At 36.8% G+C, this 57,671-nt stretch carries 55 protein-coding genes and 1 tRNA gene (1 of these 56 running past the window's edge); 28 read left to right on the forward strand and 28 right to left on the reverse strand.

Features of this window, described 5'->3' with window-relative positions; all coding sequences use genetic code 11:
• The first annotated feature begins 145 nt into the window (after positions 1-145).
• Positions 146-526, forward strand: a complete 381-nt coding sequence (locus tag DF947_RS16225) for a response regulator transcription factor (RefSeq protein WP_109931106.1) — start codon at positions 146-148, stop codon at positions 524-526.
• A gap of 69 nt (positions 527-595) precedes the next feature.
• Here the strand turns inward: DF947_RS16225 and DF947_RS16230 are convergent, their stop codons facing one another.
• The gene (locus DF947_RS16230; RefSeq protein WP_109931107.1) at positions 596-1,585 is read right to left on the reverse strand and encodes a GlxA family transcriptional regulator; all 990 of its coding nucleotides are present in this window, start codon (positions 1,583-1,585) and stop codon (positions 596-598) included.
• A gap of 129 nt (positions 1,586-1,714) precedes the next feature.
• On the opposite strand from DF947_RS16230, the gene DF947_RS16235 reads away from it, so the two are divergent.
• The 5 genes from DF947_RS16235 (at position 1,715) to DF947_RS16255 (ending at position 7,713) form a co-directional block, all read left to right on the forward strand.
• Positions 1,715-2,131 (forward strand): VOC family protein, encoded by a 417-nt coding sequence (locus tag DF947_RS16235; protein WP_109931108.1) that lies wholly within the window; start codon positions 1,715-1,717, stop codon positions 2,129-2,131.
• Positions 2,132-2,148: 17 nt separating this feature from the next.
• On the forward strand, positions 2,149-2,526 hold the full coding sequence (locus DF947_RS16240) for a DoxX family protein (protein ID WP_109931109.1): 378 nt from the start codon (positions 2,149-2,151) through the stop codon (positions 2,524-2,526).
• Positions 2,527-2,625: 99 nt separating this feature from the next.
• The gene (locus tag DF947_RS16245; RefSeq protein WP_109931355.1) at positions 2,626-3,945 is read left to right on the forward strand and encodes an alpha/beta hydrolase; all 1,320 of its coding nucleotides are present in this window, start codon (positions 2,626-2,628) and stop codon (positions 3,943-3,945) included.
• Positions 3,946-4,057: 112 nt separating this feature from the next.
• The gene (locus DF947_RS16250) at positions 4,058-6,685 is read left to right on the forward strand and encodes a PAS domain-containing protein (protein ID WP_109931110.1); all 2,628 of its coding nucleotides are present in this window, start codon (positions 4,058-4,060) and stop codon (positions 6,683-6,685) included.
• Positions 6,686-6,759: 74 nt separating this feature from the next.
• Entirely contained in the window at positions 6,760-7,713 is a 954-nt protein-coding gene (locus tag DF947_RS16255) for a YihY/virulence factor BrkB family protein (protein WP_109931111.1), read from the forward strand.
• Positions 7,714-7,715: 2 nt separating this feature from the next.
• Here DF947_RS16255 and DF947_RS16260 read toward each other — a convergent pair whose 3' ends face one another.
• The 3 genes from DF947_RS16260 to DF947_RS16270 are packed head-to-tail and all read right to left on the reverse strand — an operon-like array spanning position 7,716 to position 9,925.
• Positions 7,716-8,138, reverse strand: coding sequence for a secondary thiamine-phosphate synthase enzyme YjbQ (locus DF947_RS16260; RefSeq protein WP_109931112.1), 423 nt, complete (start codon positions 8,136-8,138; stop codon positions 7,716-7,718).
• Positions 8,139-8,149: 11 nt separating this feature from the next.
• The gene (locus tag DF947_RS16265; RefSeq protein ID WP_109931113.1) at positions 8,150-9,475 is read right to left on the reverse strand and encodes a M23 family metallopeptidase; all 1,326 of its coding nucleotides are present in this window, start codon (positions 9,473-9,475) and stop codon (positions 8,150-8,152) included.
• 9 nt (positions 9,476-9,484) lie between these two features.
• A complete protein-coding gene (locus DF947_RS16270) occupies positions 9,485-9,925 on the reverse strand; it encodes a hypothetical protein (RefSeq protein ID WP_109931114.1) in 441 nt (146 codons plus the stop codon).
• A 294-nt stretch (positions 9,926-10,219) separates the two neighbouring features.
• Here DF947_RS16270 and kduI point away from each other — a divergent pair, with 294 nt between their 5' ends.
• Complete coding sequence (kduI, locus tag DF947_RS16275) at positions 10,220-11,062, forward strand: 5-dehydro-4-deoxy-D-glucuronate isomerase (protein WP_109931115.1); 843 nt, start codon at positions 10,220-10,222, stop codon at positions 11,060-11,062.
• A 130-nt stretch (positions 11,063-11,192) separates the two neighbouring features.
• Positions 11,193-11,960 (forward strand): SDR family oxidoreductase, encoded by a 768-nt coding sequence (locus DF947_RS16280; RefSeq protein ID WP_109931116.1) that lies wholly within the window; start codon positions 11,193-11,195, stop codon positions 11,958-11,960.
• Between the two features lie 61 nt (positions 11,961-12,021).
• On the opposite strand, the gene DF947_RS16285 is transcribed toward DF947_RS16280, so the two are convergent.
• Together DF947_RS16285 and DF947_RS16290 are read right to left on the reverse strand one after the other, a co-directional pair.
• A complete protein-coding gene (locus DF947_RS16285) occupies positions 12,022-12,648 on the reverse strand; it encodes a carbonic anhydrase (RefSeq protein WP_109931117.1) in 627 nt (208 codons plus the stop codon).
• A gap of 58 nt (positions 12,649-12,706) precedes the next feature.
• A complete protein-coding gene (locus tag DF947_RS16290) occupies positions 12,707-13,216 on the reverse strand; it encodes a flavodoxin family protein (RefSeq protein ID WP_109931118.1) in 510 nt (169 codons plus the stop codon).
• 222 nt (positions 13,217-13,438) lie between these two features.
• Between DF947_RS16290 and DF947_RS16295 the strand changes: the two genes are divergently transcribed.
• The 4 genes from DF947_RS16295 to DF947_RS16310 all read left to right on the forward strand — a co-directional run bounded on the left by DF947_RS16295 (position 13,439) and on the right by DF947_RS16310 (position 16,724).
• On the forward strand, positions 13,439-14,008 hold the full coding sequence (locus DF947_RS16295; protein ID WP_109931119.1) for an RNA polymerase sigma factor: 570 nt from the start codon (positions 13,439-13,441) through the stop codon (positions 14,006-14,008).
• A complete protein-coding gene (locus DF947_RS16300; RefSeq protein WP_109931120.1) occupies positions 13,989-14,738 on the forward strand; it encodes a hypothetical protein in 750 nt (249 codons plus the stop codon). The genes DF947_RS16295 and DF947_RS16300 overlap by 20 nt, the downstream gene beginning before the upstream one ends.
• A gap of 94 nt (positions 14,739-14,832) precedes the next feature.
• A complete protein-coding gene (locus DF947_RS16305) occupies positions 14,833-15,615 on the forward strand; it encodes an outer membrane beta-barrel protein (RefSeq protein ID WP_109931121.1) in 783 nt (260 codons plus the stop codon).
• A gap of 116 nt (positions 15,616-15,731) precedes the next feature.
• Positions 15,732-16,724, forward strand: coding sequence for an ABC transporter ATP-binding protein (locus tag DF947_RS16310; RefSeq protein WP_109931122.1), 993 nt, complete (start codon positions 15,732-15,734; stop codon positions 16,722-16,724).
• A gap of 6 nt (positions 16,725-16,730) precedes the next feature.
• Here DF947_RS16310 and DF947_RS16315 read toward each other — a convergent pair whose 3' ends face one another.
• Positions 16,731-17,135, reverse strand: coding sequence for a hypothetical protein (locus DF947_RS16315; RefSeq protein ID WP_109931123.1), 405 nt, complete (start codon positions 17,133-17,135; stop codon positions 16,731-16,733).
• A 135-nt stretch (positions 17,136-17,270) separates the two neighbouring features.
• Here DF947_RS16315 and DF947_RS16320 point away from each other — a divergent pair, with 135 nt between their 5' ends.
• The 11 genes from DF947_RS16320 to DF947_RS16365 all read left to right on the forward strand — a co-directional run bounded on the left by DF947_RS16320 (position 17,271) and on the right by DF947_RS16365 (position 32,130).
• A complete protein-coding gene (locus tag DF947_RS16320) occupies positions 17,271-17,831 on the forward strand; it encodes a DUF4230 domain-containing protein (protein WP_109931124.1) in 561 nt (186 codons plus the stop codon).
• Between the two features lie 85 nt (positions 17,832-17,916).
• Complete coding sequence (locus tag DF947_RS22300; protein ID WP_158526285.1) at positions 17,917-18,078, forward strand: RNA polymerase sigma factor; 162 nt, start codon at positions 17,917-17,919, stop codon at positions 18,076-18,078.
• A gap of 6 nt (positions 18,079-18,084) precedes the next feature.
• Positions 18,085-18,480 carry a sigma-70 family RNA polymerase sigma factor gene (locus tag DF947_RS16325; RefSeq protein ID WP_109931125.1) on the forward strand — a complete coding sequence of 132 codons (396 nt, stop codon included), beginning with the start codon at positions 18,085-18,087 and terminating at the stop codon, positions 18,478-18,480.
• 129 nt (positions 18,481-18,609) lie between these two features.
• Positions 18,610-19,791, forward strand: a complete 1,182-nt coding sequence (locus DF947_RS16330; protein WP_109931126.1) for a FecR family protein — start codon at positions 18,610-18,612, stop codon at positions 19,789-19,791.
• A gap of 128 nt (positions 19,792-19,919) precedes the next feature.
• Positions 19,920-23,423 carry a SusC/RagA family TonB-linked outer membrane protein gene (locus DF947_RS16335; RefSeq protein ID WP_109931127.1) on the forward strand — a complete coding sequence of 1,168 codons (3,504 nt, stop codon included), beginning with the start codon at positions 19,920-19,922 and terminating at the stop codon, positions 23,421-23,423.
• 12 nt (positions 23,424-23,435) lie between these two features.
• Positions 23,436-24,872, forward strand: coding sequence for a RagB/SusD family nutrient uptake outer membrane protein (locus DF947_RS16340; RefSeq protein ID WP_109931128.1), 1,437 nt, complete (start codon positions 23,436-23,438; stop codon positions 24,870-24,872).
• 18 nt (positions 24,873-24,890) lie between these two features.
• On the forward strand, positions 24,891-25,697 hold the full coding sequence (locus DF947_RS16345; RefSeq protein WP_109931129.1) for a DUF4843 domain-containing protein: 807 nt from the start codon (positions 24,891-24,893) through the stop codon (positions 25,695-25,697).
• Positions 25,698-25,770: 73 nt separating this feature from the next.
• Positions 25,771-27,258 (forward strand): PKD-like family lipoprotein, encoded by a 1,488-nt coding sequence (locus DF947_RS16350; protein WP_109931130.1) that lies wholly within the window; start codon positions 25,771-25,773, stop codon positions 27,256-27,258.
• Positions 27,259-27,312: 54 nt separating this feature from the next.
• On the forward strand, positions 27,313-29,706 hold the full coding sequence (locus DF947_RS16355; protein WP_109931131.1) for a zinc-dependent metalloprotease: 2,394 nt from the start codon (positions 27,313-27,315) through the stop codon (positions 29,704-29,706).
• Between the two features lie 24 nt (positions 29,707-29,730).
• Positions 29,731-30,969 (forward strand): thioredoxin family protein, encoded by a 1,239-nt coding sequence (locus tag DF947_RS16360; RefSeq protein WP_109931132.1) that lies wholly within the window; start codon positions 29,731-29,733, stop codon positions 30,967-30,969.
• Between the two features lie 3 nt (positions 30,970-30,972).
• Positions 30,973-32,130 carry an alpha/beta hydrolase family protein gene (locus tag DF947_RS16365; RefSeq protein ID WP_109931133.1) on the forward strand — a complete coding sequence of 386 codons (1,158 nt, stop codon included), beginning with the start codon at positions 30,973-30,975 and terminating at the stop codon, positions 32,128-32,130.
• Positions 32,131-32,322: 192 nt separating this feature from the next.
• Here DF947_RS16365 and DF947_RS16370 read toward each other — a convergent pair whose 3' ends face one another.
• The 21 genes from DF947_RS16370 to atpD all read right to left on the reverse strand — a co-directional run bounded on the left by DF947_RS16370 (position 32,323) and on the right by atpD (position 54,162).
• Positions 32,323-32,673, reverse strand: coding sequence for a cupin domain-containing protein (locus tag DF947_RS16370; RefSeq protein WP_109931134.1), 351 nt, complete (start codon positions 32,671-32,673; stop codon positions 32,323-32,325).
• Positions 32,674-32,831: 158 nt separating this feature from the next.
• Positions 32,832-34,082: a threonine ammonia-lyase IlvA gene (gene ilvA, locus DF947_RS16375; protein WP_109931135.1), complete on the reverse strand. Its 1,251-nt coding sequence runs from the start codon at positions 34,080-34,082 to the stop codon at positions 32,832-32,834.
• A 432-nt stretch (positions 34,083-34,514) separates the two neighbouring features.
• Positions 34,515-36,020 (reverse strand): 2-isopropylmalate synthase, encoded by a 1,506-nt coding sequence (locus DF947_RS16385; RefSeq protein WP_109931137.1) that lies wholly within the window; start codon positions 36,018-36,020, stop codon positions 34,515-34,517.
• Complete coding sequence (leuB, locus tag DF947_RS16390; RefSeq protein WP_109931138.1) at positions 36,020-37,120, reverse strand: 3-isopropylmalate dehydrogenase; 1,101 nt, start codon at positions 37,118-37,120, stop codon at positions 36,020-36,022. Before leuB ends, DF947_RS16385 begins: the two co-directional genes overlap by 1 nt.
• A gap of 2 nt (positions 37,121-37,122) precedes the next feature.
• Positions 37,123-38,616 (reverse strand): ATP-binding cassette domain-containing protein, encoded by a 1,494-nt coding sequence (locus DF947_RS16395; RefSeq protein ID WP_109931139.1) that lies wholly within the window; start codon positions 38,614-38,616, stop codon positions 37,123-37,125.
• A 67-nt stretch (positions 38,617-38,683) separates the two neighbouring features.
• Positions 38,684-39,265 carry a 3-isopropylmalate dehydratase small subunit gene (leuD, locus tag DF947_RS16400; protein WP_109931140.1) on the reverse strand — a complete coding sequence of 194 codons (582 nt, stop codon included), beginning with the start codon at positions 39,263-39,265 and terminating at the stop codon, positions 38,684-38,686.
• A gap of 51 nt (positions 39,266-39,316) precedes the next feature.
• The gene (locus DF947_RS16405) at positions 39,317-40,054 is read right to left on the reverse strand and encodes a class I SAM-dependent methyltransferase (protein ID WP_109931141.1); all 738 of its coding nucleotides are present in this window, start codon (positions 40,052-40,054) and stop codon (positions 39,317-39,319) included.
• Positions 40,055-40,101: 47 nt separating this feature from the next.
• Positions 40,102-40,464, reverse strand: coding sequence for an antibiotic biosynthesis monooxygenase family protein (locus tag DF947_RS16410; protein WP_109931142.1), 363 nt, complete (start codon positions 40,462-40,464; stop codon positions 40,102-40,104).
• Positions 40,465-40,521: 57 nt separating this feature from the next.
• The gene (leuC, locus tag DF947_RS16415) at positions 40,522-41,934 is read right to left on the reverse strand and encodes a 3-isopropylmalate dehydratase large subunit (protein WP_109931143.1); all 1,413 of its coding nucleotides are present in this window, start codon (positions 41,932-41,934) and stop codon (positions 40,522-40,524) included.
• Positions 41,935-42,127: 193 nt separating this feature from the next.
• The gene (gene ilvC, locus DF947_RS16420) at positions 42,128-43,609 is read right to left on the reverse strand and encodes a ketol-acid reductoisomerase (protein WP_109931144.1); all 1,482 of its coding nucleotides are present in this window, start codon (positions 43,607-43,609) and stop codon (positions 42,128-42,130) included.
• A 342-nt stretch (positions 43,610-43,951) separates the two neighbouring features.
• Positions 43,952-44,416: a DinB family protein gene (locus DF947_RS16425; RefSeq protein ID WP_109931145.1), complete on the reverse strand. Its 465-nt coding sequence runs from the start codon at positions 44,414-44,416 to the stop codon at positions 43,952-43,954.
• Between the two features lies 1 nt (position 44,417).
• On the reverse strand, positions 44,418-44,801 hold the full coding sequence (locus tag DF947_RS16430) for a glyoxalase superfamily protein (protein WP_109931146.1): 384 nt from the start codon (positions 44,799-44,801) through the stop codon (positions 44,418-44,420).
• Between the two features lie 129 nt (positions 44,802-44,930).
• Positions 44,931-45,569, reverse strand: a complete 639-nt coding sequence (gene ilvN / locus DF947_RS16435) for an acetolactate synthase small subunit (RefSeq protein WP_109931147.1) — start codon at positions 45,567-45,569, stop codon at positions 44,931-44,933.
• Between the two features lie 73 nt (positions 45,570-45,642).
• Entirely contained in the window at positions 45,643-47,391 is a 1,749-nt protein-coding gene (gene ilvB, locus DF947_RS16440; RefSeq protein WP_109931148.1) for a biosynthetic-type acetolactate synthase large subunit, read from the reverse strand.
• 129 nt (positions 47,392-47,520) lie between these two features.
• A complete protein-coding gene (gene ilvD, locus DF947_RS16445; RefSeq protein ID WP_109931149.1) occupies positions 47,521-49,203 on the reverse strand; it encodes a dihydroxy-acid dehydratase in 1,683 nt (560 codons plus the stop codon).
• A gap of 246 nt (positions 49,204-49,449) precedes the next feature.
• Positions 49,450-50,340, reverse strand: a complete 891-nt coding sequence (gene ilvE, locus DF947_RS16450) for a branched-chain-amino-acid transaminase (protein WP_109931150.1) — start codon at positions 50,338-50,340, stop codon at positions 49,450-49,452.
• Between the two features lie 490 nt (positions 50,341-50,830).
• Positions 50,831-51,550 (reverse strand): hypothetical protein, encoded by a 720-nt coding sequence (locus tag DF947_RS16455; RefSeq protein ID WP_109931151.1) that lies wholly within the window; start codon positions 51,548-51,550, stop codon positions 50,831-50,833.
• A 99-nt stretch (positions 51,551-51,649) separates the two neighbouring features.
• The gene (locus tag DF947_RS16460) at positions 51,650-51,946 is read right to left on the reverse strand and encodes a HigA family addiction module antitoxin (RefSeq protein WP_109931152.1); all 297 of its coding nucleotides are present in this window, start codon (positions 51,944-51,946) and stop codon (positions 51,650-51,652) included.
• A 1-nt stretch (position 51,947) separates the two neighbouring features.
• Complete coding sequence (locus tag DF947_RS16465) at positions 51,948-52,229, reverse strand: type II toxin-antitoxin system RelE/ParE family toxin (RefSeq protein WP_109931153.1); 282 nt, start codon at positions 52,227-52,229, stop codon at positions 51,948-51,950.
• Between the two features lie 102 nt (positions 52,230-52,331).
• Positions 52,332-52,577: an ATP synthase F1 subunit epsilon gene (gene atpC / locus DF947_RS16470; RefSeq protein ID WP_109931154.1), complete on the reverse strand. Its 246-nt coding sequence runs from the start codon at positions 52,575-52,577 to the stop codon at positions 52,332-52,334.
• 82 nt (positions 52,578-52,659) lie between these two features.
• On the reverse strand, positions 52,660-54,162 hold the full coding sequence (gene atpD, locus DF947_RS16475) for a F0F1 ATP synthase subunit beta (protein WP_109931155.1): 1,503 nt from the start codon (positions 54,160-54,162) through the stop codon (positions 52,660-52,662).
• 161 nt (positions 54,163-54,323) lie between these two features.
• On the opposite strand from atpD, the gene DF947_RS16480 reads away from it, so the two are divergent.
• The 5 genes from DF947_RS16480 to obgE form a co-directional block, all read left to right on the forward strand.
• The gene (locus DF947_RS16480) at positions 54,324-55,241 is read left to right on the forward strand and encodes an SDR family oxidoreductase (RefSeq protein WP_109931156.1); all 918 of its coding nucleotides are present in this window, start codon (positions 54,324-54,326) and stop codon (positions 55,239-55,241) included.
• A 136-nt stretch (positions 55,242-55,377) separates the two neighbouring features.
• Positions 55,378-55,842, forward strand: coding sequence for a redoxin domain-containing protein (locus DF947_RS16485; protein ID WP_109931157.1), 465 nt, complete (start codon positions 55,378-55,380; stop codon positions 55,840-55,842).
• A 98-nt stretch (positions 55,843-55,940) separates the two neighbouring features.
• Positions 55,941-56,014: transfer RNA gene (locus DF947_RS16490), tRNA-Arg, on the forward strand.
• A gap of 71 nt (positions 56,015-56,085) precedes the next feature.
• Positions 56,086-56,655 carry an adenylate kinase gene (locus DF947_RS16495; RefSeq protein ID WP_109926207.1) on the forward strand — a complete coding sequence of 190 codons (570 nt, stop codon included), beginning with the start codon at positions 56,086-56,088 and terminating at the stop codon, positions 56,653-56,655.
• A gap of 117 nt (positions 56,656-56,772) precedes the next feature.
• Positions 56,773-57,671, forward strand: partial view of a GTPase ObgE gene (gene obgE / locus DF947_RS16500; protein ID WP_109931158.1) — the 5' portion only. 97 nt of this gene lie beyond the right edge of the window; only the first 899 of its 996 coding nucleotides appear in the window; the start codon lies at positions 56,773-56,775; the stop codon falls past the right edge of the window.

The raw sequence follows: 57,671 nt of genomic DNA on the forward strand, positions 1-57,671 counted from the left end.
TTACCCTCGGGGCGGGCACCACCTACAAAAACCAGCTCTCCATCCTGGTACAGTACACCACCAACACCTCCGACCTGCAGAACTACAGCAACGGGGAGGCAGAGATATCGCTCAGGTACAGTTTTAAGTAGGACAGATAAAATAGATGGAGATGAGAATACTAATGTCGGGAGGGGATGGGATTGTGAGTGAAGGATTAAGACTTGTGCTGAAAGACACCTGGCCGAAATGCCGGCTGATTGAATTCGAGGGCATAGGGAAAGAAGGTGGCTTAACCGTTAGGCAGGACATTGACCTTGCGATTCTGGAAACGGGAATGGGAGGGAGCGCTACACTTGAGGAAGCAGTACGATCGGTATCGGAGCGGGCGAAGGTGGTGGTGCTTGCGCCCTACGAACGGGAAAGCATCGAGACAGAGCGTCTGAGGAATGCAGGGGCAAGTAGAGTCATCTTCAGAGATACCTCCTTGGAGGAAATCCGAGCGGTATTACTTTCCATATTCGCGTTAGGAACAGCGATAATTTAATAACGAAAAAGATGTTTCTGATAAAAATTCGCTCGAAAAATTTTTTGTATTGAAATTTGAGCAAAAAACTTAAGCTTGTTGCAATACAGGAACTTCTTTATGGTATTTGTTTCGATATTCTATTGGAGTTAAGCCCGTGATTTTTTTAAACACATCCCTAAAAGATTTCGTATCGGTGTAACCAACATCGAACATCACTTCGGTAATATTCTTTCTGCTAGACTCGAAGCTGCGCTTTGCGGCCTCTATTTTCACTCTTTGTATGTATTCGATAACGGTGTTTTTGGTTGCGCTTTTAAAACGGCGCTCAAAACTTCTTCGTCCTATAGCAAGCATATCTGCTAACTGATCTACCGTGATTTTTTCCTGATAATTGGTGTCTATAAATTCCTGCACCTTTTTAATTTTCTCGTCTTCATGTCCTTTCTGTCCCTGAAACATCATAAAGGCCAATTGACTTTCGCGATCAATATCGATTGCAAAATACTTTGCGGCTAAAATTGCAGTATCCCGATCGGTATATTTTTCTACTAAGTATAAAAGTAAATTCCAATAAGAATTTGCTCCGCCACTCGAGTATAATCCTTGTGCATCTGTAATAATGCTGCCATCAACCAAATCAACATCTGGGAACATCGCTCTAAACTGATTTGCAAATAACCAATGGGTTGAACATTTTTTGCCGTCTAACAAACCGGTTGATGCCAACAAAAATGCACCCATACAAAGTGATGCAACTTCTGCACCTTTTGCATGATGCTTAATTATCCATGGCAGTAAATCTCGATTTAAAGTTAAGGCAGAACTAACATTTCCACTAATCGCAGGAATAAAAATCAAATCTGTTTTATCCACATCTTCAATAAGTTTATCCGTATGCACAGTGAACAAACTATTATTTAACCGAATTTCTTTTGTTAGCCCAACCAGTTCAACTTTAAATAATGGAGACTTGCCAGAGGCTTGTAGAAATTCATTAACAGCTGTAAATAAATATCGAGGATCAGCAATCGCTTCGATGACAGCAGTCTCTGGAACTAAGATAGATATGTGTTTCATATTAACAAATATAGCAAGCCGTGCTGTCGTAAACAACCCCTTTAATTGTCGTTTACGCAGGTTTATGTTTTTGTTTTCCCGTAGTATGTTTGTGATGTTAATATACTGTGGGTGTAGAAAAATATTAAAATGGCCAATATTAATTCATATCTAACATTTAGTGGAAACTGTAAAGAAGCAATGACATTTTATCAAAACTGCTTGGGCGGTGAGCTTACCTTTCAAACCATTGGAGAATCTCCCGAAGCCGATAAAATACCTTCTGAGCTAAAAAAATGTATTCTCCATGCCGTATTGGCTAACGACGATATGGTTATTATGGCTACAGATATGACAGACGAAAAAGGTTTGATTAAAGGAAATTCTGTATCTCTGATGTTGAACTGCAATTCAGAAGCCGAAGTAATGGATTATTATAGAAAACTTTCTGCAGGAGGAGAAGCCACACATATGCCTGAGGAAACATTTTGGGGTGCTGTATTTGGTAATTTAACTGATCGATATGGAAACAATTGGTTACTCAGTTATACTAAAAACGACTATTGACTTAAACTAATCGACATATGAAAAAGATAAAAATCTGGTATTGGATTGCTACAATCTTGTTTGCTTTAATGATGATAATGGATGGCTTTGGAGGTATAACGCAACAAGAAGCTGGTAGAGAAGTTTTAAAGCATTTAGGTTACCCAATGTATTTGCTCATTATAACAGGAAATGCAAAAATAATAGGTGCCATCGCAATTTTGCAAACGAAATTTAAAGTAATTAAAGAGTGGGCTTTTGCCGGGTTTGCAATAAATTTTATTGGTGCTTTTGTTTCAAGAGCATTTGTCGGCGATGAAATGAGCTTGTTGATTCCTCCAATTGTTGCACTTGCCATTATGTTTATCCCATATTTTTTATGGAAAAAATACGATCTAAATGTTAAAAATAGTTAAAACTAAAAAGATAGTTGTTTTTTAAAAATTTAGGAACCAAATATTATTAACTTTGATGTGTTAAAAAAAAATCAACCAAACCCAACACATCATAAATACATGAAGAAAAGTATTTTATTTGTAATCGCCTTGTTATTTACTACAGCAGCTTTTTCACAAAACGTTATCAGCTTATTTAATGGGGCCAATACTTTTTTTGCTTTAATGCAAGAGGAAAAATTTGCCGAAGCCCGTGGATATTTTGATGAAAACATGAAATCAAAAATCAGCGAAGAAAATTTAAAACAACTTTGGGTAGATATCAATACAAAGCTAGGAAAAGCAGAATCATTAGATGCCATTCAAAGTAAAGCACAAGGCGAATTTTTTGCAGTAACTGTAGAAGGTAAATTTGCAAACGGTAATCAAAATTTCTTGGTTGGGTTTAACAAAGAGCAAAAAATTGTTGGTCTTTTTTTAGTGCCTTCTCAAACGGCAAAAGAATATTTAAAGCCAGCTTATGCCGATACCAATTTATATACCGAAAAGTCTGTTTACGTCACTTCAGGGAAACATCAGCTCGCTGCAATAATTACAACACCAAAAAACGTTAAAAATTTTCCAGTTGTGGTTATGGTTCATGGCTCGGGACCTAGCGATTTGGACGAAAGTGTTGGTGTAAATAAACCCTTTAAAGATATTGCCGCTGGCATTGCAGGTAAAGGAATTGCATCTTTACGTTATGTTAAGAGAACACTCATTTATGCAAATGAATTTGGTGGCGCCTTTACAGTTAAAGAAGAGGTTTTAGATGATGCCCTTGCCGCAATAACTATGGCAAAAACAATTGCCGGTGCAAATTCAAAAAATATTTACGTATTTGGACACAGTTTAGGTGGGATGTTGGCTCCGAGAATGGTTTCTTTAGCTCCAGATTTGGCCGGAATTATTTTGGCTTCCGCACCAGCAAGATCATTTACCGATATCATAATTGATCAAAATAAATACATGTTTGCTTTATCTAAAGATACTTCAGAAGTTAATAAAAAAAGACTTGATACTGCAATTATGGATATTCAGGTAAGTAGAATTAAGCAATTGGGTACTAAAATTAAAGCCGATTCGGCCATATTGGGTTTGCCAGCAAGTTATTGGATCGATTTAAATAATTATGACCAAGTTGCTGCAGCAAAAAAATTAATCAAACAAAAAATCTTTGTAGTTCAAGGCGGTAATGATTTTCAGGTAAGCAAAACCGATTTTGATATCTGGAATACGGCTTTGGGCAAAAAGAAAAATGCCAAGCTAAAATTTTATCCAGAATTGAATCATTTGCTTAGTCCACAAACAGAAAAAGGAAGTGCAGCCCAATATCAGGTTCCAGTAAGCGTTTCAGCAACCCTGATTAATGATGTTGCGGCCTTCATTAAAGAAAAATAATACGACTAACCGTGTATCTTATTGAGATTAAAGCCTGATTTTTTCAGGCTTTTTTGTGTTTAAACATATTAGTAGATAAACTTTTAATATCTTTAATCTACTAACAAAATAAATGACAGCGATATATTCTGAACAAGAAAGATTTAATTCTTTGGTGGAGGCATCTCCAATGCCAACTGCCATTTATAAAGGAGAAGAAATGGTGATTAGCGTTGCTAATCAAGAGATGCTAGATTTATGGGGCAAAGATTCATCGGTAATCGGTAAACCTTTAATAGAAGCTTTGCCCGAATTAAAAAATCAGCCATTTTCAAATCTACTTAAGGAGGTTTTTTTGAGTGGGGAAACTTATCATGCAGAAGAATCCAGAGCAGATTTAGTGGTAAATGGCCAGTTACAGACTTTCTATTTTACTTTTACTTATAAGCCTTTAAAAAATGAATTTGGCAAAACGTTTGCCATTATAAATACAGCTGCGCATTTAACGGAATTGGTTAAAGCCAGAAAGCAAATTGTAGAAACACAGGAACGTTTATCTTTTGCCCTGTTTTCTGCCGGAATAGGAACCTGGGATTTGGACCCAATAAATAACAAAGTGAATTGGGATGCCCGATGCAGGGAATTATTTGGATTTCCGGTTCAAGGCGAAATCCGTTATGAAGATGTGCTCAGTTGTATTTACCACGAAGATGAAGAAAATGTTAATCGTGCGGTTTTAGCGGCAATTAACCCTGAAAACTTAGGGCATTATGATATTAAATATCGAACCATCAGTAAAGAAAACGATCAGTTAAGATGGGTACACTGCAAAGGAAAAGCTTATTTTAATAACGATGGAATCGCTTATCGCTTTGCGGGCACCGCACAGGATATTACAGCTGAGGTAAAAAGCCGACGGAGAGCACAACAGCTTTTAGGTTTAGTAAGCAACAATGCAGATCATATGACTGTAGCCAGTATGGATGGCACTTTAATTTACATGAACAATGCTTCGAGAAAATTATTGGGAGTAGATTTAGATGCAGATGTTACCAAAATGACTGCTCGCGATTTTTACAGCGAAGAGGAGCTGGATCGGGTTCAAAATCACATCATTAAAGAGATTACCGAAGATTCTGGCTGGCAAGGAAATATCAATCTTAAAAATTATAAAACGAAAGAAATTATCCCCTGCAGGGTAAGTTATGTTTTAATTAGAGATCCTGAAACACTAGAAATTATCGGACGTGGAGCTACAGCCCGAGATTTGCGCCCGGAAATTAGAGCAAAGGCAGAACTTCAAAAATTGGCTGCCATTGTAGATAGTAGTGAAGATTTTTGTAATTATTGCGACATCAGGGGCAATACCCTGTATATAAATCCGTCAGGAATTGAGCTTATTGGAATAGATCCTGCATCAATTTTGAATACAAATCTATTTGATTATCATAGCGATAAAACAAATGAAAAAATAAGAGATGAAATCATCCCGATTCTTTTTTCTGAAGGAAAATGGTCTGGAGAATTGGAGTTGTTGCATCAAAAAACCGGAGAAATCATTCAGATTCATAAGCAGTTGTATATGATTCGGGAAGACATTACGGATTTACCCGTAGCCATTGCTGGTATTGCAAGAGATTTACGAACAGAATTAAACGTACGTAAGATTTTGGCCGATAAAAACGATTCCCTTCAAAACGTGATCAATGAGCTTGAATTCTTGGCCGACACTGTTCCTCCTGTGGTGTGGACCAGCAAGCCAGACGGAAACTTGGACTACATTAATAAAAGATGGTACGATCAAAGTGGAAGAACAAAGGAAGAAACTATGGGATCGCGATGGACAGAAAGTTTACATCCTGAAGATTTGCCAAAAGCAAGAGAAGCATGGGGCATATCTTTACGTACCGGAAATCCTTACGAAACTGAATTCCGTTGTATGGATAAATATGGCGAGTATCGGTGGTACTTAGTCAGGGCATTACCCTTAAAAAATAGTGATGGGCAAATTGTTAAATGGTACGGCACCAATACAGATGTTCATCATCAAAAAGAATTAGAAAAGCAAAAAGATGATTTTTTAGGCATTGCCAGTCATGAGCTAAAAACACCAGTAACCAGTTTAAAAGCTTATGCTCAGGTGTTAGAATCGATGTTTAAAAGATCTGGCGATTTAAAAAATGCTGAGCTTTTGGGTAAAATGGGAAAACAGGTAGATCGGTTAACCAATTTAATAGGCGATTTACTTGATGTAACTAAAATTAATTCTGGCAGATTACAGTTTAACAATACGGCGTTCGATTTTAACGAGATGATTGAAGAAGTTAAAGAGGATGTACAACGCACTTCATTTAAACACATCATTCAATCGAATTTAAATTTTAAAGGAACCGTTTATGGTGATCGCGATCGAATTTGCCAAGTGGTTACCAATTTGCTTACCAACGCAGTGAAGTACTCGCCAGAAGCAAATGAAGTTGTGATTAGTACCCAAGAAATTGGAAATAATGTTCAGGTAAGCGTTCAAGACTATGGCATTGGGATAGAGGAAAATCTAAAAGATCATGTATTCGAACAGTTTTATCGAGTTAGTGGAAATAAAGAACATACTTTTCCGGGATTGGGTTTAGGGCTTTACATTTCTTCGGAAATTGTAAAAAGATTAGGTGGCAAAATTTGGGTACATTCTGTTGAAGAGAAGGGCTCCACATTTTTCTTTTCAATTCCGCTAAAGCAGGAACGATTAGAGATTCGCCAATAAATTGCCAAACAAATCATAAAATATAAGGTTTAAGATTTAAGAGAAGTTTCTGAATTATTAGACCTATAGATTTTATGGCAAAAGAAAAAATCACTTTTAAGGGGATTTGGGGTATTTTAAAAGCATCCTTTACTGGTTTTGGCGATCATAAGGTAACCAAGTTAAGTGGTTCGTTGGCCTATTATACCGTTTTTTCCATGGCGCCACTATTGGTTGTAATTATCTCACTTTGTGGAATATTTTTAGGTAGAGAAGCCGCCGAAGGGCAGATTTACAGTCAGCTAGATGGTTTTTTAGGAAAAGATACCGCATTACAGCTTCAGCAGATCATCAAAAATGCATCATTAAGTGGTAAAGGTACAGTTGCTTTTACCATAGGTTTAATTACGTTATTGGTTGGGGCAACAACTATTTTTGGCGATATTCAGGATTCTATAAATACAATTTGGGGATTAAAACCAAAACCGAAACGAGGATGGTTAAAAATGCTTCAAAACAGATTTCTTTCTTTTTCGGTAATTATAAGTTTAGGTTTTGTGTTGCTGGTTTCGCTTGGTGTAACTACGATTTTGGATACTTTTAGTAAGCGTTTACAAGTGCGTTATGCAGATGTTTCTGTTATCGTTTTTTATGTCGTCAATCAAATCGTAACGCTTGCAGTAATTTCTCTAATTTTTGGCGTAATTTTTAAAGTTTTGCCAGATGCCATTATTAAATGGAAGGATGTAATTGCCGGATCTATTGTTACTGCACTTTTGTTTATGGCCGGCAAGTTTGCCATATCGCTTTATATTGGGCAAAGCAATGTTGGGAGTACTTATGGCGCAGCCGGATCATTGGTTGTGGTGCTCCTTTGGACATATTATTCATCAATTATTCTGTACTTTGGGGCCGAATTTACCAAAGCATATGCGGTAGCTTACGGATCAGAAATTTACCCTTCGCATTATGCCGTAACTACAAAAGAAGTAGAGGTTGAAACGGGAAACAATTCCATTCAGGATAATCATCCAGGGATAGAAAAATAGATTTATTCGCCCCAGGCGGTGATAACGAATTTTCTTTGACCGCCATGATTTCGATGCTCGCAGAGATATATTCCCTGCCAGGTTCCTAAGGCTAATCTTCCATTTCGGATTGGAATTGTTACTGAACTGCCAAGCAAGGCCGATTTTAAATGTGCAGGCATATCGTCAGATCCCTCGTAATCATGTTCGTAATCGGGATCATTTTCTGGCACAACTTTATTGAAAAACATTTCGAAGTCTACTCTTACCGTAGGATCGGCATTTTCGTTTATGGTTAAAGATGCAGATGTATGTTGAATGAAAACCTGACAGATGCCCATTTTTATTTCAGAAATTTGTGGTAAGGCATTTAAAACTTCTTCAGTGATTAAGTGGAAACCCCTTCGCCTTTTTCTTAAAGAAACTGCTTGTTGAAAAATCTTCATTATCATTCGTCTTATTTCGTTATCCAGCCAACCTGCATATCCTCATTGTTTATCAGTTGGTAATTTCCAAAGTTACCCAATACACTAACCGTTTCACCTTCTTTTAAATTTAATTTTATTGGAGCTAAGGCATGTGGACGATCATATAATTTTATCTGACTGGCGTTAATTTTTAATCGTTTTAAAGGTTTGGCTGTTTGAACGAGATCCGAATTTTTTATAAAACCAACACTTCCATCAGGCAATTCTGTTTTATAGTAATCGCTAGTTGCTGCATTAATATTTACAATTGTACCTGCTGGTAAGGATGATATAATGGAAAATTTGCTTTGAGCACTGCTGTACAACTTTGTTCCGGTACCTGTTCTTAATGTTTTGTTCAAATTGGAAAGCGGAACTGAAATGTTTGATGGTGCTTTGATTACCGGATCAATAAATGGAAGTGGATTTACTGCGCCACTAAATTCATAAATCCCGAAATGGAGATGGGTCGGCGTTGTTTTGGCATTGCCAGTATTGCCCATTAAACCTAAAGTATCGCCAATTTTAACTTCTTGCCCCTCAATAGCAATTTGCTGATCTAAATGAGCATAGTACAACGTATAGTTTTTGCCCTTTGGCCTAACCCAAACCACTTTTCCACCTAAATTATTTTCGTTAACGCGAGTAACTGTACCATCAGATATTGCCAATACCGGACTTCTAAACGTTCCAAAAATATCAACACCTTCATGTTTTCTAGCATTATCATCCCGACCATCGCCCCAATAACTTTTAATACTGCTGCTGCTTTTTGATTTGGTTGGAAATGCCAATGATGGGCCAGTTGTTATTTCTAACGTATATTCAATACTTTGTAAAAGCTCAGGCTGTAATCTAATTAAATAATCGCCACTATCATCAATATCAAATTGAATTGGATTGCCAAGTGTATCTATGGAAGCCAGTAGTTTCGGGTTGCTTCCATTGGCTACATGCCAAAAATCTACATAAACCATTGTGCCACTGTTTGGTTTTTTGCTTAATGAAATATTAATCTTCTGGCCTTTTGTGGCGTTAAATCGATATGTAGAAACTGGAATTTTTTCTGCGGCAAAATAACCTGTTTCCTTAAAGGGTAAAGTAATATCTACCGGTTTTTGCATTCCGATTTCTGCAGACTTGATCCATTGACCACCTAGAGCTGTTTTATCTAAACCGGCATTAATTAATTTTCTTTGATAAGCCTCATGTGGAGAAGCTGCCTTAAATAAATTAACTGTTCCTGCTTTGCAGGCAAAAAGCGCTAGGATGCACAGCGAGCCAAAGAGTTTAGCAATGGAATTTGATTCTGGCATAGGTATTTATCAGTTTTTTTTCATGTTGCTTAATACAGCTGCAGTAACTAAGCCACCAATTAAATACCAGGTAACCGTTAAGATTTTGGTTTTCTCTGTTCTGTTAACTGGAGCGTCATCTAAGCCCATCTTGCTTGGAAGGCTAATGGCTCCAAAACCGGCGGTAAGCCCAGCAACAGCACCTTTTAAATAAATATTTTTTTTACTGCCATAACCAATTGCACTGAAATATAGGCCATTGCTAATTAAATCGCTGGCCAAAGTGGCCAGATACAAATTTTCACCAACAGGTGCACTTAAATTTAACTTGTGTAATGATTTTGATAGGGCTTCTTCTCCAATCCGATGTACCCTTGGGGCATCTTTATCAAATCTCCGAACGGTTTCATGCAAAATGTTTAATGCGCCAGCTCCCGCAAATCCCGCCAATAATGCTTTTAATATCTTCATATTATTAAAAGCTTGTTAAACAGTAAATTGTTTGGGAAAAGATAAAGAAAGTGGCTCGTTAAATGCACTATAACGAAGAAATACTCCATCCTATTAGCTTCCTCTATAAGAAGGGAAGGTTAATCGCCTTTAGCTAAATTTTCTTTAAAGATCCAATCATTAATCGTTGCTTTAACGTTATTTTTAATAAAGTTGTGGATTCATTTAATTATTAAGCATGGTATAAATATATTTGCGAAGGCTTGATTTGAAATCAGATCTATCCAAATATTCTCACATCTCAAAATCAATATAATGAATAATCATTTCGAAAGTCGGTATGCTCAAAGTCCAAAAGAAGTTAAACAGATGGATACCGCCACTTTACGCGATAACTTTTTAATCGAAAATGTTTTTGAAGCAAACCAGGTAAATCTAACCCTATCTCATTTTGATCGCTATATAGTTGGCGGTGCAATGCCGGTAGATCAAAAATTGGAGCTTCCGAACCCAGATGATTTAAAAGCAAGTTATTTTTTAGAAAGACGAGAACTTGGTATGATAAACGTAGGCGGAAAAGCCATAATTATTGCTGATGGAGTACGCTACGAATTAAATTACAAAGAAGCTTTATACATTGGGAAAGGCACAAAAGAAGTTTCTTTCGAATCTGCAGATAAAAACCAACCGACTAAATTATACATCAACTCGGCACCAGCACACCATAGTTACCCCACTAAAAAAGTAAGCAAGGCTGATGCAGAAATTGTAGAACTGGGAACTCCGGAAACGGCAAATCATAGGGTGATTAATAAACTTTTGGTAAATAGTGTTTTGCCAACCTGCCAATTGCAAATGGGTATGACCGAACTAAAATCTGGAAGTGTTTGGAATACAATGCCGGCACATACCCACGATAGAAGGATGGAAGCTTATTTCTATTTCGAGGTTCCGCAAGGACAGAGCGTTTGTCATTTTATGGGTCAGCCACAAGAAACCCGCCACATTTGGATGCAGAATGATCAGGCAGTAATTTCTCCAAACTGGTCTATACACTCTGGTGCTGGAACCAGCAATTATACTTTTATTTGGGGTATGGCAGGAGAAAATCTTGATTATGGAGATATGGATCACTGCGCAATTACCGACTTGAAATAAGCATCCGTCATCTCGATTGAAGCGTAGCGAAACAGAGAGATCTTTCTAGTTGGTTACCAATAATTTATTCAATCTTTTGAAATACCGATGATTATAATTATCTAGTAGCTATTAAAACAAAAATAAAAAAATGTCATCAAACATATTCGATTTAGCGGGTAAAACTGCATTAGTTACGGGTTGCAAAAGAGGAATTGGCAAAGCAATGGCTTTGGCATTGGCTGAAGCCGGAGCCGATATAATTGGGGTTTCCGCTAGCCTAGAACTTCACGATAGCAGTGTAGAAAAAGAGGTTTTGGCACTTGGTAGAAAATTTTATGCCTATCAATGTGATTTTAGCAGTCGCGAAGCAACGTTGGAATTTGCAAAAACAGTTAAAACCGATCATCCCATCATCGATATTTTGGTGAACAATGCCGGAACAATTCTTCGCAAACCAATTGCCGAACATCCAGATGAATATTGGGACGAAGTAATTGCTGTTAACCAAACCGCACCTTTTATTTTAACCCGGGAAATTGGGCGAGATATGATTACAAGGGGCTCTGGAAAAGTAATTTTTACGGCTTCACTTTTATCTTTTCAAGGTGGAATTACGGTTCCAGGTTATGCAGCCAGTAAAGGCGCAATAGCTTCGTTAACTAAAGCTTTTGCAAATGAATGGGCATCAAAAGGTATAAATGTAAATGCAATTGCTCCAGGTTATATTGCTACCGATAATACTTCGGCATTACGCGAGGATCAGGATAGAAGTACATCTATTTTGGCTCGGATCCCTGCGGGAAGATGGGGAACTCCAGAAGATTTTAAAGGACCAACGCTTTTCCTGGCCTCGTCTGCCAGCGATTATGTTCATGGAACAATCTTAACTGTTGATGGCGGCTGGATGGGTCGTTAACTGATAACACTTATAAAAAAAAGCAGTTATCAACTGATAACTGCTTTATAAATTGCTCTACTTAATAAAGGTTATAAATTTCTTTGATGTCTTTTAAAATAGAATCAAAATCAATTTTTAAATCAATTAATTTTCCTGTTCTGATATCGAAAACCCAACCATGTACCGTTAAGCCACGAAGCGTAATTGCCTCTTGAACGGCCGCGGTTTTAAGTAAGTTTACACACTGTTCTTGAACGTTTAATTCCACAAGTCTATCGTAACGTGCGCTTTCATCTTCAATTTTGCTAAGCTCTTCTTTGTGTATGCGATAAACATCACGGATGTTTCTTAACCATGGATTTAAAATGCCCATGTCGGCTGGTTGCATGGCGGCCTTTACGCCTCCACAATTATAATGGCCACAAACTACAATATGATTTACTTTTAAATGGCGTACGGCATAGTTTAAAACCGTCATTACATTTAAATCCACATTGTTAACCAGGTTTGCAATGTTGCGGTGAATGAAGGCCTGACCCGGCTGAATCCCCATTAAGTCTTCTGCCGTAACCCGACTATCCGAGCAACCGATATACAAAAACTCAGGGCTTTGGCCTTTTGCTAAATTGGTGAAATAATCAGGGTCTATTGCCAATTTCTCAGCAATCCACTTGTCATTATTTTTAAATACTTCTTCTACGTTCATGTTAAATTAGGCTATGATGTTTGTACTAAAGTAAATATTGCGAGGTTAATTCTAAATGTTATTCTGCCATAAAACTAAAGAAAGATTTCCTTATTTCTATCAGTTCATCCTCCGTAATCTTTTTATTAACATCAAAATAAACATGCCCCTTAAAGTTCAGCTCTAGGTAATTTGCGGTCATGTAAAAAGGCGTTGTAAAACCATCAGGTAAATCTCCATCGGTACCAACGGCCATTAATTTCATGATTTTGCCCTTTAAATTTCTTCCAGCTTCTTGATTTAAAGTTACCCAATCAGTTAGGCGATCGAATAAGTTTTTCATCCGGCCGCTCATCGAATACCAATAAACCGGCGTTGCAAAAATTAAGTGCTTGTGGTAAAGAATTTCTTTGCCAAAAATTTCGAAACGATCTTCTTCCGGATATTTGTTGTCGTAATTATAAGGAAGAAAGTAATTTTCAATCAAGTTGATTTGAGTATGATCAATACCTTCAAAAAGCTTGCTTAGATACTTTTGAGTATCACCATTTAATCTGGCACTTCCATTAATAACTAAGATATCCGACATATAGCATCTATTATATATCTTTAACAAAACAAATAAATAAAAGTTGGTTATAAATAGGCAAAGCGATCATAACTTTTGCAATGGCGTCGTTGCTTGAGAATTATGTGATATTATTTTACTGTAAATCAGATTATTATAAAATATTTTAACTTATTTTAACTTTTTTCTTATCTCCATGCAACCATTGTTTGTAAATCCCCATCTTCTATATACAAACACACAATGAAATTGACGCGAAGCTATACGATAAACGATTTGATGGAAGGCTGCAAAGCTGGCGACCGGAAGATGCAAGAAATGCTTTACAAGCAAACTGCATCTAAAATGTTAGCCGTTTGCATGCGATATGTCAAAGATAGAATGGAAGCTGAAGATGTTTTGCAAATGGGCTACATCAAAATCTTTCAAAAGATTAAAGAATACAGAGGCGATGGATCTTTTGAAGGCTGGATTAGAAGAGTAATGGTTAATACCGCGATAGAAAGTTACCGTAAAAATTTACGCAGCTTAAATGTTGTAGAAATAGATGAAGCCTACGAACAGCCATCAACTGGATTTGATTTTGGAACATTGGGCATGCAAGATTTAATGAAAGTAATCCAAAAATTAGCCGATGGTTATAGAATGGTTTTTAATATGTATGTAATTGAAGGTTATTCTCACAAAGAAATTGGAGAAACACTTGGCATCTCAGAAGGAGCAAGCAAGTCTCAGTTATCTAGAGCAAGAGCAATTTTAAAAGAAGAAATTATAAAAATGGAGGGATTTGGTTATGCAACCTATACAGGATAAGGATTTTGACAAATTATTTAAGGATGCTTTTGCGGATGCTGAAGTAACGCCATCAAGGGATTTGTGGAGCAACATAGAAAGCGAAATTGAGCCTAAGAAAAAAAGAATAGTACCAATTTATTGGTTATCTGCAGCTGCGGTTTTATTAATTGCTGCAGTCGGGATTTTGATTTATCAACAGCAAAATACGGCTCATCCAGATAAAAACCTAGCTAATAACAGAACAGAAACTGTGAAGCCTGTAGTTAAAGCGAATTCTATTGAAGATTCTACTACGGTTGCTCCCCAGCCAGTTGAAAAACAACTAGAAAATACTTTGCCAGTTGTTACCAAAAAGCTTTCTTCATCTATAGCCAAAACGAATAAAACCGAAGTTAAACCTGAAGAGAAACAACGCCTAGCTACAGCTCCTGAAATGCAAAAACAGGAAACGTTGACTGCAAAATTAGATGGTACGCAACAGGAAATCATTAAGAAAAAAATTGAGGAAGCTATTCAAGAACCTAAAGAAGTAATAGCAATGGTGGAAACACCAACTGCTGATGTAATTAATGAAAACGACCAAAGCAATAAAGGCATCCGTAATGTTGGTGATGTGGTAAACTTAATCGTAAATAAAGTTGATAAAAGAAAAGATAAGTTTATCCAGTTCCGGACAGATGATGATGATTCTTCACTTTCATCGATAAACATTGGCCCTTTTAAAATTGGCAAAAGAAATAAAAAATAACCAGGATTTTAGGATTTCAAGACTTGAGAAGTTAAAACATTCTTTCATTCAATAATCCTCTAATTCAATCATTCAAAAAATAAACACACAAAATATGAAACATCTAATTTTTACAACACTTTTGGTAAGCGGGCTTGCCGGTGTTATGGCTCCAAGTGCTTTTGCACAACAAGATAGTACCAAAAAGAAAATGGATTATAGTGAAGGACATGGTATTATAATCAAAACAAAACCTACAGATTCAGCTAAAAAAGGCCGATTTGTTGGAGGAATCACATTTACCCGAGTGGATTTAGGTTTCTCTAGATTGATTGATAATGGCGATTTTAACTTATCTCCAAACAATGAGTTTTTAGATTATAAAGGTGGCAAAACCAGTACATTCTCTTTCGATGTTCTGCAATTCGGATACCGTTTCAACTCAAACTTCAAGATTTATGTTGCCGGTGGTTTCGATTGGACTTTGATTCGCTTAAGAGATAACATCACCATCCAAAAAAATCAGCCAACACTAACCTATATAAATGAAAATGTAGCTTTCTCTAAAAATCGTTTCTCGAGCAGTTATGTACACATTCCTTTAAACTTCGAGTTTCGTACAAAGGAAAGCAGCAAAGGCAAAAGATTCTACTTTGTTTTAGGTCCAGAGGTTAGCTTTTTGCTAAACGGAAAAGTTAAACAGATCAGTGACGAACGCGGTAAAGAAAAACAATACGACAGTTACCACTTTCAATCGGTACGTTATGGCGGAACATTGAGATTTGGTTACGGAGGCTTAGGCTTGTTTACCAAATATTATTTCAACGATATGTTTACTACACCTGCACAGGCCGGTTTAAAAAACATGAGTTTTGGAGTAACTTTCGGGTTGAATTAAAAAATAACACACACATAGAATAAGATCCTGTTTCGGTTAGGCGAAACAGGATTTTTTTTGCCTAAACATTTTGCTTTCCATTTTAGTCTTTCTTCTTTAAACTTTATATTTACCGTGTGAGCGATACCATAATCAGTGTAAAAAATTTAACCAAACAATATCAGGCAGAACAGGCTGGAGGCGTTAAAGATATTAGTTTCGAAATCAACAGGGGAGATGTTGTTGCCATAATTGGCGAAAGCGGAAGCGGAAAATCTACCTTGTTAAAATCTATTTATGGTTTGTTGAAAACCGATGAAGGCGAAATCTTTTTTGAAAACGAAAAAGTTAAAGGCCCTGATGAACAATTGATCCCTGGGCATAAACAAATGAAAATGGTTACGCAGGATTTTTCATTGAACATTTACGCCAAGGTTTACGATAATATTGCCTCACAATTATCGAATACAGATCTTAAAACAAAAGCCGAGAAAACGCTTCAGATTATGGAGCATTTAAGGATTTTGCCTTTACAAAATAAAAAAATAATCGAACTGAGTGGAGGTGAGCAACAGCGTGTTGCCATTGCAAAAGCCATGGTAGCAGATACTAAAGTTTTGCTCTTGGATGAACCATTTAGTCAGGTTGATGCTTTGTTGAAAAACCAGCTCCGTGCCGACATTAAACGCGTTGCTTCAGAAACTGGAGTCACCGTAATTCTGGTTTCTCACGATCCGGCAGACGGCTTATTTCTAGCAGATCAACTGCTAATAATTAAAGAAGGAAAACTCCTTCAAACAGGAAAGCCGTCAGATATTTATCAAAATCCAAAGCACATTTATACTGCACAGATTTTGGGTAACGCTGTTGTTTTACCAAGGTTAGATGCCGAAAAACTTGGCCTTAAAACCTATAAGGAATTTGTAGTTTTCTATCCCGAATGGGCAGAAATGAGCAACAGCTGGAACAGTAGGCGTTATGAGGTAAAAGATGTTTATTACAAAGGCTTTTACGATGAACTTTTGTTGGAAAGAAATGGCGTGAGTGTACGGGCTTTACAATTGAATAAAGGCGTGCATAAAAAAAACGACTCCGTTCAGTTGAACATCAGTCGTTTTTTAGAATTTTAAGTAAAATTAATCTGTTGCAATTAATACAACTTTAACGCGTACAGACGAAGTTGGCCTAACAGGTGCCCTGTTTTGTAAATCTGAGCTCTGAATATCGATAGATAAACCACCAGGATAAACTTCATAACTATAAGCATCTACATTATAAACAAATGGCAACTGAATATAGCTTGCTCCGTTGTTATAAGAAATGTAAACCAATGTACCTTCGTTATCTACGTGATAAGCATCAATAGCAGAAATGGCTAAGTCAGCAGAATAGGTTTGTCCATTGGTGCTCAAAACCCATTGATTAGGAGTTACATCTCTAACGATAACAATGTTTTGTGCACTTTGAACGATAGTGTCTTTTTTGCACGACACCAGACCAATTGTGGTGATGCAAAGGAGTAAAAATGTTAGCTTTTTCATGTGATTAGTGTTTAATTTGTGTGTGTGCTTTGCATAATACAAAACAACTGCCAAAAATTCTGATCAACACAGTATGGATTAATATTTGTTTATTCCACATTACACAATATTGAAATTTGAATTAATTCCCTCGCTATGAGAATCATTTTTAGAGTATTACCCTGGCTAATTTTAATAATTGCAAGCTATTTATTTATCTCAAAAAAGTTTAGCATTAATACTTCTGTAGAAAGTAAACATCAGCTTTTGGTAGAGAAAATAGAAGCCATAGGTAAATTAGAGCTGGTTCGTTATCAAATTAGCGATGTTTTGGAACACAAAACCAAAACCGATTTTTTGCCTGAGGCAAGCGTTTTGTTAATTGTTAAAGCAGAAGCTGTTGGCTGTATAGATTTAACAAAAATAACCCACGAGGATATAGACATAGATGCGGATACAGCTGTAGTAAATTTACCACAGCCAGAAATCTGCTATGTAAAAATAGATCATAAAAACTCACGTGTGTACGATACTAAAATGGCATTCTTTCGTGAAGCTGGTTTGGTAGACGAAGCCTACAAAGCTGCCGAAAGGCAAGTAAACGATGAGGTAAAAAAATCGAGCATTTTAAATCAGACTAAAACCAATGCTACAACTGTTTTGAAACCAATAATAGAAGGATTGGGTTATAAAAATGTACGCTTTACCTTTGAATAATTATAATCCGAATTGCTTTCCTACATCACGACGTAATTTTTTTGTTATGTTTTAATTAACTTAGCAATTGATTACTGCGTTGATAATGACTTCTTATAAATCGTATAGTGATGAGGAATTGATTGCTCTTTTGCAAAGAGGAGAAAGGCAAGCCTTTGATGAAATTTACGATCGGTTTTGGGATAAGCTCTTTGTTACAGCAACCAATAGGCTCGGCGATGCTGGCGAAGCCGAAGATTTGGTGTAAGATATCATGCTTCGCTTGTGGAATAACCATGAAACACTCCTTATACAAACATCTTTAAGTGCCTACTTGGCTGTAGCTGTTAAATACGAGGTAATTAATTTTTTGGCAAAACAGAAACGTTATCAAAGTTATGCTTCTTCATCTGATTTATCTGAAACGGATAATAGTACAGAGGACTTTCTTCAATTAAAAGAATTACAAGATCGGTTATCAAAACTCGTAAAATCTTTGCCTGAAAAAGGTCAAATGGTGTTTGTTCTAAGTCGCGAACACGGATTATCACAAAAACAGATAGCTGAAAAGATGGGTATTTCGCAAAATACAGTAGAGACTCATCTAAGAAGAGCTATAAAAAGACTTAAATCAGGATTGAAAACAATTTTATTTTCCTTTTTTATATAGAATCTGGTCAGATTTTATCGTCTAAATATTTTAATTTCCATTTTTTTTAAAAAATATTTTCATTCCTTGTCACGGAAACCTCGATTTCAATTGGCTATATATTAAAGAGCCACAATACACTATTTTTTTATGCAGGAAAAACCATACAATAAACGTTTAGAAATGCTTGCCAAAAAGTGGCTTGACGGGAGCATTACATCTAACGAGGAACAAGAATTTGCAGATTGGTATAATCACTTTAATGACGAAAACGAAATCGTTATTGATAAACAATTTGCTATAGATGAGTTCGCTTTGAAAGCAAGAATTGCTTCAAAAATAAAAGAGCAGATCAATAATAGGCTTAAAACAGAAACTCCTGTTCGGATTAAGATTTTTAATCAGCCTTGGTTTAAATACGTTTCAGCAGCCTGCATTATAATCACATTATCTATAGGTCTGTATTTTTTAGTTGCCACTAAATCAAGAACATCTTTATCTACAAATAATTTAGCAAAAGATATACAGCCAGGTGGTAATAAAGCTGTTCTTACCCTATCAAACGGAACACAGGTAGTTTTGGACAGTGCTAGCAACGGAAAATTGGCTCAGCAAGGAAATGGAGAAATTAATAAACTTAATGATGGCCATATTGCTTACAATAATTTAAACGATGCAAATAAGGAAGTGGTATTCAACTCTTTAAGTACACCAAAAGGAGGTCAATATCAATTGAGTTTACCCGATGGCACACAGGTTTGGCTAAACTCAGCCTCATCAATAAAATATCCTACAAGTTTTAAAGGGAAAGATAGAGTAGTAGAAATAACCGGCGAAGCTTATTTTGAAGTAGCCAAAAATAAAGCAATGCCTTTTAAGGTTATTGTAAGCCATTCGGTTATTGAGGTTCTGGGTACTCATTTTAATGTTAATGCTTATTCAGATGAGGCAAGTACCAAAACAACCCTTTTAGAAGGCCATGTAAAAGTTGAGGAACTTCAATCTCATCAATTTAAATTAATAAAACCCGGAGAACAGGTTCAGTTGTTAAAAAATGGATTGAGTATGTTGGTTAAGAGCAATGTAGATGTAGACCAGATCATGGCTTGGAAAATTGGATTTTTCGAATTTAGCAACACAGATTTACCCACCATTATGAGGCAGATTGGGCGATGGTATAATATTGATGTTGAGTTTAAAGGCGCTATTGGCTCAGAAGAATTTGGTGGCCGAATCAGTAAAAATCTGCCACTATCCAAAGTATTAAAATTATTAGAAACCAACGGTATAAAATTTAGGCTTGAAGAAAAAAGATTGATCGTTAACCCTTAAAAAAATCCCCCCTATTCTGTTTAGCACATCCTGCAACGGTTTTCAAGAAGTTGATTTCCGGTTGATGAATAACTATTGCCATTTTTTTAAACTATTTATTCAACTATAACCAACCAAACTATCAAACTATGCAGTTAAAATTACTCAATGTTAATGAAAATGTAAATTGCTGTAAACCGTCGAGATCAAATACATCGATAAAAAAGATGTTTAAGGTTTTTAAATTAACGATGTGTTTCCTGCTCTTCCCTTGGCTCCTTGTCTGTGCCCAGGCACAAACTCAAACGGTTACACTTAAAATGCAGAATGTTTCTTTGCAAAAGGTAATCAAAGAAATTTCAAAGCAAACCAAAGTATCTGTGGTTTACAATGAGGCCATGTTTTCGGGAGCCAAACCCGTAAGCATAAATGTTAATGGCGCAACCGTAAGCCAGGTGCTAAGTAAATGCTTTGAAGGGCAACCTTTTGAATACGAAATCCAAGACGGAACTTTTGTTATAAAAAGAACAGACCAAAAGCCTGAAACAAAAAATGCAGGAAAATCTACTTTTGGATTTATTCAGGGTATAGTTAAAGATGATAAGAAACAACCCGTAGAAGGTGTTAATGTGGCTATACCCAGTTTAAAAATGGCAACAGCGACTAGAAAAGATGGTTCCTATAATTTTAGTTCCGTTCCTTATGGTAAATATACAATCATTATCAGCTACATCGGCTTTGATAAAAAGCAAATTGAAGTAGAGGTAAACAAAAACTCCGTGATTGCGAATGTATCGATAAAGGAATCGGACAATACAATGCAAGATGTGGTTGTTAACGGTATTTTTAGCAGACCTAAAGCGAATTTTACTGGTTCTGCTTCGAGTTTTACGGGCGATCAGTTGAGGGAAATAAGTCCAACAAGTATTCTAACCGCATTAAAAACATTGGATGCATCTTTTCAAATGCCTACTGATGATATAAACGGATCAAACCCAAATGTAATTCCAAGAGTTCAATTGCGTGGAAGCAATAGTATAGCACAAACAGATTTACAGAATGAATATGGGTACATCAGTAATCCACCATTGATTATAATAGATGGTTTCGAATCGACTTTGCAAAAGGTGTATGATATGGATATTAACAGGATTGCTAAAATCACTTTGTTAAAAGATGCCGCAGCAACGGCAATTTATGGTTCAAAATCCGCTAATGGTGTTATGGTTATTGAAACCAAGCAACCAAAACCGGGAGAATTGGATGTAATGTACAATGCTAATTTAACGCTTAATCTGCCAGATCTAACCAGTTTCAACTTAATGAATGCTGAAGAAAAGCTAAATTATGAGCGAATTGCAGGATTATATAAAAGTGCAAATTTTTCAGAGCAAAACCGCTTAACAAATTTATATAACTTAAAGCTTCGAAATATCCAAAACGGAGTAAATACGTATTGGTTATCTCAGCCTTTACAGCCGGAATTTAATCAGGCGCACAGCATAAGTTTAAGTGCTGGCTCTGAACGGTTCGTCTATCAGGTTAACGTTAATTACAATAAAAATGGTGGGGTTATGATTGGTTCTAACAGAAACAATCTGGCTGGAAACCTGAATATGCGTTACAAATATAAGGGCTTAAGCTTTCAATACCAGTTTTCCTTAGGATCAACAAAAGGGAACAATTCCCCTTATGGTGATTTTAGTCAATATTCTAGGTTAAATCCATATTGGACTAAAACCGGGGCAAATGGTCAGATTTCTAAATTCGTTGATAATTATATTGTTAACGATATCAATGGTAACCCAGTTGCTTTAGATGGTTACACCCCAAGTGAGATTAATCCACTTTGGAACACTACCTTAAACACCATTGATAATAATAAAATGGTTAGCATGGGGCATAATGTATATGCGGAGTATGCCTTAACACCTGAAATTAAATTTAATGGAACTTTTTCCATTCAAAACTCCAACACAGAAATTAACAAGTTTTTACCAAGTGCCGCATCACAATTTTTTTCAACTGGTAATTTCTCTGATAAAGGAACTTACGATAGAACTACTGGTTCAGACCGAAGTACGCAAGCCAGCTTTAATGCGAATTATGGAAAAGTTATGGGGATGCATACTGTTTATGCAACTTTCGGAACGAATATACAAGAAAGTAGTGGCGAATCATTAGAGGTTAAAACAAAAGGTTTTGCTAGCGATAAATTAGATGATATTCTTTTTGCGCTAAAATACAATGGCGATAAACCTAGTGGTAGTTATCAATTAAACCGTACGGTTGGGTTTTATGGCAATACCAGTTATGCTTTTGACAATCGATATTTAGTTGATGGATCTTTTCGTATTGATGGATCATCAGTATTTGGAGCAGATAATCGTTTCGGTAAGTTATGGTCGGTAGGTGCTGGCTGGAATGTGCACAAAGAGAAATTTTTTAAACTTCCAAAGGTGATAAACCAATTAAAATTGCGTGGTACTTACGGTTTCACTGGCTCTGTTAACTTTGATAGTTTTGCATCTACAACAACATATCAATACAATACTTCGGGACAATATCTCGAGTTTATTCCCGCTAGCCTAATCGCAGCAGGTAATCCAGATTTAAAGTGGCAACGAACTAAGAAACTAAACTTAGGGGCCGATCTGGCTTTATTCAATAATCGCTTAATGGTTAACTTTAACTATTATAATGAGATTACCGATGATTTGATTATGGCAAACCCTGCTGTACCATCATCGGGTTTTACGAGCTTTCAAAACAACTTAGGTAAAACTAAAAATACGGGCTATGATATTAGTTTAAGTGCATCAATACTTAAAAATTATGAGAAACAATTATTTTGGAATGTTTCTACCAGCTGGTATCACAACAAAAATACTTTGTTGGAAATAACCGATGTGCTACGTAATCAAAATAAGGTTGTTACCGATAGTTTGGCTCAGCAAAAATCTTCTGCCCCATTTCTACAATATCAAGAGGGCGCTAGTATAAGTACTCTATATGCGGTTCGTTCTTTGGGTATCGATCCTAGTAACGGCTACGAAATATTCTTGACCAAAGATGGTAAGCAAACCTACATTTGGAATGTTCTTGATCAAGTAGCGCTTGGTGACTTGCAACCAAAATTCAACATTACTTTTAATAACCACTTTCAGTATAAATGGCTAAAGCTAAATTTTGGACTCAATGTTGTTTTGGGCGGTGTACAGTATAATACTACGCTATCTGATAAACTGGAAAGTGCTGATGTTAATTACAATGTTGATCGTAGGGCACTTGATGGGCGTTGGCAAAACCCGGGTGATGTTGCTGATTACAAAGGTTTAACAACTATAGATGGCTATCATCGTACTGATGTGCAAAAAGTAATTACATCGAGATTTGTTCGTAAAAATGCAGCTGTAGAACTAACAGGTTTATCTATTGATCCAGGTGCTTTACTATCTAAATACATTACCAAATTCAGTAATAAGGTAATTGAAAAGGTAAATAGTAGCATGAAAAATAAGGTGAAATCAGATATGATTGATGTAAAATTTTATATGAACAATGCCTTTAGTTTATTCAGTCAGGAAAAGGAACGTGGTACCTCATACCCACTTAACCGCACATTTGCATTTAACATAACCCTTCATTTATAAAAGGAGAATATTATGAAAAAAATATTGATAATGATCATTCTTGCAAGCTTTATATTTTCAGGTTGCAAGAAATTTTTAGACGTAAAATCTAAAACCAATGTAGTAGAAAGCGATATGTTTAGTAATGAGCAGGGTTTTAAAGATGCTACTGCAGGTGTTTATTATAAAATGACGTCAACCCAGCTGTATGGTGATAAGTTAACCATGAGCTTTATGGATGTTATTGCTCGAAGGTACGACATACATGGTTACCCACTCTATAATTCCGAATATTCTCACATATACGATAACCCAGGGGATTATAAAGATGATCATATAAAAGGTATTATATCAGATGTTTGGGAAAATATGTACAACGCAATTGCTAATACAAATAACGTTTTGGCAAACATTGATGCCAAACGTGATGTTTTTTTAGCCAATAATTACAATTTAATCAAAGGCGAAGCGCTAGGCCTACGAGCTTACATGCATTTTGATTTGGTACGAATGTTCGGCCAGCCTTATTTAACAGGGGCAGATAAACCAAGTATTCCGTATGTATCAAACTTTTCGGCAAAAGTAGTTAACCCTTTATTAACAGTAAAACAAATAACAGATAGTGTAATTAAAGATTTAAATGCAGCGGCCATCTTGTTAAAAGGAGATGACCTTAAAAGCAGCTCATCTGATAACGCTTGGTTAAATAATAGAAAATGTCACTTCAATTATCTAGCCGTTGAGGCAACCCTTGCTCGGGTGTATCTATACCGAGGCGATAAGGCAAACGCACTTTTACATGCAAAAAATGTAATTGCATATAGTAAGCTAAGGTTCGTTACCGAACCTGAGTTGAACCTTGGATCAACTGTTGATTACACCTTTACCCCAGAACAAATCTTTTCTTTAAATAAGGTTGATTTCGGAACGACCACTCAAATTTCGTTTTACTTTAATGGAGCTACAAGTGGTTCAGCTTTAAGCAATAGCATCGATAAGTCTGGGCAATCAGAACAAGCCGTAGAACGAATATATGAAACAACTACTGGCGGAAGTACTGACTATAGGTATAATTACTTGTGGCGACTATATACAAACGACGTTTTTCCGGCAAAATTCTGGCAAGATGGCGCAAAAGAGAAAGCCTTGGTTCCACTAATTAGATTGCCTGAAATGTACTATATCGCCGCAGAGGCCAGCACCACTGCAGAAGGAGTAGCGTACTTAAATACGGTTAGAAAAAACAGAGGCTTAAAGCCGTTAGCTTTAGATTTAAATGCTGAAGACCTTAAAAACGAGATATTTAAAGAGTATCAAAAGGAATTTTATTGCGAAGGTCAGCTGTTTTATTATTATAAAAGGCTAAATCTTAATGAAATGGTTGATAATGATAATATAAATAAAATCTCTACCGCTGGGGTTTATGTATTTCCATTACCTGACCTAGAAATTCTTAATGGTAACCGCTAATCAATTAAATGTATCAAAATGAAATATTCAAATTCTATATATAGGAAAATTGCAATTATGCTATTTGCCTTAACGGTTTCACTAACCCTTTTTTCATCATGTAAAAAGAAAAATGATATACCTCCAGCTTCTTATGAAAATGCAGCTTATTTTCTTGTACCACGGATAGAGAGTACAAGTAATCTTGACCCACTTATTTACCATTTTATTAAAAATTATTCTTTTTACTTTTTGGGAGATCCAACAATTGTAAAAGATACCATTTGGTTGCCTCAAGTACGAATTGTTGGAAATGTTGCAGATCATGACCGAGTAATTAATATAAAAGTAATTGACAGTGGAACAACCGCTATTGCTGGGAAAAATTACAAACTATTAAATTATGTTGTACCGGCTGGATCTTTCGTAGCTAACAAATTAGGTGTCGAAGTTTATCGTACCGCCGACTTAGGGGATAATACACTCAAATTGATGCTAAAGCTAGAGCCTAATGCAGATTTTCCAGGTCTTATGATTGGAAATTCCCTGTCCTATGATGCTAAATATTATACAGGTGATACTTATAAAATCAACATTAGCAATAAACTGATAGAACCACCTTATTGGGCACCATTTATAATTCATTTTAACGCTTTTAGTACCGTTAAATATCAGTTTATGGTTGATGTTTTACATGTTTATATTGGTACAAACCCAGATACATCAATAGATTTAGGAAATATAACAATCTATAAAACAAGGTTAAACAATGCGCTGGATGAGTACAATAATAACCATCCAAACAACCACCTTACAGATGAAAATGGTAATGAGATTTCCTTCTAACCTATTCAAAATTATAAGTTCAAATGTCTAGTCTAATCAATATTGGTTTAAACTAGATTAAAAAGATATTAATATGAAATCAATTATAAATAACTTCAATAAAAGATTCAATATAAATGGATTTATGCTAGTGATAATATGTCTTTCGGTATTATTGCTAAATTCCTGCTATAAAGATAAAGGAAACTATGATTATAAAATCTCTAATGATGTAGCCATTAAAAGTGCCGATACAATCGAAGTTTCTCAAGGTGATCAACTAAAGATCACTCCAGAACTTGAACAGCGAGTAGCTGCAAACGAAAGTAGTCTGAGTTTCGAATGGACATTGGCTGTAGCTGGAAAAACAGTTGCTGATTCTACTTACCAAGTGCTGGCTAAAACACGTAATCTTGATATTAGTACAATCGATTTTAAGGCAAAAAGAAATTACTATACCTTAAACTATAGAATTACAAACCTTGAAACAGGGGTTGTCTATCACAAATTAATTAAACTTTTGGTTTCAACCAATTTCCAAACAGGATGGATTATTTTGGATCAATCTGGTTCATCATCAGATCTTAATTTTGTTAACGATAATCAAAAGGCAGCCTATTATAAATTATTCTCAAAAGTAAACACAGGGATAACGTTGCCATTATCAGCACACCATGCTTATTCCTTTTATGTGCCCGAAGGATCAAATCCAGAAGTTTCTCTTTCGGCAGTAATTTATGATAATGAGGGTTACTTAATCGACAATGGAAATTTTAAAATACTTTCCAACTTTTCTTCGCTGTTTTATACTAAACCTTCGGTTATTAAGCCAGAATTTATGCAACAAAATTTAGGCAATAATTTAAGCCTAATTAACAATGGCAAACTTTATTATATGAATACTTCGGCAGGATCTATCAAATTTGGAGATGAATATAGAGCTTATGACGGTGCTGGGTATAGTTTAGCACCTCAGCAATTTAAATCGTATGCTGGTAGTGGTGTTTTGTTTGATAATTTGAATCGTCGTTTTTTGAGGGATAGTTATGGAAGTACAACTTTTGTAACACCAGATAGAGCTTTTGATGCGTCGTACACTGCTTTCGATCCTGTTAATATAAATTCAAATCATGAATTGATGAGTATTGGTAGCATGGGACCTAGCTATTATTCTACACTTCTGGCAATTTTTAAAGATAACACAGACAATTCTTGTTACCTATATGGAATGGAGGGCGGAAACAAACCAACACTATACAAAGCAATAGAGAATAGCCCCAATATGTATTTAAGTGCTGGGTTTGCTTATGCCCCTGCCCGTAATCAGATCTATTATGCAGTAGGCAATATTCTTTATCAATATGATGTGCTGAGCAATAGCTCTACAATTGCCTATACTTTTCCATCTGGTGAAGATATAACTGCCTTACAGACAAAAAATAGCGAATCTGTAGCAGTAGCAACATATAACGGTAGTAAAGGGACTGTCTATACCTTCGATATAGAAGCCACCGGAGAAGTTACTTTTAACAGCAAATATGAAAACTTTGGCAAGGTCAAAAATATAAATTACCGATACTAATCAGCCATGTATACCTTAACGAACCACATAAATTTTCCCGCAACTTAAACTTCTATGCAGAAGATAACCTATTCAGAAATCATTAAATACGCGCTCAAAAAAAACAACACAATCAAAACCAGACTATCATCAGCTTTGCTGATGGTAGTCTTACTTGCAAATTTGCAGACCTTAGGCCAACAAGAAAAATCTGCAAATGTAATGCCTTTTAATAAGGTAATTGCACCAAATGCAACGGTGAGCAATGGTTTTTTTAAGGTTTATCATCAAAATAAAGAATACTATTTTGAAATACCCGATAGTATGCTGGGTAGAGAAATGGTTTTGGTCAACCGTATAGTTAAAACTTATGCAAACAGTTCGACCTTTGCAGGCGATCAGCTTGCGCCACAGCAGGTTATAAGATTCAATAAAACAAAAGATAATAAGATTGTACTTTATAATCCCAGTTATACAATAAATCCTGCTGATAGTACCTCCCAAATATTTGCCTCCCTTAGCAAGTCGAATTTAATGCCTGTTAAGGCAACCTTCGATATCAAGGCATTGGGAAAGGAACTACATTCGAGTTTAATAGATGTTACGGATTTTATTATTAAAAGCGATTTGTTTTCAGAGGAGGCCAGTTCACTCACTTCGATAAATGCTTTTAGAGATAACATTGAGATTTCTGCGCTGAGAAAAGGAGGAAGCGGCGATACTGAGGTAAATACATCTATTTTACTGTTGCCTGAAAAACCGATGCAGCCACGCTATTTTGATGAGCGCATTGGCTATTTCAATACAAGTTCGCTCATTTATGATGAAAACGGAACTAAAGAAATAAAATTGATAAAGCGACGTCGTTTAGAGCCTAAAGCCGAAGATTGGGAAAAATATTTAAAAGGAGAATTGGTAGAACCAAAACAACCTATTGTATTCTATATCGACCCGAGTACACCAAAAAAATGGATTCCTTATCTTATGGATGGTGTTAAAGATTGGCAACCCGTGTTAGAAAAGGCGGGTTTCAAAAATGCTATTTATGCCAGGTTGGCACCGACAAAAGAAGAAGATAGTTCGTGGCGTTTAGAAGATGCGGCGCACTCTGCTATAATTTATAAAGCATCGGCCATTGGCGAAGCCAATGCGCCAAATATTTACGATCCACGAAGCGGAGAGATTTTAGAAAGCCACATCAACTGGCATCATGGAATTATGAAACTCATCCATGATACTTATTTCATTCAGGCATCGGCTAATGATCCGAAAGCCCGTACAACCCATTATGATGATGAATTAATGGGACAGCTGATCAGAATTATTTTGTCTCACGAAATTGGGCACACATTAGGTTTGTTGCACAATATGGGTGCCAGTTCAACTGTTCCGGTAGAAAAACTTCGCGATAAAAAGTGGATTGAAGCACACGGACATACGCCATCATTGATGGACTATTCCCGTTTTAATTATGTGGCACAACCTGAAGACGGAATTACAGGAAAAGATCTTTTTCCAAGAATCGGCGATTACGACAAATGGGCTATTGAATGGGGTTATAGATTATTACCTCAATTTAAAACTGCTCCTGAAGAACAAGTTTATTTAACACAACTGACGACGGAAAGGCTGAAAAATCCAAGCTTACTATACTTAAATGGTGATGATTCTAACGAAAATGACCCTAGGGCACAAATGGAAGATTTAGGGGATAATGCAATGAAAGCCGGCGAATACGGTATAGCCAATTTAAAGAGAGTTGTTCCAAATCTTATCGAATGGACCAAAGAACCCGGACAAGGCTACGCTAATTTAAGTATGATGTACCATGAAATTATAGGCTATACGCCTAATGGAGCGCCTTATGGTCAGTACAGCAACTATATTGGTCATGTGTTGAAAAATATCGGTGGCATTTATAAAACACCTCGTATTGCAGGCGATTCAGCAGCAATTCTGCAATACGTACCAAAAAGCATTCAAAAACAAGCCGTGCTTTTCTTAAATAAACAGCTGTTTGAAACTCCTTACTGGCTTTTAAACAAAGAGGTGTTGTCCAGAACCGCTGATAACCCGCTTTCTGTTATCGGAAACATCCAAAAAATAACTTTTAATAAGTTGGTTAACAACAATCTTAACCTCACGTTCAGGTCTGAGGCTGCTCTTGGCGACGAGGCCTACACGGCAACAGAATTATTAAGCGATTTAAAAAATGGTATCTGGAGTGAATTAATCACAAATAAGCCAATTTCAATTTATAGAAGAAATCTTCAGAAAAATTACATCATCGCCTTAAACGGGATGCTGGGAAACTCGAGAGATGCAAGTGATTTATCCTCTATAGTGAAAGCACACCTGCAGGTGTTGCTTGGTGAAATCAACTTATCAATTTCACGAACTTCGAATGAAAGTTCAAAATTACACCTAAAATATGTTGCTGAACTTATCCAAAAGACTATCAAAAATTAAATCAATATTGTAACACAAACACACATGAGAAAATTAAGCATTTTATTATTATTCATTTTGCCGTTCTTGGTTAAAGCGCAAGATAAGGGCATTCATTTCGAACATGGATTAACCTGGGAGCAGGTAAAAGCAAAGGCCAAGGCAGAAAACAAATTAATATTTATTGACTGTTATGCCACATGGTGTGGCCCGTGCAAAATGATGAGCAACACCGTATTTCCGCAAGAAAAGGCCGGAACATTTTTTAATAAAAATTTTATTAGTGTTAAACTTCAGTTTGATACTACGGCAAAAGATAATAGCGAGGTAAAAGCCTGGCATGCTGTTGCCGCTGATATTCAAAAGAAATATGAAATCAAAGCTTTTCCAACCTTCTTGTTTATGAATAGCGATGGAGAAGCAGTACACAGAATGGTTGGTGCATCATCTACTGCTGATGAGTTTGTTGCCTTAGCCAGCGATGCTATTGACCCTTCGAAACAGTATTATACTGTTGCTAAAAAATATAATGAAGGCGAGAGAGACCCTTCTGTATTGAGAAATATGGCAATTGCCATGCTTAAAGAAGGAAATGATACAGCGGCTGTTCGTTTAACCTCAGAATATATTGCAACCCAAAAAACAATGTTTACGAAAGATAACATTCAATTGATTTCATATTTCACGAGAAGTGGCGCAGATAACGGTTTTAAATTCTTTTATAACAATATGGCCAAGGTTGATTCGGTAATGGGTCCGGAAACGGCCGCAAATATTTTGAAACCAATTATTGAAGAAGAAGAGGTAAACTCGAAGGCATTTGTTTCCCGCAGTAAAACTGATTGGGCTACCGTAAAAGCGAATGCTATTGCAAAGTATCCAGCAATGGCCCAATATGTAGATAAGATGGTTATTTCTTGTAGAATCCGTTATTATAGTAACACCGCTGATTGGAAAAATTTTGCAGATGCTGCGGTAGATTATATGAAAAGTTATGGCGACATGGCCTCACCAGAAACGCTTAACAATTTAGCTTGGGACGTATTTAAAAACTGTACGGATGTAAAATATTTAACTCAGGCTGCTGATTGGAGTAAAGCTTCATTTAAAGGTGGCGATAATCCGGTTTATATGGATACTTACGCAAATATTCTGTATAAACTTGGAAAGAAAAAAGAAGCCTTGGTTATGGAAAATAAAGCAGTGGCTTTAGCTGGAAAATCTAATAATGCCAGCTATCTTGAGACATTGAATAAAATGAAAAAAGGCTTAAAAACTTGGTAAATTATGTGCTTTAAAAAAGAATTCCTATTAATTGGGCTAATCAGTTTCAATTTCATCCAACTTGCTTTTGCGCAAAAGTTAAGTAGGAGTGATGCCGACAATTTTGCTCAATCAGAACTTGCAAGAGAAATAAATCTGTACAAGCTCCAAGTTGGAGACAGTTGGAAAACCAATGTGGTTTTGTATAAGGATTTGGTTATGAAATATGATTATAAAATCTTTGGAAAGAAACCTGAAACTGGCAGAAGTTTGTTTATTTCTTTACATGGAGGGGGTAATGCTGCTCCAGATGTAAATGATCAGCAGTGGCAAAATCAACACTTTTTGTATACTCCGGCAGAAGGGGTTTATCTCGTGCCACGAGCACCAACCAATACCTGGAATCTATGGCACGAAGATCATATAGATAACATGCTCGATTCGATAATAAAAAGAGCGGTAATTTTTTTAGGTGTAAATCCGAATAAGGTTTACATTATGGGCTATTCTGCAGGAGGCGATGGCGTGTTTCAGTTGGCTCCAAGAATGGCAGATCGCTGGGCTGCTGCCGCAATGATGGCTGGGCACCCAGGTGATGCCTCTGCCTTGCCATTAAGAAATTTGCCCTTTACTGCTTTTGTTGGTGGTGCTGATGCTGCTTATAACAGAAATAAACTTGTGAAGGCATGGGGAGAAAAATTGGATAGCTTAAAAATGTTAGATACTGCAGGATATACCCATTCTACAACAGTTTATGAGGGTTTGCCACATTGGATGAATAGAAAAGATACCATTGCTTTGGATTGGATGGCGAAATTTACCAGAAATCCATTGCCCAAAAAAATAAATTGGGTTCAGGATGATCGGCACGAAACCGATTTTTATTGGCTCAGTACCGATTCAGTGGGTTTGAAGACGGGAAATTCAGCAACAGTTTCTGTAAAAGAGAATACGATAAACATTGAACATAATGATTATGAGAGGCTTTTTATTTATTTAAACGATAAATTGGTCAACCTCGATAAAGCAATTAAAGTTCTGTATAATGGAAAGGTTGTTTTTAATGGGAAAGTAAATCGTACGGCTAAAACAATTACCGAAACCATTACCAAAAGGCTAGATCCGAATATGGTTTTCAGCGCAAAACTGGAAGTGAAAAACGGGAAGGTTAATCGTTTATAATTTTAAAAGAGAGTGGTTAAAGAATGTTGCTTTAAAATGTAGAAGTTTAGTTAGTGGCAACATCAGCAATTAAAGGTTAGGTATTTAATTTCTTTAACCCTCTCTTTATTTAAAAAAACCTGATGATAAGTTAACATTCTAGAAAAATTGAAAAATTAACTTTGAAGTCAGAAGCTGTTTCCGGTAGTAAAACTATTTTAAGAAATCCTCACGGTGAGGATTAAAAATGTCAATTAACAGTCCTGCCTCCAAACAAATAACGCCGTGAAATACCATGGTTGGCGCAAAAAATACATCACCCTCATTAAGAACTTTTTTATCATCACCCATTGTAACCTCAAAGCTTCCTTTTGCTACGTAGCTCATTTGTAGGTGTGGGTGATTATGAATGGTGCCAATTGCATCTTTTTCAAACGCTACTTTAACCAGCATCAAAGCATTATCGTAAGCCATAATTTTGCGCTTAACTCCGGCACCTAAATCTTCCCAGTCAATATCCTGATCAGAAATTAACGCTTTGTTTGTTAAATCTTTGAAGTTCATTTTTTATCAATTTTGGTTAATTCCGAAAAATCGTCATTTCGACTGAAGCATAGCGAAATGGGGAAATCTTTTAACATAGTTTTCTTGAATTCGTTGCACTCCGCTCGAAATGACGATACGCATTTTACGCTTCCAAAAATCATTTGTACGGTTAATCCTTAAACCAAATACTCAAATAAAGTCTGGTCTTGGTTCAGTTCGATGATTTCGAATTTAAACTCCTTCATCCTTTCGAGTAAACTTGCGTAATCATCTTTGTTTGTGAGTTCAATTCCCACCAATGCAGGTCCGTTTTCTTTATTTGTTTTTTTGATAAACTCAAAACGGGTAATGTCATCCTGCGGACCTAAAACCTCATTCACGAATAATTTTAATGCTCCCGGTCTTTGCGGGAAACGAACAATGAAATAGTGTTTCAGTCCTTCAAAAAGTAAAGATTTCTCTTTAATTTCCTGCATGCGCTCAATGTCGTTATTGCCGCCACTTACAATGCATACAACAGTTTTACCTTCAATTTGGTCTTTTAACTGCTCTAAAGCCGCAACCGATAACGCACCTGCAGGTTCTACAACAATAGCATCTTCATTATAAAGTTTTAAGATGGTTGTGCAAACTTGCCCTTCAGGAATTAAGTAAGTAGAACTTAACAGCTCCTTGCAATATTTATAAGTTATCCAGCCCATTCTTTTAACCGCTGCGCCATCAACAAAACGCTCTATATTTTCAACGGTTATAGGGCCGCCATTTTTAAGTGCTTCGCTTAATGAAGGAGCACCCATTGGCTCTACACCAAAAATTTTAACAGAGGGCTTTACGGTTTGCAAATAAGAACTCACGCCCGATGCTAAGCCACCACCGCCAACAGGCACAATTATGGCATCAAGCTCCGGTAAATCCTGAAAAATTTCCATCGCAACGGTAGCCTGTCCCTCAATTACTTTGTCATCATCAAAAGGCGGTATAAACGTCGATGATTTTTCTTCACAATAAATCAAAGCCTCTTTTAAACAATCATCAAAAGTATCGCCAACTAAAACAATTTCAATATTGTCGCCGCCAAACATATTTACCTGCTTAATTTTCTGTTTGGGTGTTATTTCGGGCATAAATATTACGCCCTTAATGTTTAACTTTTTGCAAGAATAAGCAACACCTTGGGCATGATTACCAGCGCTGGCACAAACAATACCATTTTTTAATGCATCAGCAGGCAATGTGCTGATTTTATTATAGGCACCACGCAATTTATAGGAACGTACAATTTGTAAATCTTCTCTTTTAAGATAAATATTCGCATTGTATTTTAACGATAGCCCTTCATTAAATTCGAGAGGGGTGCGTTTTACAACACCTTCTAAAGTTTTAAAAGCGCCTTCAAAATCGAAAGTATTTTTTATTGTATTAGTCATTTTTTTAGTATCAAGTAGTGAGAATCGAGTATCAAGATTTGAATCACACTTATTTTTTTTGAAAAGCAGGTTTCAGCGCTTTTCGGTAATTTCACCCCTGCTATACGTTACAATCTTTTCAACTTCTGTCATGCGCTCCATTTCCGTCATTGCGAGGAGAAACGACATAGCGATCTTATTCGCCATTTCTTCAAAAAGTATTTCCACTGCTATCAGGTTTAGAAAACTTTTGTTCCTGTAAGAAATTAAAAAGAACACCCCGCCTTTCAGGCACCCCTCTAAAAGAGGGGAATTGCAAAGCGCAGATAGCAAAATGCTTTAAAACCTTGAGGAAAAGTCCCCTCTTCCAAAGGCGTGTCCGCAGGACGGAGTGTTCCTTTCAGCTTTAGTCTTTCCTGTCTTCCGACTTTCTAACCTCGGTTTTCTGACTTCCTACAAAAACTTATTAATCGCATCTAAATAGGCATTGGCTGATGCTTTTACGATATCAGTACTGAAACCAAAACCAACGAAAGATTTTCCGTTATAATCTACTTTCATGTTTACTTTACTTACATCATCACTTCCGCCATGCATCGCCTGGATGGTAAATTCTTTAAGCGTAATATCCTTATCTATAATACTTACAATGGCATTTATAGTTGCATCAACGGGGCCATTTCCTTCAGCTTTAGCTTCTTTAACTACACCTTCGTATTGCAATTTAATATTTGCAGTAGGTTTTTCCTGGTCGCCGCAAACTACTTGAAGTAAATTTAACTTATACCCATTTTTATAAGATTCGATTTCGCCATCGCTCATTAAAAAAAGCAAATCATCATCGGTAATGTCTTTTTTCTCATCAGCCAAAACCAAAAAGCGCTCATAAACATCATCAATGTTAATTTTTTCAATATCGTAATCTAACCGCTCTAAATGGTGTTTTAAAGCATGGCGACCGCTACGGGCGGTTAAAATAATATCAGCGCTGTTTAAACCAACATCCTCAGGATTTATGATTTCATAGTTTTCACGGTGTTTCAAAAATCCATCTTGGTGAATACCAGAGCTGTGCGCAAAAGCATTTTTACCAACAATCGCTTTGTTTGGCTGTACTGGCATGTGCATCATACGGCTTACCATTCCACTAATTTCGGTAAAATGTTTGCTGTTGATACCAGTATGTAAACCTAAGCTGTGTGTTTTCAAAATCATCGAAACTTCCTCTAAAGCCGTGTTACCAGCCCTTTCTCCAATTCCGTTTATGGTACATTCAATTTGGCGGGCGCCATTTACCACACCAGCAATACTGTTAGCAGTTGCTAAACCTAAATCGTTATGGCAATGAACAGAAATAATTGCTTGATCTATATTTTTAACGTTCTCTTTTAAGTAAAGAATTTTCGAACCATATTGATCTGGCATGCAATAACCGTTTGTATCAGGAATGTTTACCACCGTTGCACCGGCAGCAATAACAGCTTCAATCATCTGAGCTAAAAATGCATTGTCGGCTCGTCCTGCATCTTCGGCATAAAATTCTACATCCTCAACAAATTTCTTGGCGTATTTTACAGCCTCAACAGCTCTTTCTAAAATCTTTTCTCTGGTGCTGTTAAATTTGTATTTGATGTGCATATCCGAAGAACCAATTCCTGTATGGATACGCGGATGTTTTGCATACTGTAAGGATTCTGCAGCTACATCAATATCGCCTTTAATTGCACGTGTTAAGGCGCAAATGGTTGGATTTTTGATCGCTTTTGATAACTCTACGACGCTTTGAAAATCGCCTGGGCTTGAGATTGGGAAACCAGCTTCGATCACATCAACGCCAAGCAATTCAAGTGCTTTCGCAATTTCAATTTTTTGGTTTGTATCTAATTGGCAACCTGGAACCTGCTCGCCATCGCGTAAGGTGGTATCGAAAATATATACTTTATTCGGATCGTGTATCATTATGCTTGGGTTGTTGTGTTAACTTTTTGTGATAAAAATTTAAGAACCAATTTGCCCATTTCGGCTGTGCCCAAAACTTTAAATCGGTTGGTGGTTTGGTCGGCAATATCGTGTGTTCTGAAACCTTCTTTCAAAACTTCATCAACGGTATCAACCAATAATTTGGCCTCGTCCTTTAGTCCGAAACCGATTTCGAGCATGAGCGCTGCCGATAGGATAGAGGCCAGAGGATTTGCTAAATCCTTACCCGTAATATCGTGTGCTGAACCATGGATAGGCTCGAAGAAACCAGTGCTTTCACCAACAGATGCTGAGGCCAACATGCCCATAGAACCCGCAATTTGCGAAGCTTCATCGGTTAAAATATCTCCGAACAAATTTGCAGTTAAAACCACATCGAATTTCTTAGGATTTTTAATTAACTGCATGGCTGCATTATCGATAAACATATGTTCTGTTTCTACATCAGGATATTGTTTTGCAATTTCCTGAACGGTTTCACGCCATAGGCGAGAACTTTCCAAAACGTTTGCTTTATCTACCGAGCACAATTTTTTACTGCGTTGTTGCGCCGCTTGGTAAGCTTTGTGGGCAATACGTTCAACTTCATAACGATGATAAATCATTAAATCTGAAGCTGTATTTCTATCTTCAGAACGGGTTTTTTCTCCGAAATAAACATCGCCAGTTAATTCACGGAAAAACAGGATATCTGTTCCTCTTAAAATTTCTGGTTTAATGCTTGAGGCTTGAAGAAGTTCATCAAATAGTAATATTGGGCGGAGATTGGCAAATAAACCAAGTTCTTTACGAATTTTTAACAATCCCTGCTCTGGTCTAACTTTTAAGCTTGGATCATTATCATACATAGCATGACCGATTGCTCCAAAAAGAATCGCATCGCTTTTTCTTGCTTTTTCTAAAGTCTCATCAGGCAAGGGTTCGCCAGTAACTTCAATTGCCGCGTGTCCCATTAAAGCTTCATCGAACACAAATTCATGTCCAAAAATTTCGGCAATTTTTTCTAATGCTGCTTTTCCCCATGTAGTAACTTCGGGTCCAATACCGTCTCCAGGTATTACTAAAATGTTCTTCTTCATTCCTAAACGCTTTCTAGTATATTCTCGACGACTTTTACCTCGCCTTTTTCTAATAATATTCTTTTTTCAATGCAGGTTGGCAGCTGCGATTCAAAATGGCCAACATAAATTAAAGTCATGCCGTTGCCACAGAGTTCATCAATTAATTGATTAAAATGTTGCGTTTGCTGTTGGTCTAATCCTTGGCAGGGTTCATCCAGAATTAACAATTCAGGATTTTTAATAATGGTTCGTGCCAATAAAACCAATCTTTGCTTTCCTAATGGGAGCGTGCTCAATAATTCGTTTTTGCTTGCAGTTAATCCGAAATATTCAACCAATTCATCAACCTGTGCACTTTTTGAATAGGGTAGTTGTTGGAATAATCCTACCGTATCATAAAAACCCGATGCGATACTTTGCCAAACGGTTGAAGTGGCATCAAAATACCAATGAAATTCTGGAGAGATTAAGCCGATATGCTGTTTAATGTCCCAAATGCTTTCTCCACTTCCACGTCGGTTACCGAACAAATAAAGTTCATTGGCGTAAGACTGTGGATGGTCGCCATTTATTAAACTTAACAAAGTTGATTTCCCAGATCCATTATGGCCCTGCAACAACCATTTTTCCCCAGCTTTAACTTCCCAGTTGATGTTTTTTAAAACCTGTTTTTCGCCATAGCTGATGTTAACATCAACCATCTTTACAATACTTTGCGAAGAATAAACAGGCGATTCTTTCAAGAAATCAGGAATTTCTCTTTCGTGTTTTTGAGTATCTGTTGCCAGTTCGAGCGAATCCACTTCAATCAATTGGCCATCTTTAATTTCTGCGAAATGATTTATCGAATTTGGTAATTCGGTATCGTTACAAATTAAAATTAATTGTACGCCCTGAGCCGAAACTTCATCTAATAAAATATTTAAATTTTTACGAGATGATGCATCCAAACCTGTGTATGGCTGATCGATAATTAGCAATTGGGGTTTTAGCCAAAGCGCCTTAACCAATTGGAGTTTTTTATGTTCTCCACTAGATAGCTCGATTAGTTGGGAGCTTGCAAAAGAAGAAAAATTTAGTGCTTCTAAAATTGGTTCAATTTGATCGAAATGAAGTCCTTTTTCTTTGCCGTAATTAACCAATTCTGCGTGAACAGTAAGTGTATCTTTTGCCTGCTGACTGGTATAACGTTGCTGATAATAAAAGTTTGCAACGCCTTCTAAATTTTTAAACTGATACCAGCTTTCTACAAATAAAATTTCAGGTGGTAAAATGCTATTGATAGCAAAACTGACTTTTATATCTCCAAGAGCGCTTTGCTGACCTGCAATAATTTTAGCTAATGATGTTTTTCCGGTTCCACTAATTCCGCCCAATATCCAGTTTTCACCACGATTTATGGTCCAATTTAAATCCCTTAACACCAATTTTTGCTGGTATTTTAGGTTTAAATTCTGGATGGCAACAGAAACCCCTAAATCCCCAAAAGGGGACTTTGACTTTCTGTCGTTCATATTTACCGGACTAGACATTTTTTACAATTAGTATTTACTATGGGTTTTAAGTTCCCCCTTTAGGGGGCTAGGGGGTTTCAAACTCTTCAATCAAATCTTTTTGAGCCAAGATAAAATCGATATCATCGTAACCATTTATTAAACATGATTTTTTGTAAGGGTTAATCTCGAATGATTCTTGTGCACCAGTTTCAACAATGGTTACCGTTTGGTTTTCCAAATCAACTTCTAAAGGAGATTTGGCATTGTTTTCAACCGCTTTAAAAATTTGCGCTAAAAAATCATCACTCACCTGAATTGGTAATAAACCATTGTTTAAAGCATTTCCTTTAAAGATATCGGCAAAAAAACTGCTAATTACCGCATCAAATCCAGCATCTTGGATCGCCCAAGCCGCATGCTCGCGACTACTTCCGCAACCAAAGTTTTTTCCGGCCACTAAAACCTGCCCGCTGTAAGTTGGGTTGTTCATTACAAACTCTGGCTTTGGTGTATTATCGCCATTGTAACGCCAGTCTCTAAACAAGTTTTCGCCAAATCCTTCACGGGTAGTCGCTTTTAAAAACCTTGCCGGAATAATCTGGTCGGTATCGATGTTTTCTATATTTAAAGGCACAACTGCCGATGTTAATTTTGTGAATTTTTTCATACCCCTTAATCCCCTAAAGGGGAAATTTTATGGTTTAATCTTTTCTATTAATTATTTATTTGCTGCAAATACAACGAAATTGTAATACTGATAATAACAATTCGCATTTTTCAGTCCTACCATTTCTAGCCATTCTAGTTGAGGTTTCAAGGGCGCCATAATGTCAACCTTGATTCGCTCAAAAGCACTTTGTTTTTCTTCTTCTGTTAAATTCGGGTTCTGTTGAACATGGTTTTTCCAGTTTTCGGTATAAATCTTTTCTGCTAAATCTGTTTCTCCTAATACTTGATCGGCATTTATAAACCAACCCCCAGGTTTTAATGTTGTTGCAATTTTTCCAAAAAGCTGTTGTTTCAGCTCATTGGGCAAATGATGGATGGCTAAACCCGAAACCACCAAATCATAATTATTTTCAGGTAAGTCAACCGTCGCAAAATCAGCATTTAAAAAACTAATGTTTTCATTTCCTTCAAAACGTTCTTCAGCTTTTTTAAGCATGGCCGAATAAAGATCAACTAAGGTTATTTTTGCTTCTGGATATTTCTCGTGAAAAAAAGCACTCATTAATCCAGTTCCTGCACCAACATCCAGAATGTTTTTTACTGTTTTAACTTCTTCGGATACGGTTAATGCTGTTCCATAGAAATCATCAAAACAAGGAATTAGAAAACGCCTTTGCCTATCGTACTTTTCAGATACTGCATTAAATTGGTTCTGTATTTCTTCCAAAACCCCCAACCCCCTAAAGGGGGCTTTTGTTCTATCGTTTATGCTTATCGAATTAGACATTTCTACAATTGTATTTACTTTGATCTTTAAATTCCCCCTTCAGGGGCCTAGGGGGTTATATAATGTTCAACTGTTGGAAAAGGATCATAAAAATGATGCAACAACTTTTTCCAATCTTGGTATGCTTCCGAACCTCTAAAACCTTCAGTATGTGCCTCCAATGTTTCCCAGTTTACCAGCAGAATATATTTATCCGCTTCTTCAATGCACTTTTTCAGTTGGTGCGAAATGTAACCATCCATAGATGAAATGATTTTTTGAGCTTCGTTAAAAGCCTTTTCAAAATCGGCTGATAAACCAGCTTTTACATTTAATATCGCAACTTCTAAAACCCCAATCCCTAAAGGGGCTTTTGACTTTCTACCGTTTAATCCCAAGTCCCTAAAGGGGCTTTCCGTTCCGTCGTTCATAGCAAATGTTATATTTTTTGTACACTTTCTATTTACTGATGCCTTTCAGTCCCCCCTTTAGGGGGCTAAGGGGGTTAGCAACTCCCTAACATCGGTAATTACACCTGTTACGGCAGCAGCAGCGGCCGTTAACGGACTAGCCAATAACGTTCTTGCATTTTGCCCTTGTCTGCCTTCAAAATTCCTGTTTGATGTAGAAACACAATATTTTCCTGCCGGAATTTTATCTTCATTCATCCCTAAGCACGCACTACATCCAGGTTCACGTAATTGAAAACCTGCCGCTTCGAAAATTTTATCCAAACCTTCATTTATGGCTTGTTGCTCAACCTGTTTCGATCCCGGAACAATCCAAACGGTAACATTATCCGCTTTGCGCTTGTCTTTTACAAAATCAGCAACTTCACGTAGATCCTCAATACGGGAATTTGTACAGCTTCCAATAAAAACATAATCAACCGGTTTACCGATTAATGACGCATCATCATCAAAGCCCATATAATCCAAAGCTTTTTGATAAGAAAGTTTTTCTTTTTCAGGTTGAGCGTTGGTTGCCGGAATATGCTCTTGGATACCCATACCCATACCTGGGTTGGTGCCATAAGTAATCATTGGCGCAATGTCTTCTGCATTAAAAGTTAATACACTGTCGAATTTCGCATCTGCATCGCTATATAGTGTTTTCCAATAGGCTAGGGCTTTATTCCATTCTTCGCCTGCCGGAGCAAATTCTCTACCTTTAATGTAATCGAAAGTAGTTTGGTCTGGCGCAATTAAGCCACCTCTCGCACCCATTTCAATACTCATGTTACAGATTGTCATTCGGGCTTCCATACTTAAAGACTCGATAGCCGAACCTGCGTATTCAATGAAATAACCTGTACCACCAGCTGCAGAAATTTGAGCAATGATGTATAGGATAATGTCTTTCGCACCAACACCTTTTTCAAGTGTTCCATTTACCTCAATTTTCATGGTTTTAGGTTTCGATTGCAATAAACATTGCGTTGCAAAAACCTGTTCTACCTGCGATGTTCCGATACCAAAAGCAATTGCTCCGAAAGCACCATGGGTTGAAGTATGACTATCGCCACAAACCATTGTTTTACCAGGCAAGGTAATGCCCAATTCAGGGCCGATTACGTGTACAATACCTTGAAATGGATGCCCTAAGCCATAAAGTTCTATTCCAAATTCTGCACAGTTTTTGGTGAGCATATCTACTTGGTAGCGGGAAAGCTCCTCTTTTATAGGTTGCAACTGATTTAATGTTGGTACATTATGATCGGCTGTAGCCACGGTTTGTTTTGGACGGAAAACGGGTAAACCTCTTTTGCGCAAGCCATCAAAAGCCTGAGGAGAAGTTACCTCGTGTATTAAGTGTGTATCAATATATAAAATGTCGGGAAATCCTTCTTCACTTTTTACAACGTGTGCATCCCAAATTTTTTCTACTAATGTTTTTGACATCATATTTGTTATTAGCCCCACCCCAACCCTCCCCGAAGGAGAGGGAGTAGCAAGTGTGTTAATAAATCGCTTACCTTCTTAAAGGCATGTATTTTTTTATCGGCAGAAACGCTAATTTCTGTATGTACTATTTTTATTTGCTCTATCCAAAAGTACCCTCTCTACCGGAGAGGGGATTTAGTAGTGAGGCTTTTTATGCTGTTTTAATAGATTTCATAGCGGTCATTGCTTTGCGCAATTTTGTGCCTACAATTTCTACCTCGTGTGTACGTAAAGTTTCGTTAATGGCAACCAATTCTCTATTATCTACCGAGCCATCTTTACCTTCGTTAAAGTTTTTACCCACTAAGTCGGTATTTACTTTTTTCATAAAATCGCCCAAAAGTGGTTTACAAGCCTGGTCAAATAAATAACAGCCATATTCAGCAGTATCAGAAATTACGCGGTTCATTTCGAATAATTTTTTACGTGCAATGGTATTTGCAATTAGTGGTGTTTCGTGTAACGATTCATAGTAAGCAGATTCTGGTTTGATACCTGCCTGAACCATTGTTTCGAAAGCCAATTCTACACCGGCACGAACGAAAGCAACCATTAATAAATAATTGTCAAAATATTCTTGCTCGCCAATTTTAACATCGCCGGCAGGTGTTTTTTCGAAAGCAGTTTCACCAGTTTCAGCTCTCCAGCCTAATAAATTTTTATCGCCATTAGCCCAATCTTCCATCATAATGCGGCTAAATTCACCACTCATGATATCATCTTGATGCTTTTGGAACAACGGACGCATAATGTCTTTCAGTTCTTCAGAAATTTTGAAAGCTTCAACTTTGGCTATATTGCTTAAACGGTCGAACATACCGCTAACACCACCATGTTTTAAGGCTTCAGTAATTACCTCAACACCGTATTGAACCAGTTTAGAAGCGTAACCAGCATCAATTCCTTTTTCAACCATTTTATCGAAAGATAAGATAGAGCCAGTTTGCAGCAATCCGCAAAGGATGGTTTGCTCGCCCATTAAATCAGATTTAACCTCTGCTACGAACGATGATTTTAAAACACCAGCACGGTGACCACCTGTACCAACGGCATAAGCTTTAGCCTGAGCCAAGCCTTTACCCTGAGGATCGTTTTCTGGGTGAACTGCAATTAAGGTAGGTACACCGAAACCACGAACATACTCTGCTCTTACCTCGCTGCCTGGGCACTTAGGCGCAACCATAATAACGGTTAAATCTTTACGGATTTGCATGCCTTCTTCAACAATATTAAACCCGTGAGAGTACAATAAAGTAGCACCATCTTTCATTAAAGGCATAATTGCATTCACAACAGCGGTATGTTGTTTATCTGGCGTAAGGTTAATTACCACATCGGCAGTAGGAATCAATTCTTCGTAAGTACCAACTTTGAAGTTGTTTTCGGTTGCATTTTTCCACGAATCGCGTTTACCTTCAATTGCTTCCTTGCGTAAGGTGTAGCTTACATCTAAACCACTATCTCTTAAATTTAAACCTTGGTTTAAGCCTTGAGCGCCACAACCTACAATAACCAGTTTTTTGCCTTTCAAAGCGCTAACACCGTCCAAAAATTCAGAACTGTCCATGAAATCGCAAACACCCAGTTGGTTTAATTTTTCTCTAAGAGGTAATGTGTTAAAATAATTTGACATCGTTTTTGTTATTTATTTTATGGTTCTATTTTCTAATTAATATTATTATTTGCAGTTTTTACTACCATCGTTCGTGTCCTCACGAAACATTTTTTCCTTCGGTTTAATTTCGCAGATATTGTGATTTCACCGATTTTATTATTTTGAAAAGCAAGTTTTTGTACTTTTCGGTTATTTCAGTCCCGCTTTTCGTTTCTGCCGAAGAAAAATCGGCATCCACTTCAATCGGGTTTATTTTACTTTGGTTCTGAGTTTCAAATTAAAATCCTCCCCCTGGCCCTCCAAAGCGGAATAGCCCTCAGAGTTTTACATCATTTTCCATCTTCCATCTTACATCTTCCATCAAACCACACTTTTCTTCAGTGCCCAGGCATAGCCATAATGTACATTGTCGTGTCCAATCGTTGTAATCAGAACTTCTTCAATCCTTTTCATTTCAACGCCATAAGTTGAAGTTGAAAAAGGATTCATACTTGCGAATGCTCCGTTCACATAATCCGCTTTTATCTTTTCTATACTTTCAAGCGCTATTGTCTTCAATTCGGCAACTTCCTGTTCAGTTATGGTATAAGTCGGACGAGTATCTTTCCTGTAAAGCTCATTAAACTTCACCAAACTTGCATCTGCTATAATCCCTGTACGCACGTAACAAAGTGTTTGTGTACTCACTACAATATGGCCAAAGTTCCAGATGATGTTGTTGCTATAGCCATCAGGAATTTTATTCAATTGTTCGATCGTTAATCCATCTATTAATTGAATAAATGCTTTTCGAGCGTTTAATATAAATTCAAATACTTCGTTCATTTTATGCTTCTATCTCTGATTCGTCCAACGGTTGATTAAAAGTAATTTTGTTAAAGAACGGGTCGTTTACTGTAACTGCCCAGCTTCCGTAAAATGTTTTCTCCAAACCTGGCTTGTTGTATTTATATTTTTTATCAATTATCTGCCTATGAAATTCTTGTAAGCCAATACAATCGATATGAATGTGTGCACCGGGAGAACTATCGCCATGATGTTCACTTAAATGCAATTCAATTCCATCTAAAGAAATCTGCATGTAGACCGGAGTATTTTCTTCAAACCTATGCTCCCAATCTATTTTAAAGCCCAACCAATTCACATAAAACTCAATGGCTTTATCGTAATCGAACATTCTTAAAATTGGTTTAATGCTGTTGCATTTCATAACTGTTCTGTTTCATTGTAGCTAATCAAGAAACCATCCTTTAAATGAGATTGCTTCGTGCCTCGCAATGACGATTTTTTTTAGTTGCGGTCTTTAACGTAATTCGTCAATCTAAAATCATCAATCCCTTTACATCGTAAATATCTTTTCGCCTTTTTCCAAGAACTCATTTTCAACCAATTCTTCTCCCGGGTCTTCTGCCTCAAATTCTTTCAATTTTTCGTGGAATCCGGCACTGTCTTTAATAATAGCAACCCTCGCAGAACGAACAAACTCAATCAATTCATAAGGCTCCAGTGCTTTAACCAAGGCATCAGTTTCTTCTCTATGGCCAGTTACCGCAAAAACTGTATAATCTTTACGAATCACAACGGCACTTGCACCATATTGTCTCAACAATCTTTCTACCGTTACTTTTTCAGCAATTTCATCTGTAGAAACTTTGTAAAGTGCCAGTTCCTGCCAAATAATTTCCTCATTTGTATTAAAATAAACTTTCAATACTTCAATTTGCTTTTCAATCTGACGGGCAAGTTTTCTAACCACTTCATAACCCTCGTGGATTACAATGTTAAAACGGTGAATTCCATCAATTTCAGAAGCCGAACTATTTAAACTTTCAATGTTTATTTTCCTTTTGGAGAAAATAATGGCAATTCTATTTAATAATCCGATACGGTTTTCAGCATATACAGTTATCGTATATTCCTGCTTTCCATCTAAGTCAAGCGTATCTTCTGTATATTTTATTTTATCTTCAGTACTCATTTTCTTGGGATTAAGGATAAAGGAACAAGGATAAAAGAAATAATCTTTATTCTTTGCTCCTTACTCTTTGTTCTTATTTCAACCTTATTTCACTTACGCTCATTCCTTGCGGAACCATAGGGAATACATTATTTTCTCTTCCAACCATAACTTCTAAAAGGTAAGAACCTTTATGATTGATCATGGTTTCCAAAGCTGTTCTCAAATTTTCGCGTTCATTAACCATTTGTGCTTCTATGTAATAAGCTTTGGCTAAAGCCACAAAATCTGGACTGGTAATGTTCACAAAAGAGTAACGTTTGTCGTTAAATAACTGTTGCCACTGGCGAACCATACCTAAGAAGCGATTGTTCAGAATCAGAATTTTTACTTCAGCACCAAATTGCATGATGGTTCCTAATTCTTGAGGCGTCATTTGGAAACCGCCATCACCGATAATGGCAATTACTGTTTTGTCCGGTGCGCCATATTTGGCGCCAATCGCTGCAGGCAATCCAAAGCCCATAGTGCCTAAACCTCCAGAGGTAATATTACTGCGTGTATTGTTAAATTTTGCATAACGACAAGCCACCATTTGATGTTGACCAACATCTGTTACGATGATTGCTTCGCCATCGCAAATTTCATTGATGTTGCGCAATACCTCGCCCATAGTAATTTCTTCACCTTCTGGATAAAGTTCTGATGTGATCACCTGGTCAATTTCCTGTTGATTATAATCTTTGAAAACGCCTAACCAATCTTCGTGTTTATTTTCATTAACCAAATTAGTTAACAATGGAAGTGTTTCTTTACAATCGCCCCAAATACCAACATCAGCCTTAACATTTTTATCTATTTCGGCCGGATCAATATCAAGATGAACAATTTTTGCCTGTTTTGCATATTTATCTAAACGACCTGTTACACGGTCATCGAAACGCATCCCGATGGCAATAATTACATCAGCCTCATTGGTCAAAACATTCGGACCGTAATTTCCATGCATTCCCAACATACCAACATTTAATGGGTGTGAGGTTGGGATAGCGCCTTCACCCATGATCGTCCATGCCGAAGGAATTCCGGTTTTATCAATAAAAGCTTTAAATTCTTGTTCTGCGCTACCTAAAATAACCCCTTGGCCAAATAACACGAATGGTTTTTTAGCTGCATTAATCAACTCGGCAGCCTGTTCAATATATTCTACCCTTACTTTTGGTTTCGGGCGATAACTGCGGATGTGGTTGCATTTTATATATTCTGGAAATTCCTCAATCTGAATTTGTGCGTTTTTAGTAATGTCAATCAAAACGGGGCCCGGTCTGCCGCTTTTGGCAATATAAAATGCTTTTGCTAAAACTTCTTGGATTTCGTTGGCATCGGTAACCTGGTAATTCCACTTGGTAACTGGCGTAGTAATGTTAATTACATCTGTTTCCTGAAAGGCGTCTGTTCCTAATAAATGAGCGAAAACTTGCCCTGTAATTACGACTAAGGGAGTACTGTCTATCTGTGCATCTGCTAAACCGGTAACTAAGTTGGTTGCGCCTGGTCCGCTGGTGGCAAAACAAACACCTACTTTCCCACTTGTTCTAGCAAAACCTTGCGCTGCATGAATACCACCTTGCTCATGGCGGACTAAAATATGTTCCAATTTATCTGCATAATCGTAAAGTGCATCATAAATCGGCATAATTGCACCTCCAGGATATCCGAAAATAGTGGTTACGCCTTCTTCAATTAATCCATTTAAAAGAACTTGAGAACCTGTTCCTTTAAATAATGTTTTTGAGGTTTCTGCTTGGGCCTCTGTTTGTAGTGTATCTTGTGCAGTTTCCATAGTTATGTTTTTGCGGTTCTATTATTCTTTAAACTTGATGTCACAATTTGTGACATCAAGTTTTTCTTGGTAAGCAGTCACAAATTGTGACCAGTTATGTATTGTTCTCCTTTTAGGGTGCTAAGGATGTTAATATTCATCTGTTACGCAACCACTTGCTGCGTCTGAAACCGTTTTTGCATATTTATAAAGCACACCTTTACTTACTTTTAAAGCTGGCTGTACATAATTTTTTCTTCGCTCTGCAATAACTTCCTCGCTAACCATTAAATTAATGGTGTTGTTTACTGCATCAATTTCAATCAAGTCATCATCTTGAACTAATCCAATCAACCCACCTTTGTATGCCTCTGGAGTGATGTGGCCAACTACAAAACCATGCGTTCCGCCTGAAAAACGACCATCTGTAATCAATGCTATAGATTTACCTAAACCAGCTCCAATAATTAGTGATGTTGGTTTTAGCATTTCTGGCATACCTGGAGCACCTACTGGGCCCTCATTTTTAATTACCACAACATCTCCGGGTTTAATTCTTCCAGATGAAATTCCTGCAACTAAATCTTTTTCGCCATCAAAAACGCGTGCTGGACCTTCAAATTTTTCACCTTCTTTACCAGAGATTTTTGCTACAGAACCTTTTTCGGCCAAGTTTCCGTAAAGAATCTGTAAGTGGCCCGTAGCCTTAACTGGCTCGCTTAGTTTCTGAACGATTTTTTGATCATAATCCATAATGGATTTCACATCTGCTAAGTTTTCAGCTACCGTTTTTCCAGTTACGGTTAAGCAATCTCCATGCAATAAGCCCTCATTTAATAAATATTTTAAAACTGCAGGAATCCCACCATATTGATGTAAATCCTGCATCAAATATTTACCGCTTGGCTTAAAATCGGCTAAAACTGGAGTTACATCACTCATTTTTTGGAAATCATCCTGAGTAATTTCCACCCCGATTGCTTTACCCATTGCAATAAAGTGTAAAACTGCATTGGTACTTCCTCCTAATATGATGATCGAGCGAATGGCATTCTCGAATGCTTTTCTCGTCATGATATCAGATGGTTTAATATCTTTTTCTAATAAAATTTTAATGTATTTACCAGCATCTAAACACTCTTGCTTTTTCTCTGGACTAACCGCTGGATTTGATGAAGAGTATGGTAAACTCATACCCAAAGCCTCAATTGCCGATGCCATTGTATTTGCTGTATACATCCCGCCACATGCGCCCGCACCGGGACAAGTATGTTTGATAATTCCTTGATAATCCTCTTCAGAAAGATTGCCACATATTTTTTGTCCTAAAGCTTCGAAAGCCGAGACAATATTTAATTCTTCTCCTTTATAATGTCCTGGCGCAATTGTACCACCATAAACCATAATTGATGGCCGATCTAACCGAGCCATTGCCATAATTGCACCTGGCATATTTTTATCGCAACCGGGAATGGTGATAATCCCATCGTAATATTGACCGCCACAAATGGTTTCGATACTGTCTGCAATTACATCACGGCTTACCAAAGAGTAACGCATACCGTCGGTACCATTACTCATTCCATCACTTACGCCAATGGTGTTGAAAACCAAGCCCACTAAATCATTTTTCCAGACTCCAGCTTTAACATCTTTAGCAAGATCGTTAAGGTGCATGTTACAGGTGTTGCCATCGTAACCCATGCTTGCAATACCGACCTGTGCTTTTGCCATATCAGCATCGGTTAAGCCAATTCCATAAAGCATGGCTTGGGCTGCGGGTTGTGTTGGGTCTTGTGTAAATGTTTTACTGTACTTGTTTAATTCGCTCATTGTTTAAAAATGTATGTATTCGGTTGTATTCAGTTATTTCCTTTTGAGGCAAAAAAAAACCGCCTCTTTTTTGGAGGCGGTTTCGACATTGTATATTTTTTACTTTATACGCAACGATATCCACCCCTCTCTTGAGAAATGATAATAATCAGGTTGCTAATAATGTTTGTATTCAGATTCATATCTTGATTGAATGACAAACATACTAACTTTTTAAAAAGGCAAAGAACTATTTTAAAATAATATTTATATAATTACCTCGTAGTTAACTTTTTCAAGCACAAGGTTTTTGTAAGCACGTTGTATGGTATAACCTATAGATTCTCTCCATAGCGAACGGTAAACAATATCATCTATTGAAGCAATGCCTGCAATCTCTGTAGCCGTACCACATAAGAAAGCACCATCTGCCGATTTTAAGTCTTCAACGGTTAATTTTTTCTCTATGCATTCGATATCTAAAACTGTACAAAGTTCTTTAACTGTTGCCCTAGTAATTCCCGGTAAGATATTTCCTAAAGATGGAGTGTAAAGTTTTCCATCTTTTTCTAAGAAAATATTGGCTCCAGATGCTTCAGCAACAAATCCATGCATATCTAGGAGCAAAGCTTCATCATAACCTTTAATGTTTGCTGCAGTTGTAGCCAATATTGAGTTTACGTAATTTCCACTTAATTTCGCTTCCATTGGAGTCGATTTTGGATTCGGTCTTTCGTAATCTGAAATGGTTAGTTTTAATAGTTTGTTGCCTGAATAAGCATCCCAATCCCAGGCGCAAATTAAAATTGAAACACCTGATGGTTCGTTCAGTTTCATGTTTGGGTGGCAAAAAACTAATGGGCGGATATAGGCATCCTTTAGTTTATTTAAGATAAGGAGTTTATAGGTTTCCTTGATCAATTCCTCTTTATCCCATGGAAAAGGAATATTTGCAAGTTGGCAAGAACGCTCTAAGCGATCGAAATGTGCCGCCGCTTTAAATATCCGGTTTCCGTTGTGTGTTTTGTAGGCTCTAATTCCTTCAAAAGCAGCATAGCCATAATGAAGCGACTGCCCATAAAGATCAGTACTGCTTTCAACAGCTTTTTTAAACTGCCCATCAAGATATATAATCGTATTAGAATTATAGTAGTTCATAATACTGTGTTTTGTTATTTAAAAAAAGCGTCCCGTTTTGTATCGGGACGCTTTAGGTATATTTAGTTTTTTAAATCTATTTAAAAGCTGCCCGTCTTCTTTCCTGGTAAAATGTTTAGGAGTAGAAGGTTCAGAATAATGACTGGTAAAAGCACAACATTAACAGCCACGGTTGCAGCAGTATTATTTGTGATTATGTTATTTTGAATCGTCATTATTTCCTTATTGTTTATAAAAACCAATTTAGTTTTTGGTTCATTAATATGCAAGAAAAATCATAAAAAAGTTAATTCGGAATTTAATTCTATATATGATCATTATTTCGGAATAATATTCTTAATAGAAGTTAGATTAGGGATTTAATGCCGATAGCTGTAGACCAAATATCAAAACGGTATACGGTATGTTTATTATGCTTGCATTATAAATTTTCTGTTTTTCTTCTTAAATTCTGTTTTTCATCCAAGAAAATTGAAATTTGACCTTTATTTTATCTGTTAATATCAGGGTTTTGATAATGCATCATTTTCATTCCGTAAAGCCATCTGTCTTGTATGCTCAAAAGATTTCCTTCAAATTCAAAACCAGCCATCATTTTTGAAAATGTTGTTTCTTTTCTTAATGATTTCTGAAGTTTTGTAAGTGAGGTTTTGCTCAGTTTCCTGTAATAAGGATCAATTAGATTTTGCTCTTTCAGCAACAAATGCCCATCCCAGATTTCAGCATCAATACCTCTTAGTGGTTGGTGCTCATAAAGAGCTTTCAAGTCTTTCCAAATGTCATCGAAGATAATCCCATTGCCTGTAACTACAAATTCTTCAATTTCTTTGTTCGAATTACCGGATGCAATGGCTATGGAGGTGAGAAGTTTTTTGAGTTTTGAGGTCGTTTCTTTTGCGGCTTCAGCCCATCTAGTTTCAAATCCTAATGAATCTGTTTTCAGTTCGAACCATTTATAAAAACCGCAGCGCTGATAAATGTCTTGATATTCTAGATAGCCATTGGGTTTTTTGATGTTGATTTTGTTTGCCTGATTCCAGATTTCGCTTTCTTTTTCTCTATCAGCTTTTAGCCAATTGCCGTCTAAGCCATTATGTTTGCCAGCAGGAAAAGTTTTAATGTAATCGTCAATACTCGAGAACTCTTTGCATTCTGCTTTGAAAGACAGAATAAGAAGAGTTAAAATCAACAACCTTTTTAATGCAACCATGTATATCGAATCGGTATTTCAATAAGATACGATTAAAATGAGGGTTTGGGTTGCTGGTAATAAAAAAAAACCTCTCGATTTTGAGAGGCTTAATATTAATTATGATGCTATTGCGAACAACTTTATGCTATTAAATTCTTCTTGCTTTTCAGATAATTCGTTTTCAATGTCAAAATCATCTTGTAGCCCAAGCCAGAATTTAGCTGAATTGCCAAAAAAAATGCTGAAACGTAATGCAGTATCTGCTGTAATTCTTCTTTTTCCTTTAATTATTTCAGAAATACGGGTTTGAGGAATATTTGTTTCTTTTGCTAAACGGTAGGCTGTGACGCCTAAGGGAATTAGAAATTCCTCATTTAAAATTTCTCCTGGATGTATGTTTGGTAGTTTTTCCATCTTAATGATAATCTATAATTTCAACTTCGCTTGCATTTCCACTTTGCCACTTAAAAATTATTCTCCATTGGTCGTTAATTCTAATGCTGTAATAATCTTTGAGGTCACCTTTTTTCTTTTCTAATTTATTAGAGGGCGGTATGGTTAAATCTTGAATGTTTTGCGAATTACTGATCATTCTTAATTTCCTTCGTCCAACAGTTTGAATTTCTAAAGGTATTTTCGAAACCCGAATACCGTTCCATATCTTTTCCGTGTCTTTAGATCCAAAGGAAAGTATCATGATTATGTTTTGCGTTACTAACGTCAAAGGTATGTATTTTTCTTAAACAAAAAAAGCCTTTCCGAAATTAATCGAAAAGGCTTTCTATGTGTTTTAATTATTTTAAGCAATACCTTCTGCTAAAACAACAATCTTATTGTGAATGGCTTCTACTACGCCACCTTTAATAAAAAAGCGTTGCTCGTCAGTTTTATTTGCTTTTATAATAACTTCTCCATCTTCTAAAGTTGAGATGATAGGGGCGTGGTCTTTTAAAATCTGAAAAGAACCTAAAGTACCAGGAACCGTAACTGATGTTACTTCACCTTCGAAAACTTTTTTATCCGGAGTTAATATTTCTAAATTCATTCTTAAAGTTTTACGTTTTACGTTGTAAGTTTTAAGTCAACCGACTTGCACTTAAAACGTAAAACTTATTACGTACAACGTACTAGTTCGCTTCTGCTAATAATTTCTTACCTTTTTCGATTGCATCTTCAATGCTACCAACCAAGTTAAATGCAGCTTCAGGATATTCATCCACTTCACCGTCCATAATCATGTTGAAACCTTTGATGGTATCTTTAATATCAACCAATACACCTTTTAAGCCTGTAAACTGCTCAGCTACGTGGAAAGGTTGTGATAAGAAACGTTGAACACGACGAGCTCTTGATACAACTAATTTATCTTCTTCAGATAATTCGTCCATACCTAAAATCGCGATGATATCTTGTAATTCTTTATAACGTTGTAAAGTTTCTTTAACACGTTGTGCAGTGTTGTAATGCTCATCACCTAGAACAGCAGGAGAAAGGATACGTGAAGTTGAATCCAAAGGATCCACTGCAGGATAAATACCTAACTCAGCAATTTTACGTGAAAGTACTGTAGTTGCATCTAAGTGGGCAAATGTTGTTGCCGGTGCAGGGTCAGTTAAATCATCCGCTGGTACATATACCGCTTGTACTGATGTAATTGATCCACGTTTTGTTGAGGTAATACGCTCTTGCATTAAACCCATCTCAGTTGCCAATGTTGGTTGGTAACCTACTGCAGATGGCATACGACCTAATAAAGCCGATACCTCAGAACCTGCCTGAGTGAAACGGAAAATGTTATCAACGAAAAAAAGGATATCTTTTCCGGCGCCCTCACCATCACCATCACGGAAATATTCTGCAACCGTTAATCCCGATAGTGCTACACGAGCACGTGCACCGGGAGGCTCGTTCATTTGACCGAAAACCAATGTTGCTTTAGATTCTTTTAATTTTTCAGTATCAACAGATTTCAAATCCCATCCACCTTTTTCCATTGAGTGTAAGAATTCATCACCATAGTTGATTACGCCTGATTCGATAAACTCACGAAGTAAATCATTACCCTCACGAGTACGCTCACCAACACCTGCGAACACTGATAAACCGGCGTAAGCTTTTGCGATGTTGTTAACCAATTCCATGATTAATACTGTTTTACCTACACCCGCACCACCGAACAAACCGATTTTACCACCTTTTGCATATGGTTCTAATAAATCGATAACTTTAATACCTGTAAAAAGTACTTCAGTTTCAGTAGATAAATCTTCGAACTTAGGAGGCGTAGCATGGATAGGGCGACCGTCTGTTTTGTCAACAGCAGTAATACCGTCAATCGCTTCACCAACCACATTAAATAAACGACCTTTAATTTGATCGCCTACCGGCATTTTAATTGCTGAACCAGTATCAAGAACCTGCATTCCGCGAACCAAACCATCAGTAGAGTCCATTGAGATTGCACGAACGCGATCTTCACCTAAGTGTTGTTGAACTTCTAAAACAATTTTTTGTCCGTTTTCTTTCGTTATTTCTAACGCATCAAAGATTTTAGGTAGATGGGCATCATCAGCAAAGCTAACGTCAACCACTGGGCCGATAATTTGTGCTATTTTTCCTAAGTTAGGCATATCTGTTGTGAGTAAATTTATTACAATCAATGAATTAAAGCTGTTTATAGGGGCTCCAATTCGGTTGGCAAAGTTAAGTTATTCTTGGTTAATTTTAAATATATATTATAAATTTTTTCAACAAGGTTTTTATAGATAATTTAGAGGCACAAAATCATCTGATGAAAACTATTTTAACTACAGGTAGCAATGGCCTTTTAGGTCAGAAAATAACTGAAAAAATTTTAGCTGAAGGAAGAGTAAAGCTTATTGCTACTTCTAAAGGAAAGAATAGATATCCCATAAAAAGTGGCTATGAATATGCAGAAATGGATATCCTGAATCCAAATCTGGTAAAAAAAGTAGTTGAAAAGTATAAGCCTGATTCAATTATTCATACGGCAGCAATGACGAATGTAGATACTGCTGAAGCAGACAAGGAACTCTGTCATCAGCTCAATGTAGATGCTGTTCAAACATTGATTTCGTTGTGTGAAGAAAAAAATATCCAGTTGATTCATTTGAGTACTGATTTCGTTTTTGATGGCGCAGATGGACCTTACAAAGAGGAAGATGCGGTTAATCCATTAAGTTATTATGGAGAATCGAAAGTGCTTGCAGAAGAGCTGTTGAAAAACTCAAAAGCAAACTGGGCAATTTTAAGAACAATATTGGTTTATGGTATCACCAATGATATGAGCAGAAGTAATATTGTGCTTTGGGCTAAAGGTGCGCTAGAAAAAGCATCTCCCATTAATGTTGTAAACGACCAATGGCGGATGCCTACTTTGGCCGAAGACCTGGCGGAAGCCTGTATTTTAGCTGTAGAGAAAAATGCTAAAGGAATTTATAATGTATCAGGTAAAGATTACATGAGTATTGCAGATTTAGTGCGAAAAGTTGCCGATTATTGGGGGCTTGATCAATCTATTATTACTGAAATCAGTTCGGAGAGTTTGAATCAAACGGCAAAGCGACCAGTAAGAACGGGCTTCGTGCTAGATAAAACTATAAATGATTTAGGGTATGCCCCGCATAGTTTTGAAGAAGGATTAAAGATTGTTGATGCGCAGATGAAGAAAGTGCAAAGTAAAAAGTGAAAAGTAAAAAGTAGAAAGTAGAAAGTAGAAAGTAGAAAGTGAAAGTGAAAAGTTGCAGACAAGGTAGTTTTATTATGTTTGAAGCTTTGCTCGGTCAATTAACCAATTAATACAATTAAACATTTAACCATAAAATATGTCATTACAAGTTGGCGATCAAGCCCCAGATTTTAAATTATACAGTTCTGATTTAACAGAAATTTCCTTAGCTGCCTTTAAAGGCAAAAAAGTAATTATCCATTTTTTCCCAATGGCATTTACTGGTGTTTGTACTGAGCAACTGTGTACCATGAGAGATAATTTTAGCTACTATGAAGGGATCGATGCGCAGGTTTTAGGTGTTTCTGTAGATTCTCCGTTTTCTTTAGCCAAATTTAAAGAGGAGCAGAAATATCAGTTTCCTTTGTTGTCTGATTTTAACAAAGAAGTTTCTAAAGCTTTTGGAGCATATTATGATGAATTTTTGTTCGGTTTAAAAGGAGTTTCTAAAAGAGGAGCCTTTGTAATTGATGAAGAAGGTAAAATTATTTATGCCGAAGTTTTAGAAGATGCCCGTGAGTTGCCTGATTTTAAAGCAATTAATGAAGCATTAAAATCTTAATGCATACACTACAGAAGTAAGAGTAAGATTTTTTTTAAAATATAATTGCTAATTTAAATCTCAAATCTTACTTTTGCAGTCCGTTAACAAACGGAAACGCATTTGTAGCTCAATTGGATAGAGCATCTCACTACGGATGAGAAGGTTTGGGGTTCGAATCCCTACAAGTGCACTATTTGGATGAAGCCTTGTCGCCCCATGGCGACAAGGCTTTTTTTGTTAAAGATAACCTAAACCACGTTAATGCTTAATTTAGTTCTCTTTGGCCCTCCAGGGGCGGGTAAAGGCACCCAATCTGAAAAGCTGATTGCAAAATATCAGTTGGTACACGTTTCAACAGGCGATCTTTTTAGAGCACACGTAAAGGGCGAAACCGAATTAGGAAAAAAAGTTAGTCAATTGTTGGCCGAAGGCGAGTTGGTGCCTGATGCGATTACAATTGCCATGCTTGAAGAAGAGGTAGATAAAAATCCGGATGCAAAAGGATTTGTGTTTGATGGTTTTCCACGTACGGTTCCTCAAGCAGAAGAGCTTGATTTATTTTTAGAGCGCAAAGGCAGCAAAATTGCTGGTGTTATCGCTTTGGATGTGGATCAGGAAGAATTGACAAAACGCATTGCTGAGCGCCATAAAATTAGTGGTAGACCAGATGATGACGCTGAAAAATTAAAAAAACGCATTTCAGAATATTTTGATAAAACCATCCACGTACTGCCTTATTATGAGGCACAGGGCAAGTTGAACAAAGTAAACGGAATTGGTGAAATAAGTACAGTATATAACGATCTTTGCGCTGTTATTGATCAGTACTAAATAATATAATTTTTAAAATTAGAACATCCGCAAAAAAGCAATGCTTGTTTTTTGCGGATGTTTAGTTTTTAGCGATTTTAGAAATCTAAAATCGTAAATCTAAAATCATAAATTAATATGTCGCAGGGTTCGAATTTCGTAGATTATGTAAAAATTTGTTGCCGTTCTGGTAAGGGCGGAGCAGGTTCAGCGCATTTACACCGCGATATTTTAACATCAATGGGTGGCCCTGATGGTGGTGACGGTGGTCGTGGAGGCCATATTATCGTTAAGGGAAATACTCAGATCTGGACATTATTGCATTTAAAATATCGTAAGCATATTATTGCCGAAGACGGTTTAGCTGGTGGCAGTTCTCATAAATTTGGTAAGCAGGGCAAAGATGAAATTCTAGAAGTTCCGTTGGGCACCATTGCGAAGGATGCTGAAACCGGAGAGATTCTTTTCGAAATTACCAAAGATGGCGAAACCAAAATTTTAACTCCAGGCGGCCGCGGTGGATTGGGTAATGCACATTTCAAAAACTCCGTTCAACAAACGCCACGTTTTGCACAGCCGGGAGAACAAGGCCAGGAAGTATGGAACATTCTCGAGTTAAAAGTTCTGGCTGATGTTGGTTTGGTTGGTTTTCCAAATGCAGGAAAATCTACTTTACTATCTGTAGTTTCTGCCGCTAAGCCAGAAATTGCCGATTATCCTTTTACAACCATCGTTCCTAATTTAGGTATTGTAAGCTATCGAAATAATAAATCTTTCGTAATGGCCGATATTCCAGGGATTATAGAAGGTGCATCAAAAGGAAAAGGTTTGGGCTATCGTTTCTTACGTCACATAGAGCGTAACTCTGTGCTTCTATTTATGGTTCCGGCCGATACAAGTAGAACGATTAGAGAAGAATATGAAATTCTTAAAAGAGAATTGGAAACATATAATCCGGAGTTAATGCAAAAGCCACATGTTTTGGCCATTACAAAATCTGATATGCTGGATGAAGAATTAATGGAAGAAATGAAGCA

Origin of the sequence: Pedobacter paludis, from assembly GCF_003173575.1 — a bacterium.
Lineage (GTDB): Bacteria > Bacteroidota > Bacteroidia > Sphingobacteriales > Sphingobacteriaceae > Pedobacter > Pedobacter paludis.

Bases quoted from the DNA above. Each gene is read 5' to 3' on its own strand.
- DF947_RS16225 (WP_109931106.1), top strand. From the start codon at position 146: ATGGAGATGAGAATACTAATGTCGGGAGGGGATGGGATTGTGAGTGAA.
- DF947_RS16230 (WP_109931107.1), bottom strand. From the start codon at position 1,585: ATGAAACACATATCTATCTTAGTTCCAGAGACTGCTGTCATCGAAGCG.
- DF947_RS16235 (WP_109931108.1), top strand. From the start codon at position 1,715: ATGGCCAATATTAATTCATATCTAACATTTAGTGGAAACTGTAAAGAA.
- DF947_RS16240 (WP_109931109.1), top strand. From the start codon at position 2,149: ATGAAAAAGATAAAAATCTGGTATTGGATTGCTACAATCTTGTTTGCT.
- DF947_RS16245 (WP_109931355.1), top strand. From the start codon at position 2,626: ATGAAGAAAAGTATTTTATTTGTAATCGCCTTGTTATTTACTACAGCA.
- DF947_RS16250 (WP_109931110.1), top strand. From the start codon at position 4,058: ATGACAGCGATATATTCTGAACAAGAAAGATTTAATTCTTTGGTGGAG.
- DF947_RS16255 (WP_109931111.1), top strand. From the start codon at position 6,760: ATGGCAAAAGAAAAAATCACTTTTAAGGGGATTTGGGGTATTTTAAAA.
- DF947_RS16260 (WP_109931112.1), bottom strand. From the start codon at position 8,138: ATGAAGATTTTTCAACAAGCAGTTTCTTTAAGAAAAAGGCGAAGGGGT.
- DF947_RS16265 (WP_109931113.1), bottom strand. From the start codon at position 9,475: ATGCCAGAATCAAATTCCATTGCTAAACTCTTTGGCTCGCTGTGCATC.
- DF947_RS16270 (WP_109931114.1), bottom strand. From the start codon at position 9,925: ATGAAGATATTAAAAGCATTATTGGCGGGATTTGCGGGAGCTGGCGCA.
- kduI (WP_109931115.1), top strand. From the start codon at position 10,220: ATGAATAATCATTTCGAAAGTCGGTATGCTCAAAGTCCAAAAGAAGTT.
- DF947_RS16280 (WP_109931116.1), top strand. From the start codon at position 11,193: ATGTCATCAAACATATTCGATTTAGCGGGTAAAACTGCATTAGTTACG.
- DF947_RS16285 (WP_109931117.1), bottom strand. From the start codon at position 12,648: ATGAACGTAGAAGAAGTATTTAAAAATAATGACAAGTGGATTGCTGAG.
- DF947_RS16290 (WP_109931118.1), bottom strand. From the start codon at position 13,216: ATGTCGGATATCTTAGTTATTAATGGAAGTGCCAGATTAAATGGTGAT.
- DF947_RS16295 (WP_109931119.1), top strand. From the start codon at position 13,439: ATGAAATTGACGCGAAGCTATACGATAAACGATTTGATGGAAGGCTGC.
- DF947_RS16300 (WP_109931120.1), top strand. From the start codon at position 13,989: ATGCAACCTATACAGGATAAGGATTTTGACAAATTATTTAAGGATGCT.
- DF947_RS16305 (WP_109931121.1), top strand. From the start codon at position 14,833: ATGAAACATCTAATTTTTACAACACTTTTGGTAAGCGGGCTTGCCGGT.
- DF947_RS16315 (WP_109931123.1), bottom strand. From the start codon at position 17,135: ATGAAAAAGCTAACATTTTTACTCCTTTGCATCACCACAATTGGTCTG.
- DF947_RS16320 (WP_109931124.1), top strand. From the start codon at position 17,271: ATGAGAATCATTTTTAGAGTATTACCCTGGCTAATTTTAATAATTGCA.
- DF947_RS22300 (WP_158526285.1), top strand. From the start codon at position 17,917: ATGACTTCTTATAAATCGTATAGTGATGAGGAATTGATTGCTCTTTTG.
- DF947_RS16325 (WP_109931125.1), top strand. From the start codon at position 18,085: ATGCTTCGCTTGTGGAATAACCATGAAACACTCCTTATACAAACATCT.
- DF947_RS16330 (WP_109931126.1), top strand. From the start codon at position 18,610: ATGCAGGAAAAACCATACAATAAACGTTTAGAAATGCTTGCCAAAAAG.
- DF947_RS16335 (WP_109931127.1), top strand. From the start codon at position 19,920: ATGCAGTTAAAATTACTCAATGTTAATGAAAATGTAAATTGCTGTAAA.
- DF947_RS16340 (WP_109931128.1), top strand. From the start codon at position 23,436: ATGAAAAAAATATTGATAATGATCATTCTTGCAAGCTTTATATTTTCA.
- DF947_RS16345 (WP_109931129.1), top strand. From the start codon at position 24,891: ATGAAATATTCAAATTCTATATATAGGAAAATTGCAATTATGCTATTT.
- DF947_RS16350 (WP_109931130.1), top strand. From the start codon at position 25,771: ATGAAATCAATTATAAATAACTTCAATAAAAGATTCAATATAAATGGA.
- DF947_RS16355 (WP_109931131.1), top strand. From the start codon at position 27,313: ATGCAGAAGATAACCTATTCAGAAATCATTAAATACGCGCTCAAAAAA.
- DF947_RS16360 (WP_109931132.1), top strand. From the start codon at position 29,731: ATGAGAAAATTAAGCATTTTATTATTATTCATTTTGCCGTTCTTGGTT.
- DF947_RS16365 (WP_109931133.1), top strand. From the start codon at position 30,973: ATGTGCTTTAAAAAAGAATTCCTATTAATTGGGCTAATCAGTTTCAAT.
- DF947_RS16370 (WP_109931134.1), bottom strand. From the start codon at position 32,673: ATGAACTTCAAAGATTTAACAAACAAAGCGTTAATTTCTGATCAGGAT.
- ilvA (WP_109931135.1), bottom strand. From the start codon at position 34,082: ATGACTAATACAATAAAAAATACTTTCGATTTTGAAGGCGCTTTTAAA.
- DF947_RS16385 (WP_109931137.1), bottom strand. From the start codon at position 36,020: ATGATACACGATCCGAATAAAGTATATATTTTCGATACCACCTTACGC.
- leuB (WP_109931138.1), bottom strand. From the start codon at position 37,120: ATGAAGAAGAACATTTTAGTAATACCTGGAGACGGTATTGGACCCGAA.
- DF947_RS16395 (WP_109931139.1), bottom strand. From the start codon at position 38,616: ATGAACGACAGAAAGTCAAAGTCCCCTTTTGGGGATTTAGGGGTTTCT.
- leuD (WP_109931140.1), bottom strand. From the start codon at position 39,265: ATGAAAAAATTCACAAAATTAACATCGGCAGTTGTGCCTTTAAATATA.
- DF947_RS16405 (WP_109931141.1), bottom strand. From the start codon at position 40,054: ATGTCTAATTCGATAAGCATAAACGATAGAACAAAAGCCCCCTTTAGG.
- DF947_RS16410 (WP_109931142.1), bottom strand. From the start codon at position 40,464: ATGAACGACGGAACGGAAAGCCCCTTTAGGGACTTGGGATTAAACGGT.
- leuC (WP_109931143.1), bottom strand. From the start codon at position 41,934: ATGTCAAAAACATTAGTAGAAAAAATTTGGGATGCACACGTTGTAAAA.
- ilvC (WP_109931144.1), bottom strand. From the start codon at position 43,609: ATGTCAAATTATTTTAACACATTACCTCTTAGAGAAAAATTAAACCAA.
- DF947_RS16425 (WP_109931145.1), bottom strand. From the start codon at position 44,416: ATGAACGAAGTATTTGAATTTATATTAAACGCTCGAAAAGCATTTATT.
- DF947_RS16430 (WP_109931146.1), bottom strand. From the start codon at position 44,801: ATGAAATGCAACAGCATTAAACCAATTTTAAGAATGTTCGATTACGAT.
- ilvN (WP_109931147.1), bottom strand. From the start codon at position 45,569: ATGAGTACTGAAGATAAAATAAAATATACAGAAGATACGCTTGACTTA.
- ilvB (WP_109931148.1), bottom strand. From the start codon at position 47,391: ATGGAAACTGCACAAGATACACTACAAACAGAGGCCCAAGCAGAAACC.
- ilvD (WP_109931149.1), bottom strand. From the start codon at position 49,203: ATGAGCGAATTAAACAAGTACAGTAAAACATTTACACAAGACCCAACA.
- ilvE (WP_109931150.1), bottom strand. From the start codon at position 50,340: ATGAACTACTATAATTCTAATACGATTATATATCTTGATGGGCAGTTT.
- DF947_RS16455 (WP_109931151.1), bottom strand. From the start codon at position 51,550: ATGGTTGCATTAAAAAGGTTGTTGATTTTAACTCTTCTTATTCTGTCT.
- DF947_RS16460 (WP_109931152.1), bottom strand. From the start codon at position 51,946: ATGGAAAAACTACCAAACATACATCCAGGAGAAATTTTAAATGAGGAA.
- DF947_RS16465 (WP_109931153.1), bottom strand. From the start codon at position 52,229: ATGATACTTTCCTTTGGATCTAAAGACACGGAAAAGATATGGAACGGT.
- atpC (WP_109931154.1), bottom strand. From the start codon at position 52,577: ATGAATTTAGAAATATTAACTCCGGATAAAAAAGTTTTCGAAGGTGAA.
- atpD (WP_109931155.1), bottom strand. From the start codon at position 54,162: ATGCCTAACTTAGGAAAAATAGCACAAATTATCGGCCCAGTGGTTGAC.
- DF947_RS16480 (WP_109931156.1), top strand. From the start codon at position 54,324: ATGAAAACTATTTTAACTACAGGTAGCAATGGCCTTTTAGGTCAGAAA.
- DF947_RS16485 (WP_109931157.1), top strand. From the start codon at position 55,378: ATGTCATTACAAGTTGGCGATCAAGCCCCAGATTTTAAATTATACAGT.
- DF947_RS16495 (WP_109926207.1), top strand. From the start codon at position 56,086: ATGCTTAATTTAGTTCTCTTTGGCCCTCCAGGGGCGGGTAAAGGCACC.